Origin of the sequence: Roseovarius sp. MMSF_3281 (assembly GCF_030733685.1) — a bacterium.
GTDB lineage: Bacteria > Pseudomonadota > Alphaproteobacteria > Rhodobacterales > Rhodobacteraceae > Roseovarius.
On sequence record NZ_JASHIM010000022.1, the window covers coordinates 1 to 55,981 of the forward strand.

Genomic DNA, 55,981 nt, shown 5'->3' on the forward strand with positions numbered 1-55,981 from the left:
GGGCGGGGGCCTCTACCTCGGGCGTTGCGGCGACCTGGGTGTCGTCACGGCCGAAGAACCGCGCCAGACCGTCTTCCATGAAGATCGAGGCCCAGGCCGCGACAGAGACGAGAAACAGCAAGAGGATCGCGGTCAGCACCAGGCCAAGGTAGCGCGGCTTGCCGCCCACCGGGAGTTCCTCGCGCGCGCCGAAAACCGTCATGCGGCGGGCTTCGGCGGCATGGGCGTCGGCGGGTGTCGCGGCGGCGGTGGGTTTGGCCGGTGAGGCGGTCTGCGTTTTGTCGCGACGGGTGCGGAAGGCTGTCAGCAGGCCCTTGCGCGCGGAGGTATCCTTGGCCTCGGGGGGCATATCGGCGGGGCCGTCTTGCAACCGCGCCTCGGGATCGGGGGTGAGCGAGGCCGCGAGATCGGTTGCGGTTTTTTCGGACAGGGCCGTGTCGGGCGCCCCTGTCACGGGAATGACGGGGGGCTTTGCCGCATCGGGGCCGCGTGCCGCGCCGGACAGCTTGGGGGCCGCTGGGGCGCTTGTGACCTCACGGCTGGCACGGATCGAGGTGAAGGCGACGGGGGCCGGCGCCTCGGGGGTGGCCTTGGTCTGCTCCTGCGGTTCGGGCTGGTGGGCGTCCTCTGTCGCCGCTGGTGGAGTGTCTTCCGTGGCGGGGTCTGCCTCGGGCGTGGCCTCGGCCTCTGGGTCGGGTGCCTCTTCTGTCTCGGGGGGGACATCGGAGTCGGGGTGCGCGTCATCCTGTGGGGTGGGTTCGGATGTCAGCGTTTCGTCGTCCGTGTCTGCCGCCGTGCCTGCGGTCTCGGCATCGGCCTCGGGCGTTGCGGCGGGGTCTGCCTCGGGCGTTGCGAGCTGTTCCTCTTGCGGGGCGGGGGCTTCGGGGGTTGGCAGGCTGGCCGCGCCCAGAATGCGCACCGGTGCCGCATCGCGGGTCAGGCTGCCCCCCTCAAGCAGCGAGGCCGCCGCCCGGGTCTCGCCAAAGAAAGGCTCGCCCACGAAGGTGCCGTTCTCGGGAATGGCAACGAAGGAAAGCGGGTTGAACTGATGCTCGGTGGCGAAGGCCTCGGCCTCTGCAAGGGTTTCGCGGGCCACGGCGGCAACATGCACCTGCCCGGCGCCCACCGACCAGTCATAGACCAGTTCATCAAGGGCATAGGGCGTGGTGCCGTCGATCTGTCGGCGCACCTCGTCCTCAAGCGCCGACCCGGTGCCGCTGCCCTCTTCGAAGGACAGGTATTTGATCTGGTCGTTCGGGACCACCAGCTTGGTGGTCAGCCCGGAGGGATCGAGCGCGCGGGCCTTGTCGCGCAGGTCTCCGAGTGCCGCTGTCAGGTCGTCGCTATCGAGCGCCACATCGCCAACAAGATGCCAGCCGGGATGCGCCCGGTGCAGCAAGCCGATACCGTCGAACGAGAGGGTGAGGGCGAAATTTGGTTTCATGGTCACCGCTTTAACACCGGTCAGGATCAAGCGGGAGTCTGATCCCGCATGTGACAGATTTTACAGCAGCATGCCGCCGAGGCAAAGGGGGAACCGGGTAGGAATAATCGCACACAGCCGATGCCAGGGCGCCGCCCCCGTCGGCTGCGCAGTCCTGCGCACCAACCAACCCCATGAGCACGGCGCGGGATCGAGGCGCGTAGCGCTGCCACCCCAAAGCCGACGCGCGCCACGGCCCGTTGAGCCGCGCCAACGACGGGCTGCGGCGCGGCGGCCTTCGGCCTTGATTCCGCGCCGGGGCACCCCTTCCCAAATGGCCAAAGGCGGGTATGGTGGGGCATGGGCAATCGAGTGGATTGGTGATGGAGTGGTTGTACGAATTTGGTGTGGTGATCTGGGACTGGTTCGGTGATGAAGACCACCAGAACCGCGTCACATCAATTGCCGCTGCTCTGACCGTTATCCTTACCATCGCTGGTGCTGTGTTCGGTGCGGCTTGGTACATGATCACACGTCTTGTTTTGCGCCGAAACGCGCCCAAACAGGTGCCGGATCAATCGCAACCCGCCGCTTTGCCGCAAGGCGACGTTTTGTCGATGGATCAACACCTGACTATCCTGCAAAAACGGGAAGAGCAGTTGGAGGCCAAATTATCGACGGCGCATGCAGAAGAAAAAGACCTGCTGCAGCGGCAAATTGCCGAACTCCAAACCCAAATCGCCAATCCCGAAGAGTCGCTGGCAAAGGCGCAAAAACGCATCAACGACCTTGAGGCGCTTTTGGACCGGGAGGCCAACCAGATCGGCGCGGACCGGATCGCCGAGGCCAAGGCGGCGTTGGATATGGGCGACTATTCCCTCGCCGACGATATTTTCGCCGAGATCGAGGCGCAAAACGAACTCGCCGTCCAAGAAACCGCCCGCGCCGCCTTTGGCCGGGGCGAAGTGGCCGAGGCGGAAGTGCGGTGGGGCGATGCCTACACGCACTACAAACGCGCGAATGATCTACATGAGACCTTTGTTCACCTGTCGGCCTACGCCCGCATGACATGGCGGTTGGCCAAGGGGGCGGAGGCGATCCTGCTTCACGAAAAGCTGGTGGAGTGGGCCAAACTCGATCATGGCGATAAAAGCGCCGAGTATGCCACCCAGCTCAACAATTTTGCACAGGTCGTGCAGGCGCAAGGACAGTTCGAACGGTCTGAGACGCTTCTTCGCGAAGCGCTTGAGATTGACCGCACGACGATTGGAGCGAAGCATCGGGACTATGCCATGCGCCATAATAACCTTGCCGGTGTGGTGCAAGCGCAGGGGCGGTATGAGGAGGCTGAGAAGCTATTCCGCGAGGCGCTTGAGATTGACCGGGCGACGATCGGGGAGGTGCATCCGGACTATGCGTGGCACCTTAACAACCTTGCCATGGTGGTGAAAGCACAGGAGCGGTACGCTGAGGCAGAGGGGCTGTACCGCGAGGCGCTTGAGATAGACCGCGCGACGATTGGTAAGGTGCACCCGGATTATGCCAGGCACCTTAACAACCTTGCCTTGATGCTGAATGCGCAGGGGCGCTGTGAGGAAGCTGCGGAGCTGTTCCGCGAGGTACTTGAGATTGACCGAATGGCGATTGGGGAGAGACATCCGGACTACGCGATCGACCTTCACAACTGTGCCGGGGTCTTGGTCACGCAAGGTAAGCCCGAAGAGGCACGGCCCTTGTTTGAGAAGGCCTTGGGGATTTTACGCGCCACGCTGCCGCCCGATCATCCGCATATCGGGGTAGTGGAAAAGCAAATCGCCAAGCTCCCCTGATACACCCGTCCCGGGCTTGACCCGGGGCCTCTCGGGCGACCATGAGGCCCCGGATCAGGTCCGGGGCGCGGCGGGGCAAAGTGTACAAAACCCACGTACATTTTGTACGCTTTCCCACCGTGCGCCCTGTTCATCCGCGCCCCGCGCAGCCTCGGCACCGAGGTGATCCCGACGTTACACCGACGCGCTACAGCCCGCCCAAAATCGTGCTGCGTCCTTGTGAACAAAGAAAAACGGGCCCCGAAATGCGCGGGGCCCGTTCGTCATTCAAAACTGTTGACCTGTTCAGGCCGTGGCTTTGGCCAAGGCCTGTTCCAGATCGGCGATGATGTCGTCGGCGTCCTCGATCCCGATGGAGATGCGCACCACGTTGGGCGCGGCCCCGGCGGCGACCTGTTGTTCTTCGCTGAGCTGTCTGTGGGTGGTGGAGGCCGAGTGGATAATGAGCGACCGGGTGTCGCCCAGGTTGGCCACATGGCTGAACAACTCAAGGCTATCCACCAGTTTCACGCAGGCGTCATAGCCGCCCTTGAGCGCCACGGTGAAGAGGCCCCCCGCACCCTTGGGGCAGATGCGGTCGACCCGGTCGTGGTAGGGCGAGGATTCGAGGCCTGCATAGGTCACGCCTTCGACGGCCTCGTGTTTTTCCAGCCAGCCGGCGACTTTCTCGGCGTTCTCGACGTGTTTCTGCATCCGCAAGGACAGGGTTTCGATGCCCATCAGCGTGTAATGCGCCGCTTGCGGGTTGAGGGTCATGCCCAGGTCGCGCAGGCCCACGGCGATGCCGTGGAAGGTAAAGGCCAGCGGGCCGAAGGTCTCGTGGAACTTGAGGCCGTGGTAGGCGGGTTCGGGTTCGCTGAGCGAGGGGAACTTGCCCGAGGCCGACCAGTCGAAAGTGCCTGAATCCACCACGCAGCCGCCGGTGACGGTGCCATTGCCGGTGAGGAACTTGGTCATCGAATGGACCACCAGCGTCGCGCCGTGTTCGATGGGGCGGCACAGGTAGGGCGTGGCCGAGGTGTTATCGACGATCAGCGGCAGGCCCGCCTTTTCGGCAATGGCGGAGATCGCATCGAGATCGGTGATATAGCCACCGGGGTTGGCGATGGATTCGCAGAAAACCGCGCGGGTATCGTCGTCAATCGCGGCCTCGACGGCGTCGAGATCGTCGAAATCCACGAACTTGGCCGACCAGCCGAAGCGCTTGATCGTCTGGCTGAACTGCGTGATGGAACCGCCGTAAAGCCGGGTGGACACCACCACGTTGAGGCCCGGGCCCATCAGCGGGAACAGCGCCATGATCTGCGCCGCGTGCCCCGAGGAACAGCAGACCGCCCCGGCGCCGCCCTCAAGCGTCGCCACACGCTCTTGCAGCGAGGCGACGGTGGGGTTGGTGAGGCGCGAATAGATATAGCCCACCTCTTGCAGGTTAAAGAGCGCCGCCGCGTGCTCGGCGTCGCGGAAAACATAGGCGGTGGTCTGGTAGATCGGCACCTGCCGCGCGCCGGTGGCCGGATCGGGGCGGGCGCCCGCGTGGATCTGCAATGTGTCGAAACCGTGTGCCATTGGATCGTCTCTCCCTGCGAAATATGTCGAGTAAATGTGTAGGACATTGCCGAAGGCGCGACAACTGTGATCGTGTGGCAAGGGAGGATGTTCTTGGGCCGCAGCGGCCACATGGCAGGGGGTTCGCGGGCGCGCCGGCCCGTGGGACGGGCGTTTTCAGGCCCCGATATGGCGCAGCACGAAGGCGGCGCGGGTTTCGATATCGGCACGGGGCAGAGGGATGGGGGTATAGCCCAGCCGGGTATATGTTTCGGCCATGATCCGGGAGGTGGCGCGCGCCTCGGCGCTGTCTTGCTTGCGCTCGGCATCCCGCCGGTAGATTTCCGGCCAGTGGGGGGCAAGGAACACGTGGCTGTTGTAGCGATGGGTTCGGGCGGCGCGTGTCATGTCGGCGGGCAGGGGCAGGCCGCAGAGGGCAAGGTAGCCCAGCACATCGGGCAGGCCGCGATCCATCAGCACCGGGCCTGTCATCGCCGAGGCATCGCGGTAGCTGTGCAGGTCGTGGCGGAACATGTGGCGGGCAAAGGCGGCGCGGTCATCCCATGGCAGGGCGGTGCCGTCGGTTTGCATCTGTTGGCGTATGATCGCGCGGCCGGCCTCGGGCATATGTGGCAGGCCGTGGCGGGCAAGCGCCCGGAGCAGGCTGGTTTTTCCCGCTCCGGGGCCGCCCGTGACAACGAAAAGGTGGTCGGGCATCGGGCCATCCTGTGTGGGGTGGGGTTACGACTCGTCCTCGGGCGGGTCGGTGAAACGCGCGTTGAGAGGCGGGGCCGTTCCGGTGAGGAAATAGACGACGAGCATGACCAGTTTGTAAAGCCATGAGCGCGACGCGGGGCGTGTGGTATCGTCATCGGCCGCATCCTCGTCCTGTTCCTCGGCCTCGGCCTTGGCGGCGGGTTTGTCGAGGGCGGCAAGGAACTCGCGGGCCTCGCTGGCGCGGTGGTTTTCGATCAGGACGGGCATGCCACCGAGGGCGACCGAGATGTGTGGCACGGTATTGTGGGTATGGTAGCCGGGGACGAAAACGTCGAACCCGGCCCCTTCGAGCGCGGCGATGGTCAGCGCGGCCTCGCTGGTCGAGTAGACATGCGCGATGCGCGTGAGGGGGGAGCCTGTCATTTCATCTCATCCAGTACCCGTTGCGCCGGATGCGGTTGCGAATGGCCTGTTCCTTGCGGGGCAGGTCATCGCGATCGAAGAGGTCACGCACTTTTCGGCCGCGCCCGTGGTAGATCATGAATTTCATCGCGTCGTGGTTCTTGAGCACTTTCTTGACCGGGTTGGGGGCGGTGACGCGCTCCAGAACCTCGACCGCGTGGTCGGATTCACGCGCGTAGAGCAGCGGCAGGAAGCGGTAGTGGCAGGTGACATCGCCGTCGAGATAGCCATCGGGCAGGCAACCGTAGCCACCGCCGAAACTGTGGATCACCAAGGGCAGGGCCACTTGATCGAGCCATGGGTCAAGCGATTGGCAGACCAGTTCGGCCGGGGCATCATCGCGGATGGCGAGGGCGTAGTCCAGGAAGCGTTGCCCAAAGGCGCGGGGGCATTGGTAATAGAAGAACCCGGCGTTGAAATAGAGGTAGCGCCGCCAGAATTCATCCGGGTAAGAGGTGTCGAGCGAGCTTTCGAAATCCAGCCCGAACTTGTCATAAAGCGATTTCCACGTGGCGGTGTAGCCGGGGCCGTAAAGCTGGATTTCGGGCCAGGTATTCTCGCGTTTCATCGAGGCTTGGGGGCGTGCGAAATCGAACGGCACGCTGGTGATATCGCCGGTGACAAGCGTGTCGGTGTCGAAGAACACGAAAGGTTCGCCTTCGGGCATGGCAAGGAGGGCTTCGATCTTGTTGCCGTTGGGGTAGCTGGAGCCGAAGTGCCGGGTTTCGAAGGGGATGATCTCGGCGCCGAGGTCTTCGAGAAGGGCGCGGGTTTGGCCGCCGCGCATGCTTGGATCCTTGTTCCAGAGCGGGCCGTTTTGCGGCTCGGCCACGATCAGGCGACCTTGGAAACCGGGGCTTGTCTCGCGCAGGGAGGCGGCAAAGATCACCGCCTCGTATTGCAACCGTCCGCCTTGACCGACGATGATGATGTTGAATGGCTGCTGCGGCTTTGCCTGTGTCGCCTTCTTGGCCATGCTCACCCTCTGACCCTCGTTATATTTGCGGGCAGTATAGGGGGGATGCCGCATCGGCAGAAGGGGAGAGTTTGAGCAATTGCAGGCAGGAATGGCACCGCAAGTATTTAAGCTTGCTTTTTGAGTAAGAAAGCGATTATGCTTGCGGGCATGTTTGTGGTTTTGACTGGCGATATCGTTGGATCCTCGGATTTGGAGGTCGAGGCGCTTGAGGCAACGCTTGAGGCGGTGGCCTTGGCGGCGCGGGGCGTCGGGGACTGGCCGGGGGTGACCCAATGGGGGGTTGCCCGGCGGGGCGGTGACGCCTGGCAATTGGCCTTTGACGCGCCCGCGCTGGGCCTGAGGGCGGCACTTTATACCGCGGCCTGCCTGCGGCGGTTGGAGAAAACCCGCGCCACGCGGATTGCCATGGCCGTGGGGCCGGGGCAGATGCCGGGGAATGACCCGAACGCGGCCCATGGGACGGGGTTTACCGCATCGGGGCGGTTGTTGGAAAAACTGCCTTCGGGGCGGTATCTGGACGATGCGGGCGGTGGTGCTTTGGCGGCGGCGGCGCGTTTGGCCGATCATATCGCGCAGGGCTGGACGCCCGCGCAGGCCCGCGCCATGGCCGAGCAATTGCCCCCCGGGGCCGGGACGCGCGCCGAGGCCGCCGAGCGGTTGGGCATCAGCCGCCAAGCGGTGGATCAGGCGCTTTGGGCGGCGGGGTATCCGGCGATCGAGGCAGCGCTGACCGCGATTGAGGAAGGCAAGTGAATATGCTTTCTTTTCAGGAAGGCAAGTGGAAATGATTGCAGTGACCTTTGACATGATGGCCGGGTTTGCCGCGCTTTTGCTGGCGCATGTGCTGGCGGATTTTACCTGTCAGACCAAGGGCATGGTCGCCAACAAGCGCCATGCCGGTGTTTTCACCCTGCATATCGGGATCGTCTTTGGCCTGAGCCTTGCCGCGCTGGGCGGGGCGCTGCATGTGGCGGCGGCAGTGGCCGGGGCGCATATGCTGATCGACGGGATCAAGACCTATGTGTTGCCCGAGGGCTGGCGTGGGACATTCACCGCCTTCGCGCTGGATCAACTGGCGCATTTGGCCAGCCTTGCGGCGGCGGTTGTGATCTGGCCCGGGGCGGTCGCAAACGGCCTGTGGGCGCCGTGGCTTGACCTGCTGGTGGGGCCTGCGGTGATCCTATCCGGTTTGATCCTGACGGTGATTGCCGGGGGCTATGCCGTGGGGTTGATCACAGCACCCTATGCCAAGGCGTTCAAGGCGCAGGGCCTTGAAAATGCGGGGCAAATGATCGGGCGACTGGAACGGGCGGTGATTTTCCTGCTGATCGCGATGGGGGAACCTGCGGGAATCGGGTTTCTGATCGCGGCCAAGTCGTTGTTGCGGTTCGAGGCCACCAAGGAACAGAAGGCCAGCGAATACGTGATCATCGGCACGCTGACATCTTTTGGCTGGGCCCTGGGGATAAGCACGGCGAGCATGGCGCTGTTTCGGCTGGTGGCCGCGTCTTGACTTGATTTTCCGGGGGGAAAGTGGTGGGCGACCTAGGAATCGAACCTAGCGTGCGTCTCCGCGAGGGAGTTACAGTCCCCTGCCACACCTTGCGGCCTGTCGCCCACTTTCCCAAGGAGATTGCCCTTGGCGTGGGGGCGTATTTAGGGATCGTGCCGGGGGGCGTCAAGACGAAAATGCCTTGCAGCGGGATGCGCCTGCGCGCATTGTCCCGGCGCGGTGCAAGAGGTGTCAGATGAAGGCGAAAAAACCCAAGTGGGTGATCGAAAAAGAACAGGCGAAGAAAGCCGCAGGTGAGCAAACCGTGTGGCTTTTCGGGCTGCATGCGGTGCGCGATGCGCTGATGAACCCGGCGCGTGAGAAACTGCGCCTGATCGTGACGAAGAACGCCGCCGACAAGCTTTCAGAGGCGATTGCGCAGGGCGGGATTGACCCCGAAATGGCCGATCCGCGCAAGTTTCCCGCCCCGCTTGACCCGCAGTCGGTCCACCAAGGCGCAGCCTTGGAGGTGAAACCGCTGGATTGGGGGCCTTTGGCCGAACTGGCGCTTGGCGGGGCGGCGGGGGTGCCGCGCGTTGTCATGCTGGACCGGGTGACCGACCCGCATAACGTGGGCGCGATCCTGCGCTCGGCCGAGGTGTTCGGCGCCTGCGCCGTGGTGGCCCCGCGTCACCATTCCGCGCCCGAAACCGGGGCCTTGGCCAAGACCGCCAGTGGCGCGCTTGAGCGGCAGCCCTATGTGCAGGTGCGCAACCTTGCCGATGCGATCAAGGAATTGCAGGGCATGGGCTATCTTGTGCTTGGGCTGGCAGGCGAGGCCGAGCAGACTCTCGAAGAGGCGTTAGACGGACGGCGTGACCGGCCCGTGGCGCTGGTTCTGGGGGCCGAGGGGCCGGGGTTGCGGCAGAAGACGCGCGAGACCTGCGATGCCTTGGTGCGGATTGAATTTGCCGGTGCCTTCGGGTCGCTTAACGTGTCCAATGCCGCCGCCGTGGCGCTTTATGCTGCAAGGCCCTAATGTTCGGCCCCATCCTCGAAGGTCTTGATAAAGCGGCCTTTTATCATCCAGCTTAAGCCAAAGCTCATCAGGGCCACGGATTCGAGGAGGAAGGTCAGGCGCCAGTGGTTCCAGGCCTGCAAAAAGGCCTGTGCCGCCTCGGGCGACAGGATCAGCTTGGTCAGGATGGCCGCCCCGCCCATGATCGCCACGCAGCCAAAGATCAAAACCCCAAGCGCGCGATACCAGAGGTTGCGAAAGCCCTTGCGGCTGCCCTCGACCACCGAGGCGAAGGAATTGATCCGGGTGAAGACGAAATAGGAAAAATAGCCAAGGATCGTGAACATCACCGCAGCACCCCCGAAATGCAGCGATTGCAGCAGCATCGGCACGTTGTCGGGCGTGCCGAAGGCCGGGAAGGTGGCCCACATGTCATAGGACAGCGCCCCGGTCACCCCCGAGGCGGGCGGGGCCAGGCCGCTGGCCGAGGTGATAAAGGTCCGGGCGGCTTCGGCCCCGGTGTATTCGCAGCCCGACCCGGTGGTGGGGGAATAGGCAATCAGGAAGGCCGAGACCCCGGCCAGCTTGATCAGCCAGATATCGTACCAATAGTGCCGCAGGTAGCCATCGACCGCCTTGGTGCGGAAGCTGTAGAAAAACGCCAGAAGCAGCCCGATGAAGGTGAGCGCGCCGACGAAAATATCGCCGCCGATGCGGCTGTAGTAATAGTGGCTGATGGATTGGTTGAAGCAGGTATTGGTGAAGATCGTCAGCGCGATCAGGATCACCGGCAGGAACAGCGCCACGTACCCGACCCCGCGATTGACGCGCCTGAGGCTGAGGGCGAACGGCAGATCATCGGGCAGGGGGCTTCGGGGCGGTTGGGGCATACCAGTCTTCCTTGGACTTCACGAACAGAATAACACGTATTACGGGAATTGCGAAAACTTGGCCGCTGTGGGGCTTGGAAAACCCGGGCTTGCCAATATGTAGAGACGCAAAGCAAAACGCGGGATCGAATGGGACCAAAGATTGCCACATGCTGTTATTGCGGGACGCGCGCGACCCTGGTTCTGGATCAGGGGCGGCACGAATTGGCCTGTTCGGCCTGTGGCGCGCCCCTGCACGAGATGAAGGCCCTGCCCAAGTCCACGCAAAGCCCGCGCAAGCGCGCCCCGGCCGCGACAGCGCCCAAACGGCCCGGTGCACGGCGGCGGGTCAAGGTGGATTGGGCCGCCGAACGCGCCCATGCGCTTGGTGACGAGCGAAAGCGAAAAAAGCGCCGTAAGCCACGGAAATCATTAGCATACCGTGTTATGGACGAGTTGTGGGACGGGATCGAAGATATCTTCGATTAGCGGAAAATTGCCGATCTTGCCCCGATGTTCACAAGCCTTTTACCGGGCCTTTTTATTTTGAATCGCGTCCCTATCTATTAATCAGAAACGTCGGAATGGAACACCGGCGTTTCACTTCACTGTCCCTCGTTCCGCGACTGGCGCCCAAGGGTCCCCCTTGGGCGCTTTTTTCTTTCTCGAACCCTGTTTAGAGTGCGCCCATGAGCCAAGAGTATTCCGACGCGCATCTGCGCAAAATTCTGACCCGCACCAAGCGTATCGCCGTGGTGGGGGTGTCGATGAACGAGGTGCGCCCGAGTTTCTACGTGGCGCGGTATCTCAAGCTGAAGGGGTTCGACGTGGTGCCGGTCAATCCGGGCCATGCGGGCAAGACCGCCTTCGGGGCCGAGGTTGTTGCCTCGCTGAGCGATATCGAGGGGCACGTGGACATGGTGGATATTTTCCGCCGCCCCGAACATGTGCCGCCCATCGTCGAAGAGGCGCTTGAGTGTTTTGCGGATTTGCAGACCGTCTGGATGCAGATCGGCGTGGTCAATGAAGCGGCGGCCGAAATGGCCCGCGCCCGGGGTGTCGACGTGGTGATGGACCGTTGCCCCAAGATCGAATACCAGCGCCTGTTTGGTGAGCTGCGCATGGGGGGCTTCAACACCGGGGTGATTTCCTCGAAACTGTAAGGGTTTAGGGGCGCTGCCCTTAGGTTGAAATGGATTTTCAACCTACCCCGGAGTATTTTGGGAAAGATGAAGAGCTTAGCCGCTTTCGATGTCGGCGGCGATGCGCATGTCGCGCAGGGGTTTGACCATTTCGATGGCGCGGGAATAGATCGGGTCAGCCTTGTAGGCGGCAAGATCGTCTTCGTTGTCGAATTCGGCATAGACGACGAAATCCACCTCGGCGCCGGTCAGGCGGTCGGCATGCAGGTTGCGGCCCACTTCGAAGTGGCGGGCGTGGGGGATTTGCCCAAGGGTTTCCAGACCTTCGCGGATGCGGTCGAGGTCGGCTTGGTCGCGGGCGGTGAAAAACACGATATGGCGGATCATTTCGGGCGAGATGCTTTTTCCTGAAGGCCAGATTGGGATTGGCGGTGGGCGAGTTCGGCGAGGACGTCATCAAGGCTGACGCCGTGGCTGTGAAGCATGACGAGAAGGTGAAAGAGCACATCGGCGGCCTCGGAGGTGAGGCCCCGGGCGTCGCCCTTGACCGCTTCGATCACCGCCTCGATCGCCTCTTCGCCGAACTTCTCGGCCACTTTTTCGGGGCCTTTCGCCAGCAATTTGGCGGTCCAGCTTTCGTCAGGCGCGGATTTGGCGCGGCTGGCGATGATCTGTTCCAGGTCATGCAGGGTCATGCGCCTGTCCTCATGGCAATGCCGTTGGCGGCCATGTGATCCTTGGCCTGTTGAATCGTGAATTCGCCAAAGTGAAAGATCGAGGCGGCCAGCACGGCAGAGGCGCCGCCCCTGGTCACCCCGTCGACAAGGTGATCGAGCGTGCCGACGCCGCCCGAGGCGATCACGGGAATATCGACCGCGTCGGAAATGGCGCGGGTCAGCGGCAGGTTGAAGCCTTCGCGCGTGCCGTCGCGGTCCATCGAGGTCAGCAGGATTTCCCCCGCGCCCTTGGATTCGACCAGCTTGGCAAACTCCACGGCTTCGATGCCCGTGGGTTTGCGACCGCCGTGGGTGAAAATCTCCCATTTGCCGGGGGAGACTGTTTTGGCGTCGATGGCCACGACGATGCACTGGCTGCCGAATTGATCGGCGGCCTCGCGCACGACATCGGGGTTGGCCACGGCGGCGGAATTGAACGACACCTTGTCGGCCCCCGCCAGCAGCAGTTTGCGCACATCCTCGGCCGTGCGCACGCCGCCGCCCACGGTGAGCGGGATATAGCATTGCTCGGCCGTGCGGGTGACCACATCCAGCATCACGCCACGGTTTTCATGGGTGGCGTGGATGTCGAGAAAACAAAGTTCATCGGCGCCCGCGGCGTCATAGGCCTTGGCGGCATCCACCGGATCGCCCGCATCGCGCAGGTTGACGAAATTCACGCCTTTGACAACGCGGCCATCGGCGACGTCGAGACAGGGGATGATGCGGGTTTTCAACATGACGCTCAGGTAGCGCGTAAGCGCGCCATTGTGAAGGTCTTTTGCGGGTGAAATGCACCTAGCGGCGCGCAAGGCGCAGCGAGAGCAGCCCCGAGGTCAGGATCACGGCAAGCCCGGTGAGCGACAGGGCATCGGGCCAGTCCCCGAACGCCAGGTAGCCAAGCAGCGTTGCCGCGATGAGCTGGGTATAGACCAAGGGGGCGATCACCGAGGCGGGCGCGGAGCGGGTCGCCATGGCCAGCAGGAAATTCCCCATGGCCGAGCCCGCGGCGCTGCCGATCAGAAGGAGCCAGATCTGCGGTGTCATGGCAGGCGCGCCCACGGCAAGGGCCAAAGGCGCCAACAGGACCGATCCGACCAGAAGTTGCGAGATCAACAGGAACCTTGGGCGGAAGTGGCCGGCAAGCCAGCGGGTGGCGGTGAGAAAGCTGCCGTAAAAGACCCCGGCAAGTACGGCAAACCCCATGCCAAGCCCGGCGCCGAACCCCGGCTTCACCACCAGCAGGACCCCGGCAAAGCCAAGCACCAAAAGCAGGCTGCGCGCCGGGGTGACATGTTCCTTGAGCAAAAGCGCGGCCAGAATATACGAGATGATCGGCCCGACGAAGAAGGCCCCGAAGACATCGGCAATCGGTTCGGTGCTAAGCGCCGTGAGGATCGAGGCAATGCCGCCCACCACAAGCGCGCCGCGCAGAAGAATGCGCCAGCCGAGCAATTTGGGCAGCTCGTCCCGGCTGAGCCCGCTTAGCGGCAAAAGCACAAGGGCGGCCATGGCGAACCGTGCCCATGCCACGAAAAAGGGGTGCGCGCCTGCCTGTGTCAGGGCCTTGCCCGCCGTGTCACCGGCCACGATGCAGAACATGGCCGGGACGACCATGAAAAGGGTCATCCAGACGTGGGTGATGGCAAGAGGGGGCGCTTTGGGCATGGAGAGGCTGACTTTCGCGGTTCACGGATTTGTTTATGGCCAAAGCGCCGGAGTATCCAGAGGATGCAGGCAATGGATCTGGCACAAAGGATGAATCGCAATGAAACAGCTATTGGCAGGGCTGGCACTGGCCGTCATGGCGCAGGGCGCGCAGGCCTCTGAAGACGATATCATGCGGGTGGCGGCCAAAAGCGATGTGGCCAGCACCATGGACGCGCTGCAAGCGGCGGTCGAAGGGGCAGGGGCCACGGTGTTCGCCCGGGTCGATCACGCGGAAGGGGCCCAGAGTGCCGGTATGGAACTGGCCCCAGCGCAGCTTTTGATCTTTGGCAATCCAAAGCTGGGAACACCGGCGATGCAGGGCAACCCGCTTGCCGGGCTCTATCTGCCGTTGAAGGTGCTGGTCTACGAGGCGGCGGATGGCCGGGTGTGGCTGGCCTATGAAGACCCCGAGGAAACGCTGGACGATCTGCGGGGTGTCGACGACGACGCGGCATATGTCGCCAAGATGCGCATGGCCTTGATCAAGCTGACCGAGAAAGCGGCGGGAAAATAACGCGCCGTCAGGCCTTCATCACCGAAAGCGCCTCTTTCAGATCAATCGCCCCGTCATAGAGCGCGCGGCCTGATATCGCGCCATTCAAAGGCGCGCCGCAGGATTTCAGCGCCTTGAGATCGGCGATGGAACTGACCCCGCCCGAGGCAATGACCGGGATCGAGACCGCGTTGGCAAGGGCCGCGGTTTCCGCGATATTGGGGCCCTGCATGGCCCCGTCGCGGTTGATGTCGGTGTAGATGATGGCCGCCACGCCGGCATCCTCGAAAGAGCGGGCCAGATCAGTGGCCAGAACATCGGTTTCCTCGGCCCAGCCCTTGGTGGCAACGCGGCCCTGGCGGGCGTCTATACCCACGGCCACCTGGCCGGGGAAGGCGCGGGCGGCCTCGCGCACCAGCGCGGGGTTTTCCACCGCCACGGTGCCAAGGATCACACGCGCCAGACCCTTGGACAGCCAACGCTCGATGGTGGCCATGTCACGGATGCCACCGCCCAGTTGCGCAGGGACTTTCGTGCGCTCGAGGATCGCCTCGACCGGCGCGGCGTTGACCGGTTCCCCGGCAAAAGCCCCGTTGAGATCGACAAGGTGCAGCCATTCGCAGCCCGCATCGACGAACTCCATCGCCTGGGCGGCGGGGTCGTCGTTGAACACGGTGGCCTTTTCCATTTCGCCTTTGAACAGGCGCACGGCCTGACCGTCTTTGAGGTCGATGGCGGGATAGAGGATCATGGGCGTTTTCCTTGGCTGCCTAGGCTGACGGCCCTTTGGCACGAGCGCGGGCCGAATGCAACGCGACCCGACGTTACACTTGATTTCAAACCACCTCGCGGGGCAGCGTTTGTGCAGGCACTCAAGGGAGGAGTTCAAAATGAAACGCTTTGCATTGGCCGCTGTGGCGGTGGTGATGGGGTCGGGTGTGGCGCTGGCCGAACCGGCGCTGGGGACCTGGAAAACCGAAGTGGACGACGGCGCCTATGCGCATGTCGAAATCGCCCAATGCGGCAGCAATGTCTGCGGTACCATCGCGCGAACCTTCAGGGACGGGGCCGAGTATAAATCGGAAAACATCGGCAAGATGCTGGTGCGCAACATGGAACCACAGGGCAATGGTCACTACGAAGGCCGGGTCTGGCGCCCCTCCAACAACAAGATCTATATCGGCAAGATGGACGTGCAGGGCAATCGCCTGAAGCTGCGCGGCTGCGTGGCGGGCGGTCTGATCTGCGCCAAGCAAAACTGGAGCCGGGTGAAGTAATCAACAGGTCTTTGGGGGCTTTGCCCCCGCCGCCCTGCGGGCGACTCCCCCAGGATATTTCCCAAAAGAAGAAACGCGGCTTATCCTTTCTTCTTTTCCCAAGTATCCCCGCCGGAGGCATCCCGAGGGGACCGCCGAAGGCGAGACCCGAGATATAAAGCGCGCCGCAGGCGCACGATTCAAGCGTTGCGCGAAATTACCGTGCACCGTTCAAGCGTTGCGCGCACTCTGCCTGTCGCTGCTGCCTGGGGTAAAAGGCGGAACGCTTTGGGTCAGGGGGTCCAGTTCAGGAAATTCGCAATCAGGCGCAGGCCGGTGGATTGGCTTTTTTCCGGGTGGAACTGGGTGCCGACGATATTGTCGCGGCCCACCACGGCGGTGATCGGACCGGCGTAATCGACATGCGCCAGGAGATGCGCCGGATCATCGACGCGGAAGTGGTAGGAATGCACGAAATAGGCGTGATCGCCCGAGGATAGCCCTTCGAACACCGGGTGGGCATGGTCGATCAGAAGGTCGTTCCAGCCCATATGCGGCACCTTGAGGTTGGCATCCGAGGGGGCGATCCGTTCCACCGTGCCACCGATCCAGTCAAAGCCGGGGGTCTCGGAGTATTCCATGCCCCGGGTGGCGAGCATCTGCATGCCGATGCAGATGCCAAGGAAGGGCTGGCCCTGTTTGATCACCACCTCTTCGATGGCCTCGAAAAGCCCGCGGTGGTCGTACAGTTCTTTCTGACAGGCGGGGAAGGCGCCGTCGCCAGGCAGGACGACGCGGCTGGCGCGGCGCACGACCTCGGGATCGGAGGTGACGGTAACCGGGCCTGCCGCCACCTCGGCGGCCATGCGTTGAAAGGCCTTTTCGGCCGAATGCAGGTTACCGGATTCGTAATCGACGATGACGGTGCTCATACCCCCTTACAGCGCCCCCTTGGTCGAGGGCACCGCATCGGATTTGCGCGGGTCGGTTTCCACCGCCTCGCGCAGGGCGCGGGCGACGGATTTGAACCCGGCTTCGGCCATGTGGTGGCTGTTGAAGCCGTGCAGGGCATCGACGTGCAGGGTGATTCCGCCGTGGGTGGCCAAAGCTTGGAAAAACTCGCGCACCAGTTCGGTATCGAATGTGCCGATCTTGGGGGTAGGCAGCTCCATGTTCCAGATCAGGAAGGGCCGCCCCGACAAATCAAGCGCCGCGCGCACAAGCGCATCGTCCATCGGCAGCAGGCACGATCCATAGCGGCGGATGCCGGTCTTGTTGCCAAGCGCCTGCGTCAGGGCCTGCCCAAGCGCGATGCCCACGTCCTCGACCGTGTGGTGGTCGTCGATGTGCAGGTCGCCCTTGCAGCGTACCTTCATGTCGATCAGCGAGTGCCGCGCCAGTTGATCCAGCATGTGATCGAAGAACCCGACGCCGGTTTCATTGTCGTATGCGCCGGTGCCGTCGAGGTTGATCTCGACGGTGATCTCGGTCTCGGCGGTTTTGCGGGTGATCGTGGCGTTGCGCATGGCGGCCCCTTCGGTGATGTCTTGGCGCCCTTATAGGCGCGGCGGACGGGTAGGCCAAGGGGTTGGCGAAACAGGAAAATCCGGCGTGCCCGAGGCGCATCATCCAAGGCCCTGGGGCCTTACGATATCAATCGGTTGGGGAAGAGAAATTGGAGCGGGTGATGAGATTCGAACTCACGACATTTACCTTGGCAAGGTAACGCTCTACCCCTGAGCTACACCCGCATCCTTGGGTAGGGCGGGAGATATAAATTCTGGCGCGGGGCTGCAAGCCCAAAATTGCCACTTTGGGCAAAAAAATTCAAAACCGGCAAAGTCCGGCGAAATCGGCCTGTCCAATGCCTTTATGTGGACGCGAGGGGGGCGGCTGCGTTAAGACGTTACGAAAAGCTGTGAGGTTGAGGCCTTTGAAAGCGAGATTTTACTTTTGCGTGCCGTTGATGATGGTCTTGGCGGGCTGTGGCGATCCGATGCAGAATGTCGCCCGCCTGGCGGATCAGGATGTGGCCGAGGATGCCCCGACGCTGGGGGCCGTGCCCGCCGTCGAGACGCCCGAGAGCGACCGTGTCGGCCTTTTTGCGCGTCTTTTGGGCGGTGGTCAGGCTGGAGAGTCGGCGCAGGACAAGGCGGCCACCGCGGACGCCCCGGCAACTGGTGACGCGCCGGTCGAGGCGTCCTTACCGGCGGATACTGCGCCCCCCGAGGGTGAAGACCCGGACAACCGGGCACCGGCAAAGCGCCGGGGTTTCTTGGCCAGTCTGTTGAGCGGCGGTGGCGGTGCCTCTGGTCGCGGGCAGGTGGCCAGCGAAATCGAATACGGGACGGTCTTGCCATATGGCGAGGTCAAGCGCATCTGTGGATTGCGCAGCGGGCAGATGGGCAAGGTGGTTGCGCAATATCCCGAGACGCGCCCCCTTCACAAGGTGTATGACAGTGATCCGGGCAACACCGGGCCGCATACGTTTTACGTGACCGGTTTCGATGACCGATGCGCGCGGCAATTCACTGCCTCTTTGGCGATGTTCGGATCGGTCGAGATGCATGAGCGCCTGCGCTATGGCCTTCCCGCCAAGGTGCAACCCTATAGTGCCACCGACAAGGCCTATGAGGACGTCAAGGCGCGGGTATGCCGCGTGCCGCGCAAGAAACCCTGTGGCCAGAGGGTCGGGCGCTTGGCCGATGATACGGTGTTCCTGAGTATTTACGAGCGCTTCGGCGGCAATTCCCAGTGGAAGAACCTGCTTTTGCATTCGGGCGAAATGGTGGCCAAGGACAAGAAGGGCGGCTGAGGCGTTACCAGTGTGGCGGGCGTTCGTTGCCAAGTAAAACCTGCCCGCCCGTATCGTTTTCGCGTTCGGCTTCGCGCTCCAACAGCAGTTGCACCCGGCGCGTCAGCATGGCGATTTCGCCTTCCTGACGAGCGATGACCTCGGACAGTTCATCGACCGTGCGGCTAAGGTGGGCAAGGGTTTCTTCAAGCGCGCTCATGTAGTGACGAGTACGAAGTTGTCTCGAAGGGGTCAACTGGCACCATGTCTGATGTAGGGATAACCGGCGAAGACATGCCATAGCTTGCCCCCGGTGGTCCCATCCGCTAGACCCCGCGGCGAACGCCAATGCATGGGACAAGCAACATGGCCAAACCCAAGAAACAGCCCCGCCCCAAGGCCGAAACGCCAAAAGGGTTCCGCGATTATTTCGGTGCCGAGGTGACCGAGCGCGCCGAGATGCTGCGCCGGATTGCCGAGGTCTATCATCGCTATGGGTTTGACGCGCTTGAAAGCAGCGCGGTTGAGACCGTCGAGGCGCTTGGCAAGTTCCTGCCTGATGTGGATCGGCCCAACGAAGGGGTTTTTGCATGGCAGGAGGATGCCGAGGGCGACAAGCCCGGTGATTGGCTGGCGTTGCGCTATGACCTGACCGCACCCTTGGCGCGGGTCTATGCCCAGCACCGCAACGATTTGCCCACGCCTTACCGGCGCTATGCCATGGGGCCGGTCTGGCGAAATGAAAAGCCGGGGCCGGGGCGGTACCGCCAGTTTTATCAATGCGATGCCGATACCGTGGGCGCGCCTTCGGTGGCAGCCGATGCCGAGATCTGCGCGATGCTGGCCGATACCCTGGAAGAGGTGGGCATTCCGCGCGGGGATTACATCGTGCGGGTGAATAACCGGAAGGTTTTGAACGGTGTGCTGGAGGTCATGGGCCTTGAGGAAGGCGAGGCGCGCGATGCTGTGCTGCGCACCATCGACAAGTTCGACAAGGTGGGCGAGGAGGGGGTTCGCCAGCTTCTGACCACGGGGCGCAAGGATGCCTCGGGCGCCTTTATCGACGGTGTCGGGTTGAGCGAGGAACAGGCTGGGCCGGTTCTGGCATTCCTGACCTCCAAAAGCGAGGTGACGGCGGAGACCCTTGCCAACCTGCGTGCCGCCGTGGGCGAGTCTCAGACCGGCCAAGAAGGCGTTCAAGAACTTGAAACCATTGCCGAATTGATGACGGCCCAGGGCTATGACGCTGACCGGGTGGTGGTTGACCCCAGTGTTGTGCGCGGGCTTGGCTATTACACCGGGCCGGTCTTCGAGGCCGAACTGACCTTCGAGATTTTCGATGAAAAGGGCCGCAAGCGGCAGTTCGGCAGCGTCGCGGGTGGTGGGCGTTACGATGACCTTGTGAAGCGCTTCACCGGGCAGGCCGTGCCGGCGACCGGCGTGTCGATCGGGGTGGATCGCCTGTTGGTCGCACTACGCGAGAAGGGGCGGATTACCAGCACGATGCAAGGCCCCGTGGTGGTGACCGTGATGGATCGCGACCGCATGGCCGACTATCAGGACATGGTGGGCGAGCTGCGCCGCGCGGGTATCCGCGCCGAGGTTTACCTTGGCAACCCCAAGAACTTTGGCAACCAGATGAAATATGCCGACAAGCGCGGCAGCCCGGTGGCGGTGATCGCGGGCAGCGATGAGTTTGACAACGGGATGGTGCAGATCAAGGACCTGATCCTTGGGGCGCAAATTGCCGAAAACGCGACGCTGGAAGAATGGCAGGAGCGGCCCAATCAATTCGAGGTGCCGCGCGCAGATCTGGTGACCAAGGTCCGCGAGATCATCGACGGGCAGGACCAATGACAGATCGTGCCGCGATCCGCGCCGAGGCGGCGCGCTTGAGGGCCGCGTTCGAGGGGGAGGGCGCAGAGCCCGTGGAAACCGCCATCCTGCAACCCGCCGAGGCGCTTTTGGACCTTTACGGCGAGGATATCCGCGCGAGGGCCTATGTGACCTCGGACGCGCTGCGCGGGGAACAGATGCTGCGCCCGGATTTCACCGTGCCGGTGGTGCAGATGCATATGGAGCACGGGGCAGAGCCCGCCTGCTATACCTATTCCGGCGAGGTGTTTCGGCGGCAGGAAGACGACCCCGACCGCGCCAATGAATATATGCAGGTGGGCTTCGAGGTGTTCGAGCGCGACGCGCCAGAGGCGGCGGATGCCCGGGTTTTCGCATTGATGTTCAAGACCTTGGCGCCCTTGGGTCTGCGGGCCGCGACGGGGGATATCGGTATCCTGATGGCCGCCGTTGAAGGCTTGCAAACCACCGAGCGCCGCAAGGCCGCCCTGCGCCGTCATATCTGGCGGCCCCGCCGGTTCCGCACCTTGATCGACAGGTTCTCGGGCCGCGCGCCGGTGCCCGAAAGCCGAAGCGCGCTTTTGGCCTGTGATGATCCGATGGCCGAGGCGGGCCCGATGATCGGGTTGCGCAGCAGCGCCGAGATCGCGGCGCGTATCGAGGCGCTGCGTGAAGATGCCGAGGCTGCGCCGATCTCGGCAAACGAGGTGGCGCTGCTGGATGCGATCCTTGCGGTGCGCGAAACCTGCCCCAATGCGCTGGAACACCTGCGCGATATCGCTGTGGACATGCCCGCGATCCGCAGGGCGGTTGAACGGCTGGAACGGCGGCTGGAGGCCATGCAAGCCAGCGGGCTGAACGTGGACGCGTTGGATTTCGAGGCAAGTTACGGTCGCACGCATATGGAATATTACGATGGTTTCGTCTTTGGCTTTTATGCCGAGGCGCGGCCCGACCTGCCCCCCGTGGCCACCGGCGGGCGCTATGACGCCCTGACCCGGCAATTGGGGCAGGGGCGCGAAATTCCGGCCGTGGGCGGGGTAATCCGGCCCGGGCTGGTGGTGGAATTGGGGGGGCTGACATGAGCCTCAAGCTGGGTGTGCCCTCGAAAGGGCGGCTGATGGAGAAAACCTTTGACTGGTTCGGCGCGCGGGGGGTGACCCTTGGCCGCGCGGGGTCGGACCGCGAATACGCGGGCTTTGTCGAAGGGGCTGAGAACGTGGAATTGATCCTGCTGTCGGCGGGGGAAATCCCCCGGGAACTGGCGGCCGGGCGTATTCATCTGGGCGTGACGGGCACCGACCTGGTGCGCGAAAAGCTGGGCCAGTGGGATACCCGCGTGCGCGAACTGGCCGAACTTGGCTTTGGTCATGCCGATCTGGTTCTGGCGGTGCCGGGGGCATGGGTGGATGTGAACACGCTTGATGATCTGGATGCCGTGGCCGCCGCGTTCAGGCAAACCCACGGGTTCCGCCTGCGGGTGGCGACGAAATACCACCGTCTGGTGCGTGATTTCCTGCGTGATAATGGCGTGGCGGATTACCAGCTTGTCGATAGCCAAGGGGCCACCGAAGGGACCGTAAAGAACGAGACTGCCGAGGCGATTGCCGATATCACCTCAACCGGCGATACCCTAAGGGCCAACCATTTGAAAATATTGGAAGATGGGATGATCTTGCGCAGCCAGGCCACGCTGTTCAAATCGCGCGAGGCCGCTTTGGACGATGCGGACCGGGTGAGCCTCAAGGCCCTGCTGGAAAAACTGGCCGTTGATTGACCAAGGCCCCCGCGCGACGGCGCGAGGGCCCGTGGGCACCGCTTAGAAGCGGAAAGTACCGCGTACTTGTACGGTGGTTGCCTCGACATCGGTCGTGGTGGCGCCGAAGTTCTCGAATTCGTGGTAGAGAACTTCGCCACCGACATTGAAGCTTTCCGTTACGGCGTGTTCGTAACCTGCGCCGACGAAGTAGCCATCTTCGCTGCCGAGTGTGTCGGTATCGGCCCCGGCATAGCCACCGGTCCCGTAAAGCAGGCCATTGCCGATCTTGTAGCCGCCGCGCAGCTTGGCGCGCCAGACGTTTTCGAGCGTGGCCGCGCCGCCAAGGTTGATATCGGTCCAGTCATAATCCAGCCCGGCACCAAGAACCCAGTTGCCAAGGTCATAGTCATATCCTGCCGTCAGGCCGCCAATGGCACCGTCGCCATCAACACCGGCAGCGTTGCTGTCAATGTTCGCATAGCCCAATTGGCCACCTGCGTAAAAGCCGGTCCAGTTGGGGGACGCGGGGGCCACAGGTGCGGGGGCTGCGGGCTGGATGACGGGCTCACTCGGCGCGGTATCCATGGAACCGGCGAATGCGGGGGCCGACGCCAAGCTTGCTGCGGCGAGGAGGGGGAGTGCGAGTGTTTTTTTCATCTGGATCTCCTGTTCATTGTCCAGTCGTTCTATTCATTAGTACGCGACGCGCGCGCAGGTCATTGACCCCTGTCATGCGGGGTACGCTAGGCAATTGAGGATGATGGGGAGGTAAAACAAGCTTGGGGCTGAAGACCGGCGATGTCTTGCCAGCGCGGCTATTTTGATCAGCCAAAATTCGCCATGCACGCAAATGTGAAGCTCAAAGGGGTGGTGCGCGCGATTTCGTGAACGGCGAAGGCGCTACGTAAATCTTTGGGAGGATTGTGATTTTCGGTGTCGGCCTTGCCTTGGGGTCGGGGTGGTTAAAACCGCGACGCACCTGCCGCTATGGCCATGACACGCCTTGCCATGGCGGCGGCGGTTACGGCCCATCCGCCTGTTCAATTGTAAAGGGCAGTATCGAGGTCGGGGAGGGTGAAATCCTCGGTATGGACGACGACGCCGTCGTCGCCGAGCAAAACGATACCATAGGCCCCGGGCTCGGCCACGGAAAGGCGTGGGTCCTGAAAGCCAAGGGCCATGGGCATCTGGTGGCAGGGGCTTTTGAAAACCGCCGCAGGGATGCCATTGATGGCCCCTTGAATAGTGCGGTGAATATGGCCCGAGATCACCTGCACCACGTTGTCATGACGCGCCAAAAGGGCGGAAAGCTCGGGAATGGATTTCAGGCCGATCCAGTCCATCCCCTTGAACCCGGTGGCAAAAACCGGGTGGTGGGTAAACAGGATGCAGGGGGTTTGCGCCGCCTCGGAAAGCTGTGCGTCAAGCCATGCCAGACGGTCTTGGCAGAGTAGTCCGGAGTGGGTATCGGCGGCCTTCTCGTTGAGGGTATCAAGCAGGATCAGACGATGGCTTTCAAGGTCAATGACCTGTTGCACATGACCCTGCGGGGTTGTCGGGGTCTCGGGGAAGGCTTGCAACATGGGGGCGCGTCGATCGTGGTTGCCGACCATCAGCGCGGTTGGAATGGAACAGTTGTCGAGGATGCTGTGCAGGCGGGCGTATTCCTCGGGCGTGCCGTTGTGCGTAAGGTCACCGGCAAGGATGATATGGGCCGCATCGGGGTGGCGTTGCGTGGCATGGGCCAACCCCTGCGACAGGCGTGCGGCGGGGTCGAGGCCAATCATCTTTTCACCTTGGGGCAGCAGGGGAAGATCGGTGAACACGAGGATCTTTATCATGGGATTCGCCTGCGTCGTTGATAAGCGCAGCCTAGGAGATTTGCACCGGTTTGGAAGGGGAATGTCCAGACCGGCCCCTTGGCACTGGTAAGCACGAGGCATTCGTTGTGTGGTAAATTATATGACGACGGACAGTACGTGAGATTCGTATGTTTGCGCGCGGCGCTTCCAGGCAATGCCAAATGCCGGTTCAAACCCGTCTTTCGCCATGCTGCCGATAGGTGTTTGGGGCGGGGCCCGGTTGGTTGGACCAATGGCGTGACTTGATCACGAAAAAAGGCCCCGCCAGAAGCGGGGCCTTTCCTTGATCTTGCATGTCGCGGATCAGGCGCGGCGGCGGCGGCGGCCTCCGCTGCGGCCACCACGGCCACCGGCCTCTTCCTCACCGGGTTTCGGCGGGGCCTTGTTGAACCTGATCCATTCGCCGCCGTGCGGGTCGTTGTTGGTCAGGAAGTTGGCGGCGCGGATGGCCTCCATCTCCTTGCCCGGGCGCGGCTTGGTGGAGCCAAGGCCGAAAAGCTGGCAGAAGGTTTCGTCGTCCATGTCCTCGGGGAGGACGAGGCCCGCGGCGGCCACTTCGGCTTTTTTCGCGTCGATTTCGGACTGTTTCACCGGCAGGGCCACCGGGTTCATGATGGCCGAGGTCATGCCAGCGCCCATCGCCATGGGCAAAAACGCGTTGTTGATGCCGTGGCGGTTAGGCAGGCCGAACGAGATGTTCGAGGCACCGCAGGTGGTGTTCACGCCCAGTTCTTCGCGCAGGCGACGCACAAGGGTAAAGACCTGCTGCCCGGCGGTGCCCATGGCGCCGATGGGCATGACCAGCGGGTCGACCACGATGTCATGCGCGGGGATGCCGAAATCGGCGGCGCGCTCGACGATCTTCTTGGCGACGGCGAAACGCACTTCGGGGTCTTCGGAAATGCCGGTGTCGTCGTTCGAGATGGCCACGACCGGCACATTGTATTTCTTGACCAGCGGCAGAACCAGTTCTAGGCGCTCTTCCTCGCCGGTGACCGAGTTCAGAAGGGGGCGGCCTTCGGCGGCTTCAAGGCCGGCTTCCAATGCGCCGGGCACGGAGCTGTCGATGCAGAGCGGCACGTCGACCAGACCCTGAACCAGTTCGACGACCTTGCGCATCAGGGGCGGTTCGGTCTCGTTCGGGTTGGGGTTGGAGTTATAGACCACGCCCGCGTTGATATCGAGTACGGTGGCCCCGGCGGCGACTTGTGCGATGGCGTCTTTTTCCACGGTCGAGAAATCGCCCGCTTCCAGTTCGGCGGCCAGTTTCTTGCGGCCGGTGGGGTTGATCCGTTCGCCAATGACGCAGAACGGCTCATCGAAGCCCATCACGGCGGTCTTGGTTTTGCTTTCGATGATGGTACGGGTCATGGTTTATCCTTGTTGGTTTGCGGGAACGCCCGAGGCGCCGCCGTGTTCGATGGCCCAGTTGGCATTGGTCTTGATGCCGCCAAGCGGGAAGAAGTGAACCTTTTCGATGTTGAAATCGGGGTTCGCGGCCTTGTGAGCGGCCAGTTCGTGGAGGACATCCGTCGGCTCGTAGGGCAGCAGGAGCTTGGAGACATCCATGGCGCGTTTTTGCAAAACCTTGAGCGAGGGGCCGACACCGCAGGCGATGGCGAACTTGATCAGGGTCTGCAGTTTCGCGGGACCGGCGATGCCGATGTGGATGGGCATGGTGATGCCCGCCTCGCGCAGGGCGTCGGCCCATGCGATGATCGGCTTGGCGTCAAAGGCGAACTGGGTGGCCAGCGCCATTTCGGCGTCGGTGGTTTCGCTGAACTTCTGTTTCCATTGCAGTGCCTCGTCGACGTTCTTGCGCGAGCCGTCGGGGTCGATGTCCTTGTTGCCTTCGGGGTGGCCGGCAACGTGCAGGCGCTTGAAGCCCGCCTTGTCGAACAGGCCGGTTTCGAGAAGCTGGGTCGAGGCGTGGAAATCACCATGCGGTTTTTCAACGCCGCCGGCGAGGATGAGGCCCTGATCGACGCCAGCCTCGCCCTGATACATGGCGATCCAGTTTTCCAGCGTCGCCGCGTCCTTGATGATGCGCGCCGGGAAATGCGGCATCACCGGGTAGCCCTCGTCCGCGAGACGCTTGGCGGTGGCGACCATGTCCTCGATCGGGGTGCCTTCGATATGGGCGATGTAGACGCGGGTGCCTTCGGGCAGCAGGTCGCGGAAGTTTTCGACCTTTTCCGCCGTGCGCGGCATGACCTCGATCGAATACCCTTGCAAGAAGGCTTCGACCTGCGGGTTGACGGGGGCAGGGGCGGTGGCGCCTGCGTCACGTTTCTTGAAGTTCAACAGAGCCATTGCGGCCTCCCATAGCGATCTCGGGCTCATGCCCAGCCTTCGTTTGCGATCAGTTGCTTGATACGGTCCTGATCGTATTCCGTGTCCAGACGGGTGGCCTCGGTTTCGGCCACTTCGGCGGGATCACCCTCGACCTGATAGGGGGCAGCCTTGCGCCATTCAGCGAGGTAAGCATCGGTATCTGAGGCGCCGATTTTCATGGCGGCGCGGTCGATGGCTTGTTCGAAGCGTTCGGGAAGCGGTTTTTTCGCACCCCGGCGGCCCTTGCCCACGATCACCTGTGCGGGGATGTCCCGCCAGTATACGATTGTGACGTCAACCATGGCTGATTCCTCTATTTTGGTAGGCTCGTGTCTAAAGCAGGTTGAAGGGCCGTCGGGGTCGATTTTCGACAGAACGCAGACATCATGCGACGCGCAAAGACTAACGCGGGCCTTGGCGTGGCGCCATGGGGGCGTAATAGAAAACATCTCATGATCGACATGTGGCGATTTACAACAGCTTGCGCGAGGGGCCTTGAGGCACTACTTTCAAGATAACTCGAAATGGAGGGCGTGTTACGATGGCGCCCAAGCGTCCCGGAAGTGCGGGCGCGGTCCCCAAAGCGGTCGAAAGCCCCGCACTGATTCCCCCCGGGTCCACAGGGCCGCTTTATGCGGCGCTGGATCTGGGAACAAATAGTTGCCGCATGTTGATTGCCCGCCCGGACGGGGGGCAGTTCAAGGTGGTCGATAGCTTTTCCAAATCCGTGCAGCTTGGCGCGGGATTGGAGAAGTCTGGCCGTTTGTCACGGTCTTCTATCTATCGCACCATTCAGGCCTTGCGTGTCTGTCAGCAGAAACTGAAGCGCCACAAGGTCAAGCGTATGCGGCTTGTGGCGACCGAGGCGTGCCGCCGGGCGCGCAATGGCCGTGATTTCATGGCGCGGGTGAAGCGTGAGACCGGCCTGAACCTGGATATCATCGAACCGCAGGAGGAGGCGCAACTGGCCGTTGTCTCTTGCGCGCCCTTGGTGAGCAGGGACACCGATCAGTTGCTGGTGGTGGATATCGGCGGCGGCTCGACCGAACTTGTCTGGATCGACCTGCGGGACGTGCCCAAGCCAGAGCGGCGGCGCGCCATCATGCGGATGCACAGCGGTTTTCATTGTCCTGAAACCGGGAGGCCCGCCGCCAAGGTGGTGGATTGGATCAGCGTGCCGCTTGGGGTGGCAACCCTGCGCGACCAGTTCCGCGACGTGGAGGACGACAGCGCGCGCTTTGCTCTGATGAGTTGGTTTTTCGAGGAAAACCTGGCCGAGTTCGCGCCCTACAAGGATGAACAGGTGCGCGAGGGATTCCAGATTGTCGGCACCAGTGGCACGGTGACGACCGTGGCGGCCAGCCATCTGGGATTGAAGCGTTATGACCGGAACAAGGTGGACGGTTTGCGGATGACCAGCGACGAGATCGACAAGGTGATCCGTGGCTATCTGACGCTTGGGCCCGAGGGGCGGCGGCGTGACCCGCGGATCGGGCTGGACCGGCAGGCGTTGATCATGTCGGGGGCGGCGATTTTGCAGGCGCTTTTGCGGTGCTGGCCGACCGACCGGCTTTCGGTGGCGGATCGCGGCCTGCGCGAAGGCATGCTTTATGCGCAGATGGCGAAAGACGGCGTATTGAAGGACGAACGGGACTGATGGCGAAAAAACCGGACGGCAAGAACACCTCGGGGCGTGGACAGCGCGATTTGAAGGTGAAGGTGAAAACCGCCCGCGGGCGCAAGCCATCGTCAACCCGGTGGCTGCAACGGCAGTTGAACGACCCCTATGTCAAGCGTGCGCAGGCCGATGGGTATCGCGGGCGCGCGGCCTACAAGATCATGGAATTGGACGATAAATTCCGGTTTCTGGTGCCTGGTGCGCGGGTGGTCGACTTGGGCTGTGCGCCCGGCGGCTGGTGCCAGGTGGCGGTGCCGAGGGTGAATGCGCTTGGCGAAAAGCAAGGCAAGGCGCAGGGGTCGATCCTTGGCGTGGACCTGCAAGAGGTTGAGCCGATCGCGGGCTGCGAGTTACACCAGCTGGATTTCATGGAAGACGGGGCCGACGACAAGGTCAAGGACTGGCTGGGCGGCAAGGCCGACGTGGTGATGAGCGACATGGCGGCGGCGAGTTCAGGCCATAAGCAGACCGATCACTTGAGGATCATCGCGCTATGCGAGGCGGCGGCCTATCTGGCCTTTGACGTGCTGGAAGACGGGGGCACCTTCGTGTCCAAGGTTCTGGCCGGGGGGGCAGAGGGGGAATTGCAAAAGCTGCTCAAGCAACGCTTTGCCAAGGTCGCCAACGTGAAACCGCCCGCATCGCGCGCGGACAGTTCGGAAAAATTCGTGGTCGCCACGGGGTTCCGGGGCTGAGGCGGGGTTAGCTGGCCCGCCTTTCCGAGGCGGCGCTGATCGAGCGTTCGGCCTGCAGGCGGAAAAGCTTTGCCTCGGCGGCGTTGGCGGGTGCGGCGTGGGTTCTGACCTGACCGGCGATGTTGCGTTGCCGGATCAGTTCGAACAAGCGCGCAAGGCGCACGGCCTTCGTGGATTGAATGATGTGAGACATGATTCCCCTCGTGCCTTACGGATACTGAGGCAGAACCATTGCCAGATCATTAAGGCCGATTTGGCGCGGGTGTCGTGCGAAATTGTGATGATTTGCGGCGGTTTCGCCGGGAGCGCGCCATAATCCAAGCCACCCGCGAAACCCTGTTTCGGGCGGTACTTCCGCCATGTTCTGTGGGGAGAAGTGGCGGACCGAGGAGGATTCGAACCCCCGACCCCCTGATTCGTAGTCAGGTACTCTATCCAGCTGAGCTATCGGTCCGTGAGGGCGGGATGTAGACCTTGCGCGCGGGTAGCGCAAGGGGGGCTTTGCAAAAAATCACGCAAATTTAGAGGCCGCCGCGCGGAAGGTCGATGCGGAAACTGGTGCCGCTTTCGTCACTGTGATCCAGCTCAAGCGATCCGCCGTGGCCGCGCACCAGTTCGGCGGCGATGGTCAGGCCCAGACCGGCGCCGCCCTTGGTGGCCCCGCCCTGGAAGGGTTGGAACAGGTGTTCGCGCGCTTTGGGCGGCAGGCCGGGGCCTGTATCGCTGACCCGGATGGTCCATGTGTCATCGGATTCGCTGGCCGCGATGGCGATTTCACCGGGTTGGCCGGCGTTGACGATAGCCTGTCGCGCGTTGCGCACAAGGTTGGACAGGATGCGATACATCTGTTCGGCATCGGCGCGGATCATCATCTGATCGGGGATATCCTCGGCAAAGCTGATTTGCGCGTCACCCACGGCAAGGCGTTCGCTTTCCACCACGTCGCCCGCGATCTCGGCCAATCGAAAGCGCGAAAGCGTCGGCCCCGGTTCCTCGGCCTTGCCATAGGCCAGCGTGGTTTCGCACAGGTGTACGGCGCGGGTGATGGAGTTCACCAGCTTGGGCGCCATGCGTTTGACGGTGGGGTCCTCGCTCATTTCAATCCGGTCGATGAAAAGCTGTGCCGAGGTCAGGATGTTGCGCAAATCGTGGCTGACCTTGGCGACGGCCCCGCCCAGCTGCGCCAGCCGTTCCTTTTGCTTGAGCGAGCCGGTAAGCTGGGTCTGCATGAGTTTCAGGGTTTCCTCGGCCTCGCGCAGTTCCGAGATTCTCGCGGAAGGCTGAATCACGCGGCGGGCGTCCTCGGGGGCGGCGGCGTAGGATTGCATATGGCCCACGACCCGTTTGATGGGTTTCACAAGGATGCCTTGCACCGCGAGGAAAAGGAGCCCTGCGGTGACCAGGGAAATGACGAGCGACAGCCACAGGATGCGCAACCCGTAGTCAAGCATGGCAGCGCGGAGATCCTCGGTATCCAGTGTCACCTCGATCAGCAGTCCGGCCATCTTGACCGGATCGCCGATCACGCGAATAACCTCGTTCTCGGGTTCCAAAAGCCGGGCCATGGCATCGGAGATCAGGGTGGTGGCCGTCGGGTTGCGCAGATCGAAGGTGGCCGAGATGGGTTTGGGCATGTCCGAAGAAAGAACCAGCTGGCGGGCCTCGTCCCGGCGCAGCACGACGTTGAAAACCCCGGCGTTTTGCAAGAGTTCCTGTTCCAACTCGGCACTGATGTCTTCATTGGCCAGAAGCGCCAGCGAGGCGATTTGCGCGCGTTCCAGCCGGGAAATCAGAAAATCCTCGCGATAGCGGGCGACGGAGGGGACGAAGATCATCACCTCGGCCAGCATCACGAAGATCGCCGTCAGAAGCAGGAAGCGCCCGGAGAGAGTATTCAGAAACCGCATTGTACGCCCTAATCAGGGAAGCCAGCGTTGCACCAGCCCCACGACCCGTTTGAGCATAGGATTATCAAACAGGCGAGGCGAGAAATAGGCCCCTGCGACGCGCTTGTTGATTTCCGCGATGGTCGGGTAGGGGGCAACCATGTTGGCCACATGTTTCATCTTGAGGCCATTGGCGATGACCATGGACCACATGGCAATGAGTTCACCCGCCTGATGCCCCGCGATCGACACGCCCACGGGGCGGCCTTTGACCACCATGACTTTGATCAGGCCAGTGGTCTGGCGTTCGGCGATGGCGCGGTCGTTTTCGGCATAGGTGAAACGGGCCACTTCGAGGGCCTCGCCGTGGATTTCGCGGGCCTTGGCTTCGGTCAGGCCCACCTGGGCCAGTTCGGGGGCGGTGTAGGTCGCCCATGGGATATGCTCGGTTTTCGCCGTGGCGGGCAGGGACAGCAGGGCCGAGCGGATAACGATGCCCGCGTGATAGCCCGCGACATGGGTGAATTGCAGGCCGCCCGCAACATCGCCGATGGCGTAGACGCGGCGGTTCGTGGTGCGCAGGCCCTCATCCACCTTGATGCCCGCCTTGGTGGCCTGGATGCCTGCCGCCTTGAGGTTGAGCTTGTCGATATTGGGTTTGCGCCCCACGGCCATCAGCAGGTGCGAGCCGGTGAAACTGCGCCCATCCTTGCAGGTGACGGTGATATTGCCCGCCTTTCCCGAGATGGTATCGGCCAGCGCCTCTTCGGCCAGTTCCAGCCCTTCGGCTTTCAGCGCGTCAAGGACAACGGCGGCACATTCGGGATCATCGCGGCCAAAGGCTTTGGCCCCTTCGATGACTGTAACCTTGGAGCCCAGGCGCAGATGCGCCTGGGCCATTTCCATGCCGATGGGGCCACCGCCGATGATCAGAAGGTGATCGGGTTTTTCGCGAAGATCGAACAGCGTTTCGTTGGTTTCGTAGGGCACGGACTCGAGCCCCGGAATCGGTGGCACGAAGGGCGAGGAGCCGCTGGCGATAACGATCCGGCGGGCGGTGATTTCGTGGTTTCCGGCCTTGACGGTTTTGGCGTCGATGAATTCACCATATTCAGTGATCACGCGTACGTCGAGGCGCTCAAATCGTTCCACGCTGTCATGCGGGGCAATGGTGCCGATGACATCGTGAACATGATCCTTGGCGGCGGCGTAATCCACCTGTGGCGTGCTGTCTGCCACGCCGAAAGCCCCGGTGTGGCTGACCCGGTGCGCGGCCTTGCCGCTGGCCAACAGGGCCTTGGAGGGGACGCAGCCGTAGTTCAGGCAATCGCCGCCCATCTTGTGGCCCTCCAGAAGGGTCACATCAGCCCCCATCTGCACGGCCCCGGCGGCAACGGACAAGCCGCCCGAACCTGCCCCGATGATCAGCAGGTCAGTGTCGATCTTATGCATGGGTCAGATGTCCTTTTTGCCACGCAGGGCTTTGATAACGATGGGCAGGGCCGCGAGAAAACAAAGGCCGAGGATCGGGCCGATGACTTGCGGCTCCCACAGAAGGGAGAGGTCGGGGCTTTCGCCACGATCGAAAACCTCGCCCAGTCCCACGCCAATCCAGGTAAAGACGATGGCGCCGGGGATGATACCCAGAACGGTGGTGAAGGCGAAGTTGAAGAACCTGACACCCACCAGGGCGGGCAGCAGGTTAGCCACGAAAAAGGGCACGGCGGGCACAAGGCGCATCAGGAAAAGCACGCTGATTTCATGCTCTTGCAGGCCTGACTTAATGCGCTTCAGCGTGCCCTCCGAGGTTTCAATGCGGGCCGCGAGTGTGCGTCCAAGACCCCAGCGTGCCGCAAGGAAAATGGCGACGGCCCCAAGCGAGGCGGCGATGACATTGAACGTGGTGCCAAGACCAAGCCCAAAGAGAAACCCGCCGGTGACAGAGGCCACCGCCGCACCGGGCAGCGAGAAGGCCACGATCACGAAATAGACCGCGACGAAAACCGCCACCATGGAAAGGTAATGGGTGTCGCGAAAGACAAGCAGGGCCTCGCGGTTCTCGCGCAGGGTTTCGAACGACAGGTAGTCACGCAGCGTAAAGAACCCGATCATCGCTCCGAGAATAATGAGGATCAGGGGGGCGTGTCGCCAAGGATGGGCTTTTTCGGTTTGAGTCATGTCGTTCATCGGTTCTGTCCCGGCTTGTGCGGTTGCCGACAAGATGACCATGCCGGGCGCTGCTGGCTATAGGGCTCACGCGGGGGTGATGGGTGTTGATGGAATTCGCCCTTAAACTTCGGTATTTTGCAGCTTTGTAACAGGAATGACGCAAAACCTTGCGGAAATTGTTGCAAAAGGCATGGGCCGGGTTTGACTTGGGGGCGGAGGGCCTCTATAGACCGGCTTCGAAATGAATTCGGGCTGGCCGCGATTCCTGTGTGTTTGCCCGCCCAAAGACCGGAGACGGAGCGATGAAACGCACCTACCAACCCTCGAACCTGGTTCGCAAGCGCCGCCACGGTTTCCGTGCGCGTATGGCCACCAAAGCTGGCCGCAAGATCCTGAACGCGCGTCGCGCGCGTGGCCGCAAGTCGCTGAGCGCGTAAGCCTCAGTCATAGGATTTACGGATCATGACACCGCCGGAGGCCCCCGACAAAGACGCGGGGATAGCGCCCCCGGCGGTTTCCGTTTGTCTTGAAACCTTGAAAAAACGCGGTGATTTCCTGTTGGCCGCGCGGGCGCGCAAGCAGGGCACCAAGGCGATGATGGTGCAGGGGCGTGAGCGCGATGATGGCGACCCGGCCATTCGCGTTGGCTTTACCTGTTCCAAGAAGGTGGGCAACGCGGTGGCGCGCAACCGGGCCAAGCGGCGGCTGCGCGAGGTGGCGCGGCTGGTCTTGCCGGGGCAGGGCAAGCCGGGCTGGGATTACGTGCTGATCGGGCGGAAAGAAGCCACCGCCGAGCGAGATTTCGAAGACTTGAAGGGGGATCTGAAATTCGCCCTCAAGCGATTGCACTCAAACGGAAAATGACCCCTTTGGCGCATATCCTGTCGTGGCCGGTGAAGGCCTATCGGCTGATTTTTTCGCCCTGGGTTGGGTTCAATTGCCGCTATCAACCGACCTGCAGCCAATATGCATTAGAGGCCTTGGAAAAGCATGGTGGGATCAAAGGCGGTTGGCTGGCCTTCAAGCGGATTATCCGCTGTAACCCTTGGGGGCAATGTGGCTATGATCCGGTGCCGGAGAAACCCGAAAAAGATCGCTGAAACGCGTGGCTGTATCGTTTGGAACCTTGATAGCGCAGTTTTGGGTGGGCCGGCCCCCCCCGGCGGGTTCATTGCCAAGACTTAGAAGCTATATAGGTCATAGCATTACGCTTTGGGGGTACGCCCTTAATCATGGCTTTTCTCTGAGTGCTTCGTAAGGTGTCTTTGTTTGTGCGCACCGCGCAGTCCGTGGATGTTGTGGAAGCGTTCGCATTTGCCCGGGGGGCTTCGAGATCGACATCGCCTTTGTAGTTGAGAAGCTAGACCTTCTGCCCATCGACCTGTGTGACCGTTCTACCATGCCAGCCTCGTAAAACGTGCCGTATCGGCCTCCGATGATGCGGAGGTTTGCATCGAGCAGATGGTTGAGCATGCGTTCGTGACGGCATGGGCAACGGCAACCTGCCTCTCGCCATAAGGTTATGGAAATGTGAAGTGATGCGCATAAGGGGTGTAAATACGGGCAAAAGTTGAGTTAGGCTATGCAAAGCATGTATTTGTTGCGGCTATCCACTGCTAAAGGCTTGGTCGCCATGGGGCGATTGGTTTTTCGGCCAGTGTGGCAGGGAGTGAAGGGGTGAAGCGGGCACCAATTGCCCTTGGGGAAATCCGTGTAGGGATCAGGGGGGCTTTGGTAATCTATGCGCAAATCCGGTAGTAGGAAGAGGGGTCGGCGAGGCCGATTTTATCGTTAGGCCTTGAATTGGGCTCGTTTAAGATACATTTTGATCGCGCGCACCTTGATCTGTGTGTCGATACCGCTATACGGTGGGGATTTCTGGGGTGTTAGTGAAAAAGTAGTCTATTTTTGGCATTGGTATGGTTGACATATACGAAATAATGCTTCTTTATTTCGCGGGGTGGATAAGGCTGTCTTTTGCTCGGTTGTCAGCGTGATGCCCCTTTTTCGTTTGGTGTCACGGTCGGGTGTACTGTTTTCGGGCAAGTATTGTCTCGATCACGTGAGTTTTGAGTTTAATGCGCGCTTTTCGGCGTCAGGTATCGGAGAAGGTCGGTAGAGGTGGCAAAAAAGGGAAAAGACGTATCGGTGGAGCGGCAGGAGAGTGGTGATTTATCGCCCTTTTCGGTGACGTTGCCAGAGTCGGGTCGCCCGGTTGCGCGGTCCGGCTTAAACGGTGCGTCGGCAAGTGCCATCGGTATGGGGCTGGTGTTGCAGGGGGGGCTGACAGAGCCTTCCGTGGCGCTGGCCGGTGATGCCAAGCCAGACGATGCCACGAACGAGGATTCCACCGAAGCGCCCGTAAGTGCCGAAAAGGATGCGGGCACGACGAACCCCGAAGCGCCATTGCCGAATGCCCCTGTGGACAACACCCTTGAGGATGGGGACGCCCCTGTAGAGGCTGCTTTTGCGGCGTCCGCGCCCGTCGTGGCGGCGGGCCGGACGACCGAGGTTGGGAATGCCGGCTCGGCGGCGGCGGCCATGGCTGCCGCTTTGTCGGAGGAAGAAGACCAAGACGACACGATTCTTGCGACCGCCGATGTGACCGGGGAAGCCGCCCAAGCGGTGGATTTGATTGACCCGGATGCAGAGACGGACGGGCTGCTGGGGCCGGTGCTTGACCCCGTGTTGGGCGACGACGGTATCGTCGATGGCCTGCTTGATTCGCTTGCTGGAGAAGGCGGGGTGCTTGACCAACTGCTCGGCGAGGGCAGTGTCCTTGACGACGTGCTTGGCACCGTGGTCGGCGAAAACGGCCTTTTGGACCTTGACGTGCTGGAAGGGTTGCTTGGCGAAGACGGCTTCCTGGGCGGTGCGATTCAGGTTGTCATTGGCGACGAAGGGCTTGTGGCCGACCTTCTTGGTGAAGATGGCGTCGTTGATGATCTTCTGGATCCGCTGATTGCGGACGATGGCGTTCTGGATGGCCTGCTTAGCCCGGTGCTCGGCGGTGGTGTCGTGGATGACCTTATCGGTGAAGACAGTATCGTATCCGATCTGGTCGGGGATCTGTTCGGTGAAAGCGGCCTCGTGGATGAGGTTGTCGCGGATATTCCGGTTGTCGGTGACCTGCTGGGCTCTGATGGCCTTCTAGGCGGTGTTTTCGGTGAAGGCAGCGCCCTTGGCGGGCTGCTTGGCTCGGGCGGCGAAGAAGAAGAAACCGCAGACGGCAGTGACACGGCAGCGGGCGAGGAGGAGTCCGGGGATGGCGGTTTCCTTGACGGACTTCTGGGAGGAGATTCCCTGTTGGGCGGTGCCGACGAGAGCGTGACGGAACCCGTTGAAGAGATCCTTGGTGGTGAGGACGGTGTGCTGTCCGGCCTGCTTGGTGACGACGATCCGTTCAACATGAATGTTCCCGAGGGGGAGGCCGACGAGGTCGACGACCTTTATGCCGGGCTTGTCGGTGAGAACAGCCTGACAGGGTCGCTTGCGGGGCAGGGTATTCTGGGCGCCGCCGCGGATGCCGTGGCGGACAGCGAGGTCGATGATCTTCTCAACGAGATCCTCGGGCCGTCCAGTGCGGATGTTGCCGTGGGCGAGAATGTGTTCGGAGCGCTGTTTGAGGGCGTGGAAGGTCTGGGCACCCAGGTTGGTGGCGTCCTTGCGGATGTCGCTGGCGGTGCCGAGGAGAGCCTTCCGCTCGATACAGATGCTTCGCTGCTTGATGGGTTGTTACCGGATAACGACGATTCCGTGTAAATGGACACCCTTAGGGTTGAAATACATTCTGAAATAAAAGATTAATCTTTAAGGTACCTTTTGCCGTGAAATAGAAGGTACCCAAATGAGGTGCGCTTAGTGGTTGCGTAACCTCTTTGGTTTATTTTCGAGTGACTTTGTTTTTGGGGGTAATAAAAAGGGGGGCTGCCCTTGGCGCAGGGCGGTATTTTAGGATTTGTGATGTCAAAAGAATGTGCTAGACGTGTTTTGGGGGTAATCGAAACTTGGCTCGCTCAGGGCTTTGGCAAATCGAGCTCCATGGTATGACGTTTTCTTTCCCGATTCAGAGCCGTTATCGCATTGGCACGCCGCGTTCCTTTTCGGCGGCGGGGCAGCGGGAAGCAGCGGGTGGATTTTGCGGGCTTGCCGCGCAGCTGCTTATCTGTTCGGCGCTTTTGATCGTGACGCTTGCCGTTCCGGCCCGTGCGCAGATGTCGCTTCAGGAAGCCGTTCTAATTGCAACGAAAAATGACCCCGGCGTCGAAGCGCTGCGGCAGGAAGTCGCCGCGAAAACCGTTGATATCGACGCCGCGCGCGATGCCTATTTCCCCTCGATCAGCCTCTCGGGCGAAAGTAGTACAACGGATAGTGATGGCCCGGGTGTAACCCTTAGCGTTACGCAGGTTCTGTTCGACTGGGGCAAGACACGCGCCCAGATCGAGGAGGCCTCGCAGGTGCGGGTTCAGGCCGTTTCCGATCTCAAGATGGCGATCGAGGACCTAACGTTCGAGATCGCCGGGTTTTTCCTCGATGTCGAGGTGATGGACCGGAAAATTGCCAATACGAAAGACTATATGGCTTTTGCCCGGCGTCTTTCCGACCAGGCACTGGATCGGGCAAGGGCCGGTGTCAGCGACAACAGTGAAGTTGCGCGTGCCCGCCTGGAAATTGCCCGTGCGGATGAGAAAATGTCGGAACTTTTGGCAAATCGCGAGATCGCCTTGGCCCAGATCGAATTCCTGATCGGGCAACCCTTCAGCAGTGTTCTGCGGCCGCCCGCGATACAGTTTTCCCAACATTACGGTTCCGCGAGCAAGATCCGCTCGGCGCTCAAGCTTGCGCCGGAGTATATTGCCGCGCGTGCCTCTCTTGCGGAAGCCGAGGCCGGGGTTCAGACCGCGAAGGCGCAGAGATTTCCGACGATCAATTTGCAGGCGCAGGGCCGCACCGACCTGAATGGCGGGGATACGCAAACGGCGCTTGGGATTTCTGCCGGGGTCGACCTGAATTCCCGCGGTTTCGGCCAGCGGCAAATCCAGTCCGCGCGGCTTGAGGTGGAGGGCGCCAAGGCCTCGCTTCGTGGGGCAGAGCGCCAACTGATGAACGCGGCCAACAATGCGCTTGAACGCTTGGACCTGTTACGCCGGAGCGAACGCTCCAAGGCGGCACAGCTCGTTGAATCGGAAAAAGTCCTCAGCTCCTATGAAGATCAGTTCATTGCGGGGCAGCGTGAGATTCTGGACCTTCTGACGACTGGCCGTGATCTTTACGATGCGCAAATCGACGAGATCGACACCTACGATGACCGCAAGCGTACCGAGTACGAAGCGGCCAAGGAATTGGGCGTGCTGGGCACAATGCTGTCTGTGCGGGGGGCCAGAGAATGAAAACGGGATGGAACGAGGATCGCTGATATGAAGGATGTAGTATCTCACGACCCTCTTGTTTTGGGCCTTCTGGAGCTGTGCCGGTTGCAGGGCGTTTCAGCCTCGGTCACGCAATTGACCGAAGGGCTGCCCCGCGATGAGGGCAGCCTTTTGACCCCGGACCTTGCACCGTTGGCCCTGCGGCGGGCGAACATGAGTTGCCGGAGCACTCAAGAGTCACTGCGCGACCTGCCGGAACATAGTTTTCCGGTCCTTGCGTGCCTCAAGGACGGACGCACATTGATTGTCGAAGAGTTGACGGGCGCGCGCGTCAAGGTGGTTTTGCCGGAATCCGGTGGCGGGAAAGCGATCTGGACCTTTGAGGAACTTGAGCGTCTGCATAACGGGACCACCTTGATATCAAAACCGATTGATATCGTGTCCGACCGCTTGGAGTCTAACAAGGCCGGGCGCGGGCACTGGTTATTGGGGCCGATTTGGGAAAACTGGTGGATTTACCGCGATGTGATGATCGCCTCTTTCGCGGCAAATGTCCTTGCGGTGGCCACGGCGCTTTTCTCGATGCAGGTTTATGACCGTGTCGTGCCGAACAATGCCATGGATACGCTGTGGATTCTGGCCAGCGGGGTGGGTATCGCCATCGTGCTTGAACTGGTGCTGCGGTTGATGCGCTCTTCTTTGGTGGATGTCTCGGGACGTGATCTTGATTTGCGCCTGTCGGCACAACTTTTCGACAAGGTCGCGAATATGCGGCTTGCCAATCAGCCCGCGTCGACCGGGGTGTTTGCCAATCAGGTGCGTGATTTCAGCGTGGTGCGTGAATTTTTCACGTCAAGTACGGTTACGGCGATCTGTGACTTGCCCTTTGTCCTGATCTTCCTTGGGGTTATCTGGTTCATTGGCGGGCCCATCGCATTGGTTGTGCTGGCCGGTGTTGTACTGACGGTTCTTCCGGGGCTGTTGATGCAAAAGAAACTTGCCCATGCGTCCAAGGAAAACAACCGCGAAGCGGCAGCTTTGAACGGGTTGTTGCTGGAAACCATTACCAACTTGGAAACCGTGAAAGCCGCCCGCGCAGAGGGGCGTTTGCAACGTGCACATGCGCAGTTGAACGCAACCATGGCGACGACGGCAGTCAAAACCCGCAATTTGACGGCCCTGATGACACAGCTCGTCAGTTCGGTGCAGCGCTTGGCTTATGCCGGTGTCGTGATCGCCGGCGTCTACCTGATCGGGGCCGGCGAGTTGACGGTTGGTAGCCTTATCGCCTGTACGCTGTTGTCCACGCGGGCGATGTCGCCGATGGGGCAGGTGGCTGGCCTTCTGGCAAAATGGCAGCATGTTCGCGCCGCGATGGTCGGCCTTGACGAAATCATGAAGTTGCCGGTCGAACGGCCATCGGATCGTCATTTCGTACGGTCCACCTCGGTCACGGGGGATTATCATCTTCAGGATGTGGTGTTTCGCCATGATCCTGAGGCACCGCCGGTTCTGGCCATTCCCGAACTGAAGATTGCTGCAGGGGAGCGGATTTCCCTTCTTGGCGGCAACGGTGCGGGGAAATCCACAATGCTAAGGCTGCTTGCAGGTCTGACCGATCCGCAAGCCGGCAGTGTCCTGTTGGACGATCTCGCGCTGAGCCAGATCGACCCGATCGACCGGCGCCGCCAGATCGGATACCTGCCGCAAAGCGTTGCCTTGTTCCAGGGGACGTTGCGGGAAAACCTTCTGCTTGATCACGGGCTGCATTCCGATGAAGAATTGCTTCAGGCGCTGGATGCGGTGGGGCTTGGAAAATTCGTGCGCCAGCACGTTCGTGGGCTTGACCTTCAGATCCAAAGCAACGCGAATGTCTCGGGCGGGCAGCGTCAGTCTATAGGTCTGGCCCGTGTTCTTTTGCAGGACCCGAAAGTGGTGTTGCTTGATGAGCCGACCTCGGCCTTCGATCATGTGACCGAGAACAAGGTGATCGGGCATCTGAACGAATGGCTTAAGGGGCGGACGACAATCATTTCGACCCATAAGCGTGAATTGCTTGGGTTGACGGAGCGCGCCATCGTCCTGAAGGACGGGCGGATTGCGCGTGATGGCGACCTGTTGCAAATCCTGAACGCTGCGCGCTCGAATTCGGCGCAGAGCAAACCCGTGCAGGCCGTGAAATGAGCAGTTCGGAGCTTATGACCACCAGTCATATCGACGGGAGCTATCAGCGGCAAACGCTAAAGCGGTCCCGGCTTGTGATCCAGACGGTTGTGCTGTCGTTGATCATTGCGGTGGTCTGGGCGGCGATGGCCGAAATCAATGAAATTACCCGCGGTGATGGACGGGTTGTTCCATTGCGGCGCCTGCAATCCATTCAGAGCCTTGAGGGAGGTATCCTTGCGGAGCTGCATGTCAGCGAAGGCGACCTGGTCAAGGAAGGTCAGTTGATCGCCCGGCTCGATCCGACGAGGTCTGAAACTGCGTTCAATGCGACACAAGCGGAAATCACCGCATTGACCGCCGAGGTGAGGCGTCTTGAAGCTGAAGTGCTTGAACAGCAGACCCTCGACTTCGGGCCCAAGCCGAACGAGTCGGAAGTCACCGAACTGCGCCTGTTCGAAGCGCGGCGCAAAAAGCTGGAAGCATCGCTGGCCTCCCTCAAGGAAGAACGCGGCACCATCGAGAGCCAGATCGAAATTACAAGCCCTCTGGCCGCCGGCGGATCGGTGAGCAAGATAGACTTGCTGCAACTGCGCCAGCAGAAGGCGGAGTTGGACGGAAAGATCAACGAGGTACGCAATGCCTATGTGCAGGATGCCTACAAGGACCTTGCCACGCGCCGGGCAAAACTGACGACCTTGCAGCAGGACCTGATCCAGAAGCAGGACGAATTTCAACGGACCGAAATCAAATCGCCCGTGGCCGGCCGCGTCAACAACATCGAGATCACCACCCTTGGAGGGGTGGTGCAGCCCGGGGAGCCGATCATGGAAATAACCCCGACGGACGATCAGCTGTTGATCGAAACGAAGGTCAAACCGCAGGATGTCGCCTTTGTCGCCCCCGGGATGCCCGCAAGCGTAAAGATCACGGCCTATGACTTTGCGACTTACGGGGATTTGCAGGGCGAGGTGACCCAGATATCCGAAGATACCGTGGAAGAGGATACGGCACAGGGTCCACAGGATTTCTATCGCGTCATGGTCCGCACCGAAACCAGTTATCTCGAACGGTTTGGTGAAGAATTCGCCATTCGTCCGGGGATGGTCGCGCAGGTCGATATTGAAAGTGGCAAGCGTTCGATCCTGAGTTACCTGACGCGGCCACTTACCCGGGCCAGACTGCGCTAAAGATGGCGGGTGTGGGGGCACCCGGTATCACGATGCCAACGATGAAAGACTGAATCACATTAGAAGAAAGATGAATATGCAGCTGCCGCATTTTCTTGCACCTTTCCGGTATGTCGTGGGGACAGTGTCAGGCCTGACGCTGGTTATGGGCACCTTGTCGTTAGTGCCTGGAGCCTCCGCGCAATCCGGGCGGGTCTTTGAAACCGTCGAGGTCCGGGGCGCGGAGTTTATCCCGGAACAGGATATCAAGATGACCTGCGGCGCCGTTCCGGACGTGTCGTACCTGGACCTTGAATTGCGTGCAATTGAGGAATGCCTCATGTCCACGGGAGTGTTCGAGAGTGTTACCCTGACCCCCGAAGGCGATACGCTTGTCATCGCGGTGAAAGAATTGAACACCCGCCCCGGCCGGGCCGAAGCGTCGCTATCCTATGCATCACAGGATGGTGTGATCGGGGGGCTGTTTTTTGAGCGGTATAATCTTTTTCCCGATACCTATGGTTCTGTGCGCCTCGAATACAATGCAGAGGTGACTCGCGCCAAGGCGCGGCTGTATCATGTTGACGTGATTGGCGACTCGGTTGACCTTGGCGTCAAGGCTGGTTTCGAGGAAGTCTCGTTCGATGATACATCCTATACGCATGACACCAAGCAGCTTGAGACTTACCTGGCGTGGACGCCAAGCGGCAAGACGCGTTTGGAAGCGGGCCTTGGCTATCGTGACTATGGGCTTTCAGATGTTGAGCCGAACGCGAGCGCGCTTTTGAAGGCGGAAGCGACACCAAGTATTGCTGCACCCTTCCTGCGTCTGGGGCTGAAACACGATTCATTGGACGAGGGAGACTCGGGTTGGGGCGCTTGGGAATACAGTTTCGGGCTGGACCAATATTATTGGAACCTTGGGACCGACGATAGCCTGACGGATTTCCGGATTGAAACGCGGTCTTACTTGCCGCTTGGATCGAACTTGCGCATGTTAATCTCGATGGACGCGGGCACGGTTTCAGGACGAGACGGTAATCCGACACGGGTGATAGATCGGTTTACGCCGGGGGCGGATGAGTTTCGGGGGTTCGCGCCCCGCGGCATTGGCCCGCGCGACCAAGGCGATGCCTTGGGCGGCCAAAACTACCTTGTTTCTTCGATCGAGCTTCAGCATCGGTTCGAAGATGTTGCCAAGTCGCCATTCGTTGCCGGTGTGTTCTGGCAGACGGGCGCGGCTTGGGGCCTTGACGATACCCAAGGCGGCACGATTGATGACGATTTTTACCAACGCAGCTCCATCGGGTTGTCGCTGTCGTTCGAGGTGGCCAATGCGCCTGTCTCGGTCTATGTGGCCTCGCCCATCGAGAAAGAGGCAGGGGACAAGGAGCAGTTGTTCGGTTTGAGCCTGAGCGCGAAATTCTGAACGCAATATAACGCGCGTTTCGCGTGACGACCTTGGAAACCTGAGCGACCATTCTTTCTGAAACGGTCTTGGAACCTGCCTCGTTTCGCGGGGTAGTACAAGGTCACCTGTTCACAGCTTTCCCCACATTTACCAATGCCGTGACGCCCCTGCACCCAGCGGACAGGAGGGGGGTGTATACATAAGTCTTGAAAAAATTCCAAAAGAATGCTTTGGTATTGATGATCTACCAAAAAGTATGTCGGTAGATTCGTATGGTAAGGTTCTTGGTTAGTGTGTTGAGCAAAACAAACTTATTTCCCGGTTGATCCGGCGATGTCAGCTAAGGGTGGATGAAAATATGACTTGGTTTCGTATCAAACGAGTGTCTCGGAGTGATGTGAAAGGTGCCAGCCTTGCCGATAGGCTCTTCGTTCGCATGGATCGGGAGATGGAGCATGTGGATGGGGCCGCTGTCGGAGCGGTCAGGCTTATGCGGGTAAACCGCGATGTTGCAAGGTTCAGGGGCGTGGAGTGATCCGCGATTGACGAAGAGACCCTATGTGGGCGGGCCGTCCATCTCATGCTGATTTGCGGGCGTAGCCCTGATTTCAGGTTTTGTGCGTAAAGGCGGAAAAAAGGAGTGGTTTACATGCTGTTGGAAGCTATCGAGACGAAAACCGCGTTTCCTGCCGATGGGGGTGGTCTTGGGGCCGAGTGCAAAGTGCTTGCCTTGCTTGATTGGGACTATCTGCCTTACGAGTTGTGCCAGCCCGGATCGGGGTATCGTTTTTCGCTTTTGCGCGGAGAGGATGAAGCCCAGGCCTTTCGCCTTTTGGGACAGGGCCAAGCGGCGCCGGATGTTCTTTTGGTTGATGAGGATTTTTTCGGATCGCCCGAAGCAACGGCAGATGCCTGCATGAGAATCCGCCGGACGCACCCGAAGATTCGCATCATCGCAATCGAAAGCGAGATGCATGACGGCGACTCCGTTCTTGAAGCGTTGGGCATTTGCCAGGAAACCTTGCCGGCCATGCCCGATGTTCCGGCGATCCTGGAAAAACTGACCGCGTTCAACTGCCAGGTAGGCGTTGACGTGGCCGGATTCAGATAAAGTTCATATCACGCGCCCTGATAACCGCCTGTGTTCGGTTGTCTGCGCCCAGCTTCGTACAAATTGATTTGACGTGCATCTTGACCGTGGCTTCGGCAAGGGAAAGACCCTCCGCGATTTCCCGGTTCGGGCGACCTTCGATCAGAAGCGAAAGTACCTCCATCTCGCGATCCGAAAGCGGCGATTTTGTCTTGACGCGCGCCTTGAGCCTTTGTGGATCAATGAGTTCCACGGGGATATAGCGCCCGCCAGCCGCCATAAAGCGAATTTCATTGGCAAGGTCTTTGAGCGATGCGGTTTTCAGGATGACGCCGGCACTGCCCATTTGGAGAATGTCGGAAATCACTTGTCCGGAGGGGTCGCTGGTCAAAAGGCCGGTTGGCCGCCCCTCATTCTTTTGCAAGGCTTGGCTAAGCCCGGCAACACCATTCATACCGGGCATGTTGAGATCAAGTAGGACAAGTTCAAACGGGCCGTCCCGATCCATGATTGACAAAGCGGTATGAAGGTCCGGGGCAGTTATGACTTCGAACTCGGGCAGATTTGATAAAAAATGCTCAAACATTTCGAGGACCATGGCATGGTCGTCTGCAATCAAAACACGCGTAACCGAGGTTTGTGGCGAACCAGCGGATTGAGCTGTGGTCTTCACAGGCTGTCCCTTCATTTTCAATACGAGGTCCCTCGTATGGTACTTGTTTACGCAAGACGCTTTTTTATCACGCCTGCAAACATTCAACAACGTAGCTGTTAACTTATTGAAGACCTATGGAAAGACAAATGTTTTTCAACATCTTGTGTTGTCATGTCGTTCATGAACCCGATGTGAGGGACGCGATTGCGCTCTTTGTATTGAGAAGGGCGGTCTCCAGTTCCTGTTGACATGGTTCGAGGGGGTTGTTGGTATCAAAGGCCTGCTCCATGGTTCTTAGGCATGTTTCCAGCGCTGCGAGGCCTGTCAAGCTGCACGCCCCGGTTGCGGCATGTAGCATGCGGCCGGTGTCGGCATCGGTGCCATCGTTCTGCAGCTTTGTGAGAACGCCGGATGCCTCGTTTTGCGCGCGGCGCATGAAAGAGGTTGCGCCTTCGGTTCCGAATTGCGCCAGAAGTTCCTTGACCACCTCCTCGTTCAAGGTCTCATCTGCCATGGTTGGGGCGGCCTGGGGCGTAGCCAGGGCCGGCATTTCCTTGGCTCCTGAGCCATCGAGCGCCGCAAGGATGGCATTGCGCAGTTGCGCCGGTCGAATTGGTTTTTCAAGGACCTCGGCGATCCCGGCGGCATGGCAGGCGGCAATGATTTCATCGGCAACATGCGCGGTGAGGGCCAGAACCGGGCCGTCCCACGATATCTTACTCATCTGCTGGACGCGTTTTGCGAATTCGACCCCCGACATATAGGGAAGGGTCATATCCGTCAGGATAAGGTCCAGGCGTTCCCTGACCTCGGTTCGGGATATGAGTGAAAGCGCCTCGACCGCATTTCCGGCCGCCCAGACATGCGCACCGGCGTTCTTGAGGATATGATGTAGCCAGTCGCGGCTTGACGGGCTGTCTTCGACCAGAAGGATCGAAAGGCCGCTGAGGGAGTCATCGGAGACCGGCACCTCGCCCTCGGCGGCATTCAGGTTGTCCGGCCTTGCGCCTTTCCCAAGCGTCATGGTGGCTTGTATCGTGGTGCCGATCAGATCCCCGGGGACCTCTTTTCCTGTTTCGCTACCGGGGGCATAGCGATCGGTAAGTTCAAGTTGGCCGCCGAGTTGGTGCAAGGCATGCGCCAGGACATTAAGCCCCGCCGAGGGGCGTTGCGAGGATTGGGGCGCGATACGATCCTTTGCCTCGGACTGGCCAAGGGCCGCGAACAAACGCGCCTTTTGTTCAGGGGGCAGGCCGCCGCCCAAATCCTTGACGGTGAGAATGATTTTCAGTCGGTCGTCGTCTTTATCCGGCGATGGCAGGGGGCGGCATGTCAGGCCGATCTCAACCTCGGAGCCGCCGTATTTCGCGGAATTGTCGATGATGTTCTGGAACAGGGCGCGCACGAAGCGCACCGGCCCATGCACCCATGTATCCTCGTGCGGATCGAGCCATAGTTTCAGATCGACGTTTTGTTTCCGTGCGATCGGGCTGATCATCATTATGAGTGTACGCAGTTCCTCGGTGATGTTGAATGTCTCGTCCGGGCGGATGCCCGTCACGCTTTGTTCACCGCGAATGACGCCCAGCACGTTGCTGATGTGGTCGAGTGCGACCTCCGCAGACTGTTCAAGCTGTTGCTGGGCGAGAGCCTTGCCAGCAGGGCCGCTTTGCCCGCTGTCGTCGAGTACTTTCTGTGCCGTTGCCAGAAGGGACTGGATCGGGGTTCTCAGGTCATGTGCGACCCGCATGAGCGTGGCGGCGCGTGCGCGATTGCGAAGCCAGGTTGCCTCGTGATCGTTCTCCGAAAGCCGCAGGAGATAGCCATCGCCAGCCCCAAGGGAGAGGTGTACGACTTCCCCCTCTAGTTCGTCGGACCCCAACGCGAGTGACGCGGGCGCACTCCCGGCCCGATGCGCATGTTTGCACAGCGTGGGCCAGTCCAATGCGTCATGCAGCCCTTGCTTATCAAGTTGCAGCCGCTGGGCGGGCGCGTTGGCCAATAATACCGTTCCGCCGTCATTGGCGAGCACGGATGGGCGCCGGTCCGTAGCGATCATACGGCCGATGGCCTGAATGACCGGTCTCATGGACGCACCCGGCGGTGTGGGAGGATCAGTGTTCATGGTCAGCGTATGTCTTCAATTCGGCACCTCCTGCATACGGCCTGCAAGATACGGCGAAAGTATGCGTTGCAATTAATTACTATCTTGCCAATGCGCGTCATTCGAAAGGGGCGGGGTGATAACCTCAGCCAAGATTTCATAATTTTTGCGCAATGGATACACCCAAAGGGATGTGTTTTTTGCGAGGTGTTGATATTAATATATACCTTTGATAATCAAATGTGAGGGGGCATACTCCTATATGAACGATTCTGGCCTCGGGGGAGGGGCCGATTGAAAAGGAATTGAAAAATGGCGATGAGTGGACTTGTGGCTGGTGAAGCCGTTGATGTTCAGGTGAATGTGAATAAAGAGGATATCAGTCGTTACGTGAAATCAGGTGATGATCTGGTGGTCGAACTGACCAGTGGCGATGCGATCCGTGTCAGTAATTTTTATGCCAAGGCGGGAAATGGAGAGGCGCACCGCCTGATCCTCGCGGACGGTACATTTAGCGGCGTGGAAGGTGTTTTCGAAGAAACTGAAGCTGTTGGCCTCGGGCAGGGGTTCGGGTTTGATGGGCTTGGTGCCGGTCTGGCTGCGGCTGCCGGTCTGGGCGCGGCTGCCTTGGCGGCAGAATGGGACAGCGGCAGCAGCAGCCCTGCGCCTGATCCCGACCCGGACCCTGATCCCGACCCTGATCCCGACCCTGATCCCGACCCGGACCCTGATCCCGAACCCGAGCCTGAAACGTCTACGGGGTTGCTGGATTCCGTTGTTGCCGATGGTGGCCTTCTGGGCGCCGCGACCGGCAATGAAGGCGGTCTTGGCGGCGTGACCGGATCCGAAGGATTGCTGGGCGCGCTTGTGGGAAACGATGGCCTCCTGAGCGTGGCGACGGGCGAGGACGGTCTTGCCGGGTCTCTTCTGGGGACCGGTTTGCTGGGGGATGGTTCGCAATCCTCTGATCCGCTGGCCAGTGTGACAGAGGGCTTGCTTGGCGAGAATTCCCTGCTTGGCGGATTGCTTGGAAGCACGGGCCTGACGTCCGGCCTGCTTGGGCCTAACGGCCTTGTCGGCAGTTTGCTGACGGAGGATGGTCTTGTCGGAGGCTTGCTGACCGAGGATGGTCTTGTTGGTAGCTTCTTGGCCGAAGACGGTCTTGTCGGTGGTCTGCTTGGCGGCGATGGGGTTGTCGGTGGTCTTTTGGGAACCGATGGACTTGTCGGCGGGCTGCTGTCAGAGGATGGCATTTTGGGCGCTGTGACCGGTGACGACGGCCTCCTTGGCGGTTTGCTTGGTGGTGAAGGCGGCCTGCTCGACGGCGTAACTGGCGACGATGGTCTGCTTGGCGCTGTGACCGGTGACGATGGCCTTCTTGGCGGTCTGCTTGGTGGCGAAGGCGGCCTGCTCGACGGCGTAACTGGCGACGATGGTCTGCTTGGTGCTGTGACCGGTGACGATGGCCTTCTTGGCGGTGTGACGGGTGACCTGCTTGGTGGTGACGGCCTTCTGGATCCCGTGGTGGCCGATGGCGGCCTTCTGGGCGATGTGACGGGCAACAGTGGTCTTCTGGGCGATGTGACCGGCAACGACGGTGTGCTCGGCGAGGTCATCGGGGACAGCGGAGTGGTTGAAGATGTGACTGGCTTGACCCTGATCACCGATGGCGATCCGTCGGCGTCGAACGGGCTTCTCGGCGGTCTGACCGACGGCGTGCTTGGCGGGGAGGACGGTCTTTTGGGCGGCCTTCTCGGGGGCGAAGACTCCCCCATCTGATCACTCTCGACAGCACAAATTTCAAGCGCCCCGCTCTATGGTGGGGCGCTTTTTCGTGAGGTCCTGTCGTTGGCCGCTTTCGCTGAGGCAGACCGTTTAATTTATATGCATATTTTTACCTGCTTCCTGTAATGGGCCGCTTGACTTTCGATACTTACGGATATTTAGTACATACTTAAGGTGCTCATATAGACTTTAGTGTGTGTTTTGTGTCTGTGTGAGGGGGCTAAGCAAAGGAGTGGACTTATGGCTAATAGAACTATTCAAGCGTCACCGAACGACGTGCGTGTATTTTTGAATTTAGAACCGACCGGTATGGAGAGCTACAGCCGTTCGGGTGATGACCTGATTATTGACCTGGGGACAGGCGATACGGTCACGGTGGAGGATTATTACGTCCCGACCGAGAGCGGATCTTTGCACAGCATCGTTTACAGCGATGGCATGGTTGTCGATGGTGACCCCGCCGCCGAAGGAGGACTGGGCGCTGGATTTTCCGAGGAGGGGGCCGCCCTTGCGGCCCTTGGGGGAATCGGTCTTGCGGCGCTTGCTGCCGGTGGTGGTAGTAGTAGTGACGACGCGGACGCCGATGCTGACGCGGACGCCGATGCTGACGCGGATGCGGATGCGGACGCTGATGCCGATGCTGACGCGGACGCTGATGCTGACGCTGATGCCGATGCTGACGCGGACGCTGATGCCGATGCTGACGCGGACGCTGATGCCGATGCTGACGCGGACGCCGATGCTGACGCGGATGCGGATGCCGACGCTGATGCCGATGCCGACGCTGACGCTGATGCGGATGCCGACGCGGACGCTGATGCCGATGCGGATGCCGACGCCGACGCTGACGCTGACGCCGATGCGGATGCCGACGCGGACGCTGATGCCGACGCGGATGCGGATGCCGACGCGGACGCTGATGCCGACGCGGATGCGGATGCCGACGCCGATGCCGACGCGGATGCCGACGCTGACGCTGACGCGGATGCCGACGCCGATGCTGACGCCGACGCGGATGCTGATCAACAGGGGCTGCTTGATCCAGTGATCGGAAGCGGCGGTCTGCTCGCAGGCGTGACCGATGATGGCTCAGTGTTGGGTGATTTGACCGGGTCCGAAGGGTTGTTGGGGGATCTCCTTGGTTCTGAAGGCGAGCTTGGCGATCTGGGCAATGAACTGTTCGGTCAGCCGGTCGTCGGTGACGGAGTACAGGGAGACGAAACCGGTCTGCTCGACGGTGTCGTCTCCGATACGGGGCTCTTGGGCGATGTAACCGGCAATGGCGGGTTGCTTGGCGACGTCACAGGGTCCGAGGGCCTGCTTGGCGACATCGTTCAAAACGATGGAGTGCTGGGTGATGTCACCGGCTCCGACGGGCTGGTTGGAGACCTGATCGGCACCGGGCTTTTGGGTGAAGGCGAGACCCCCGACGATGGTACGGGTGACGGCGGCCTTCTGGATGGCCTGACTGGTGAGGACGGCCTGCTTGGCGGCCTGACCGGCGGTGGCGACCTTCTCGGAGGTGTGACCGACGGCTTGCTCGGCGGAGAGGGTGGCCTTCTGGACGGCGTGACTGGTGAGGACGGCCTGCTTGGCGGCCTGACCGGCGGTGGCGACCTTCTCGGAGGTGTGACCGACGGCTTGCTTGGCGGAGAGGGCGGCCTTCTGGACGGCGTGACTGGTGAGGACGGCCTGCTTGGCGGCCTGACCGGCGGTGGCGACCTTCTCGGCGGTGTGACCGACGGGTTGCTCGGCGGCGAAGGCGGCCTTCTGGACGGCGTGACCGGTGAGGGCGGCCTGCTTGGCGGCGACGCGAACATTGTCGATGAGGTGCTTGGCGGTGTGACCGAGACCGATGCCGGGCTGTTGGATGACATTGTGTCGGACGGCGGTCTGCTTGGTGACGTTACCGGCAACAGCGGCTTGTTGGGTGATGTCACTGGCAACGATGGTGTGCTGGGTGAGGTCGCCGGTGATCAGGGCGTGGTTGAGGATGCAACCGGTCTGGTGCTGATCACCGACGGTGACCCGTCTGCCTCTGGAGGTGGCTTCTTGGGCGATATCACCGATGGACTTCTGGACAGTGGCCCCTTGGGCGATCTGGCCGGACTTGGAGACGATACGCTTTAAACTGAGACCCATTCCATCCGGGCGGTTCTTCCGCCCGGATGGCACCCTAGAGAAGATGTGAAAGCGTAGAAGAGATTTGAATCGCCTCCTGTGTTTTGAGGAGGTGTAGGAGAAGACTCCCCCTAGAATCTTCTCCGCTGGTGGGACGCCCCGCACACGAGGCGCCCCGTCAACTGAGAGGCGGGTTATGCCCCCCCACCACTCAACTGCGCATGGTCCGCCTCTCTCCTAACATAGAACGAAGCGGAACACGATATGAGTGATAGCCAACAGTTTCGACAAAAACCAGACGATAAGTCCAGAGATTTGGTGACTGAAACGCTCGCTGCATGCGCTGTTGCCCGTTATTTTGGCTTCTCTGCGACGGCCGATGCCTTGGCCAGGATCGCCTATGACGCCTATGACCATGAAAAGCAATTTGGAAACAAAGAGTTGTAATTTATGGGCAGGTCCCCCGCCTGGTGCCGGTGATCGTCCGGGGAAAGCGTGTAATGCCAGAAAATCATCGGATTACGATTTGGGGCGACTTTACCTGCAAGCGACAATTCAAGCGATGATGAAGATGAATCCTCGGGGAATCGAGTGTGTATTCGCCCGGATTCGCTCCGTGATGGGGGCGTCTCGCTTTGCCTGAATGGATGCTGCGAGATGTAGCATCGATCCTTTCCGAAGGATCGTGGCTCCGCTTGCCCGACGACAGCCGCAAGGTGGCCGGAGCTTCGACACATTTTCCGACATACCGCCCTGATGATATCGTCTTTATCCGGTCGAAGGATAACAACTTCGGGGTGCCAGCAGACGTTCTTGCACGCAAGAATGTTTCGCCACGATTGGCGATTGTCTCAGACATGCCGCCGGGTGACTTGAAGGCCGAGGCGGTTTTCCAGGTCCCGGATCAAAAAGCTGCCCTGTTTACGTTAGCGCGTGCCGCGCGCAAACGGATCAACGTGCCCGTGATTGCAGTCACCGGCAGTTCGGGCAAATCGTCGACTACGGACTTGATCGGGCATACTCTTGAGGCTTTGGGACCTGTTTATCGGACACGCGAGGGGGCAAATCTTCCGCGTGGTGTGGCCTGGAATTTGGCATGTGTCTCGGAGGACGATAAATTCGTGGCACTGGAACTGGCGATTGGTGGAATGCAGGATAACACCGCTTTGGCTAGGCCAGATATCGCGGTGTTTACGAACATCCATTTGGCGCATGTCATCTATCATCGTGATCTGCGTACGATCGCGGAGCGTAAAGCGCGCATATTCGAAGGGGTCAATCCGGGTGGCTGTGTCATCCTCAATAGCGGAATGAACGAAGGGGCGTATCTGGATAAATGTGCGCGTAGCAAGGGGCTAAGAGTTATCTACTATGGGCGCCGTGCCAAGGATCACGTGCGCCTTTTGCGGTTTGAAGCGTCCAAGGGGATTGCAGATATTGCTATCGGCAAGAAACTCCTGCGTCTTGAACAGTGTATGCGCCACGGCGTTCATATGCTGGAAAATTTCATGGCGGCCTGCGCGGTGCATCTCGCTTTGGGGGTGCCGTTGAATAACCTGGCCAAGCGCTACGCCACGTTCAATGTCACCAGCGGGCGTGGTACGGCGCATCAGCTTGCCGTCGAAGACGGCAATTGTACGTTGCTTGATCACTCCTATAACGCCAACCCTGCGTCGATGCGCGCCGCCTTGGTTCACCTGCGCAATACTCCGACCAACGGCCGCCGTATTGCCGTGCTGGGCGCGATGGCGGAACTGGGCGATTTATGCGCGGAGGAGCATGAAAAACTAGTCGCGTATATCGAGACCCTGGGGCTGGACCGAGTTTACACGCTTGGCGCAGAATTCACCCGTGCCGCGAGGTTGCCGGGGCATGTTACCATGAAGTCGCCCGAAGCACTTTGGGATATTCTGGGGTCCGAACTGCAGTCCGACGATGTGATCTTGGTCAAAGGGTCGAACAGCACGGGTTTGAACCATGTCGTCAAAGGTGTCTTGCGCGAAAGACTTGGGCAGTAACGCGTTAAGCCACGCTTCGCGCCGTGCCTTTTCCCCCAAGGCGGCCAACCCGATGAACTATGCTGTCTCGCGGTTTTGCAGCCAAAAAAAAGCCCTGCTGAATGAACGGCAGGGCTTGAGAGTAAGGCGTGTCTCACATTTTAGGTGAGAGCAGTGTGTGATCCCTTTATGGGGCAGTTCATGGCGGGTTTCAATTAAAATTACAAACTAAAGGGTGGTTAATATCTCAAAAAGTATGTTATTGGACCGAATTTTCCCGGAGTCGGCGACCTTGGCTTACTGTGAAGCACTGTGCCGCGTTTAACGATGATTGCCCCGCCCGAACCGACCCGGATGATTGGGAATCCCACGAATGGGCCGCTACTTGGCAAGCTGCACGGGAATTAACCTTGGGTGCAGGTAGCATTCGTTATTTGGCGTTCGCCCCGTGACGCGAATTTCCAATTGAAGCGGGGCAGGGGCCATTCGTTCACGCGGTGGCGGGCGTAAACCGTATTGGTCGTAATATATGCGCCCCGATGTCCAATTGCTGGTGGGTTGCATCCAGTCGCATGGATCATGGTCTGTGTTCTGCCCCCATTGCGCGGCTTCGGCCGCCCCGCGAGGCACGGCTTTGTAACTCAGTCTCAGGTTTTCCGGGATGGGCTTTGAACTCGACCACCATGTCTCGACCCAAAGCATCTGCCGGTCTGTAATGCGCCGGGGGGTCAACCGCACCCCGAGAAGCGTCAGGCCATGTAACGTCACCGGGTCAATGCGGGCATCCTCGGGAACAAAGGAGGCCTGCCCATGACTGGCATCCGGTGCGAAGGACGGCAACCGTTCCAGCCGGTAACGATCCGGCGATTTAAGCGCGGGGGAAGGCGTTTCCGGGGCGCTGTCAGCGGGGGCCAATTCGATAAATGCCCCGCGCCCATGCCGTTGGAGAGATGTCCCCATCGTTTGGCACATGTCCCGATACCGTTCGGTAAGCTCCTGCGCGGCGTCGCCTTTCAGGGCTTGGCTGAAGCCATAGCCGATCCCAAGCGGAACGAACTCGATCCAGTTTATGCCGGTCTTGCCAAGTCCTAGACGGAACAGGCCGCCATCCCGGAGCCAGTTGGTCGATATATCCGACAGCAGCGCGCCGGCCCCGTGCAGGATCGGCCTGGACTTGTAAATTTCAATCCCCCGCAGCCGATGGCCGGACGATCCAAGCACGGCATCGGCCCCCGCTTCGATCAGGGCATGGCAAATTGCACTCACATTGCCATCCGGTTCCGGAGCGTCGCCGCCGCCCCAGTGAACGGCAACCAGGACAATATCCGCATCGGCCTTCGCCCGTGCGATCCGGGGTTCCATCGTCTTGCGCCAATCCGGGCCATTCCGCAAAGGGATATGGGCCGTGCCCGGTGTGTCTTTGCCAGCGGCAAACCTGTGCTGGGCGGCGTCAATACTGAACAGGGCCACGCGGATGTCGCCCGCGGTACAAATGGCCGGGCTGAAGGCCTCTTTCCTGGTTTGCCCACTTCCCGCGCTGGCGATGCCGAGCGCGTCCAGTATATCTTTTTGTTGCAGCAGGGCCGCGGCACCGTAATCACCGCTATGGGCATTGGCCACCGCCACCGCATCTATGCCCGAGGCCGTCAGCACATTTAACATCTCGGGGCGGGCACGGTAGTAGAACGGACCACGCTCTCCCTTGTCCACACTCTGTTTACCAAGCGTGCTGACAACGCAATCAAGGTTTACCACAGATAGGTCCGCAGCCTTGAATTCGGGGATATCCAGTACCTGATCATACCCTAGTTGCGCTGTCCTGTAATGCTGTCGGCGCCCCAAGTTGACGCTTCCGCCCCAAGCCAGAACAGCCTCCGCCGGACGGGGCAGGTCGCTTGCGCGGTCATCGGTGCCCGGCAGGGCCTTCGTATCGCTGGCCGGTGATTGTGATAGACGGGGGGCCTCGTGCAGGTAGTGTTTTAGGTACGCGACATACCCAGACAGGTAATGTTCGACATCGTCGATCCTGACGCGGAAGGAGTGGTGGCGGATGAAGAAGCTGCCAAGAATGCGTTGGGGGTTTCTGAAGTACATTGCGATTTCGGGCCAGAAAAAACCATTCAGCAAATACTGGGCCCGGGTTTCCAACGCGCGATAGAATTTGTCCCGGTCGAGATGTTTCAACAAATGCCGGTGCATGTCACTTTGCTCAAGACGGCGGATCATCTTGTGGGCCGCCATCATCAGTTCCAACAATGTCGGAAAGGTCGTGATCCGCTCAATCACGAAATCCAGATGCCCGGTGACATTTTGCAGACCGAATTTAAAATACCGCTCCTCGGGCCGATAAAGCGTTAATTCATTGACGCAATAACTCAGCCAATGATCGTGGATTTTCCAGTGATCTTGGGCAATGAAATAATCAAAGGCTTTTTCCACCGCGGCCAACCACCGAGAGTCATTGGTCAGGCCATAAAGGCGCATCAGGCCAAAGGCCGCCTCGCCATCGTAATAGATGATCCGGAAAACCTCTTTGACGCTAAGATCATCAGCGTTGAGTACATGCGTCAACTGCCCTGTTTCGGCATTCTGCATGTGCACGATGCCCTGCGCCAGTTGTTCCAGTAGGGGAAGGTGCCTTTCGTCGCGCGTGAGTTCTGTATATTTGACAAGGGCGAGAAGGCAAACGGCGCTTCCACCCAGCTTGATCTCGTTGTTGACATCCTGAAGATAGGCGACCTGCTCACCGTTCGGCAGGGAATATTGCCGTATCAATGTGCTGGTCAAAAGGTGCAGAGCACGATCAATTGCGGCCTTGAGGTCGGCGTCCCGTGTCACCTCCCATGCCTCCAGCATCGCATAAATCGTACTTGTGTGACGCAGCGTGTTATAGGATTTGATCTCGCGGTCGAAACAAGGGTGCAGGCCGTAAGTGAATTGCCCTTTCTCGTCGACCTGCGCTGCCAGGAACCGGCTGGATTGATCGACCATGCTTTCGACGGTGTCGGCGTCCAGACGGGCAATTTTGCGTCTTCCGGTATCGCGCCCTTCAGAGTCACCGGCAAAACCGTGCAACGGAACGGGTGGCTGATCGGGCTGTATAAGGAAGGCTTCGGTCGTGAACAGTTTTACGGGGTGCGATGGAGATTCGGGCAGCTGGAAACCGTCGCCGAAACGTTTCTGGCCGTAGATGCAGAAGTTCTTGGCGTTCAGGCCCCCGTAGGGCGTGTCATTTCCAAGGTAAAGCATTGCATTGGCGTTCAATTCCTGCTCCAGAAATGCCTGTGTGAACTCGGGGGCGAGCGCCAGGCCATACCGGAAATAATTCCGCTTACTGCTGCGGATCGCCAGTTTGCATTGATCCCAGTTAAGATCCCACGTCCGGGCCACCCAATCCACCCGAAGCCAGCGAAGCAATGGGTCCGGTTCGGATTG

Annotated in this window: 52 protein-coding genes, 3 tRNA genes and 2 pseudogenes (1 of these 57 cut by a window edge); 28 read left to right on the forward strand and 29 right to left on the reverse strand. The window is 60.7% G+C overall.

Features of this window, described 5'->3' with window-relative positions; translation table 11 throughout:
• Positions 1-1,444 (reverse strand): annotated as a pseudogene (locus RBB32_RS17380) (hypothetical protein); the annotation flags it as partial.
• 362 nt (positions 1,445-1,806) lie between these two features.
• On the opposite strand from RBB32_RS17380, the gene RBB32_RS17385 reads away from it, so the two are divergent.
• Positions 1,807-3,252: a tetratricopeptide repeat protein gene (locus RBB32_RS17385; protein ID WP_306154544.1), complete on the forward strand. Its 1,446-nt coding sequence runs from the start codon at positions 1,807-1,809 to the stop codon at positions 3,250-3,252.
• A 285-nt stretch (positions 3,253-3,537) separates the two neighbouring features.
• Here RBB32_RS17385 and RBB32_RS17390 read toward each other — a convergent pair whose 3' ends face one another.
• The 4 genes from RBB32_RS17390 to RBB32_RS17405 all read right to left on the reverse strand — a co-directional run bounded on the left by RBB32_RS17390 (position 3,538) and on the right by RBB32_RS17405 (position 6,952).
• A complete protein-coding gene (locus tag RBB32_RS17390) occupies positions 3,538-4,818 on the reverse strand; it encodes an O-acetylhomoserine aminocarboxypropyltransferase/cysteine synthase family protein (protein ID WP_306154546.1) in 1,281 nt (426 codons plus the stop codon).
• Between the two features lie 156 nt (positions 4,819-4,974).
• Positions 4,975-5,514 carry an AAA family ATPase gene (locus RBB32_RS17395; protein ID WP_306154548.1) on the reverse strand — a complete coding sequence of 180 codons (540 nt, stop codon included), beginning with the start codon at positions 5,512-5,514 and terminating at the stop codon, positions 4,975-4,977.
• 24 nt (positions 5,515-5,538) lie between these two features.
• Positions 5,539-5,937, reverse strand: a complete 399-nt coding sequence (locus RBB32_RS17400; RefSeq protein WP_306154550.1) for a hypothetical protein — start codon at positions 5,935-5,937, stop codon at positions 5,539-5,541.
• A 1-nt stretch (position 5,938) separates the two neighbouring features.
• Entirely contained in the window at positions 5,939-6,952 is a 1,014-nt protein-coding gene (locus tag RBB32_RS17405) for a hypothetical protein (protein ID WP_306154619.1), read from the reverse strand.
• 150 nt (positions 6,953-7,102) lie between these two features.
• On the opposite strand from RBB32_RS17405, the gene RBB32_RS17410 reads away from it, so the two are divergent.
• Positions 7,103-7,708: a MarR family transcriptional regulator gene (locus RBB32_RS17410; protein WP_306154552.1), complete on the forward strand. Its 606-nt coding sequence runs from the start codon at positions 7,103-7,105 to the stop codon at positions 7,706-7,708.
• 31 nt (positions 7,709-7,739) lie between these two features.
• A complete protein-coding gene (locus RBB32_RS17415) occupies positions 7,740-8,468 on the forward strand; it encodes a DUF3307 domain-containing protein (RefSeq protein WP_306154620.1) in 729 nt (242 codons plus the stop codon).
• 21 nt (positions 8,469-8,489) lie between these two features.
• Here the strand turns inward: RBB32_RS17415 and RBB32_RS17420 are convergent.
• Positions 8,490-8,573, reverse strand: a tRNA-Tyr gene (locus tag RBB32_RS17420).
• A 130-nt stretch (positions 8,574-8,703) separates the two neighbouring features.
• Between RBB32_RS17420 and rlmB the strand changes: the two genes are divergently transcribed.
• Entirely contained in the window at positions 8,704-9,486 is a 783-nt protein-coding gene (gene rlmB / locus RBB32_RS17425; RefSeq protein WP_306154554.1) for a 23S rRNA (guanosine(2251)-2'-O)-methyltransferase RlmB, read from the forward strand.
• Here rlmB and RBB32_RS17430 read toward each other — a convergent pair.
• Positions 9,483-10,355: a hypothetical protein gene (locus RBB32_RS17430; RefSeq protein ID WP_306154556.1), complete on the reverse strand. Its 873-nt coding sequence runs from the start codon at positions 10,353-10,355 to the stop codon at positions 9,483-9,485. The genes rlmB and RBB32_RS17430 overlap by 4 nt on opposite strands.
• Before the next feature lie 129 nt (positions 10,356-10,484).
• Here RBB32_RS17430 and RBB32_RS17435 point away from each other — a divergent pair, with 129 nt between their 5' ends.
• Both RBB32_RS17435 and RBB32_RS17440 read left to right on the forward strand, forming a co-directional pair.
• Positions 10,485-10,823 (forward strand): hypothetical protein, encoded by a 339-nt coding sequence (locus tag RBB32_RS17435; RefSeq protein WP_306154558.1) that lies wholly within the window; start codon positions 10,485-10,487, stop codon positions 10,821-10,823.
• Between the two features lie 200 nt (positions 10,824-11,023).
• Positions 11,024-11,497 carry a CoA-binding protein gene (locus RBB32_RS17440; RefSeq protein ID WP_306154560.1) on the forward strand — a complete coding sequence of 158 codons (474 nt, stop codon included), beginning with the start codon at positions 11,024-11,026 and terminating at the stop codon, positions 11,495-11,497.
• A gap of 75 nt (positions 11,498-11,572) precedes the next feature.
• On the opposite strand, the gene RBB32_RS17445 is transcribed toward RBB32_RS17440, so the two are convergent.
• Genes RBB32_RS17445 through RBB32_RS17460 form a run of 4 tightly spaced genes read right to left on the reverse strand, consistent with a single transcriptional unit; the run spans position 11,573 to position 13,860 of the window.
• A complete protein-coding gene (locus RBB32_RS17445; protein WP_306154561.1) occupies positions 11,573-11,863 on the reverse strand; it encodes a Dabb family protein in 291 nt (96 codons plus the stop codon).
• Complete coding sequence (locus RBB32_RS17450) at positions 11,860-12,171, reverse strand: phosphoribosyl-ATP diphosphatase (protein WP_306154562.1); 312 nt, start codon at positions 12,169-12,171, stop codon at positions 11,860-11,862. The genes RBB32_RS17445 and RBB32_RS17450 overlap by 4 nt, the downstream gene beginning before the upstream one ends.
• Complete coding sequence (gene hisF, locus RBB32_RS17455; protein WP_306154564.1) at positions 12,168-12,932, reverse strand: imidazole glycerol phosphate synthase subunit HisF; 765 nt, start codon at positions 12,930-12,932, stop codon at positions 12,168-12,170. The genes RBB32_RS17450 and hisF overlap by 4 nt, the downstream gene beginning before the upstream one ends.
• A gap of 58 nt (positions 12,933-12,990) precedes the next feature.
• On the reverse strand, positions 12,991-13,860 hold the full coding sequence (locus RBB32_RS17460) for a DMT family transporter (protein ID WP_306154566.1): 870 nt from the start codon (positions 13,858-13,860) through the stop codon (positions 12,991-12,993).
• A gap of 100 nt (positions 13,861-13,960) precedes the next feature.
• On the opposite strand from RBB32_RS17460, the gene RBB32_RS17465 reads away from it, so the two are divergent.
• Positions 13,961-14,416 (forward strand): DUF302 domain-containing protein, encoded by a 456-nt coding sequence (locus RBB32_RS17465; RefSeq protein ID WP_306154568.1) that lies wholly within the window; start codon positions 13,961-13,963, stop codon positions 14,414-14,416.
• A gap of 7 nt (positions 14,417-14,423) precedes the next feature.
• On the opposite strand, the gene hisA is transcribed toward RBB32_RS17465, so the two are convergent.
• Complete coding sequence (gene hisA, locus RBB32_RS17470) at positions 14,424-15,146, reverse strand: 1-(5-phosphoribosyl)-5-[(5-phosphoribosylamino)methylideneamino]imidazole-4-carboxamide isomerase (RefSeq protein WP_306154570.1); 723 nt, start codon at positions 15,144-15,146, stop codon at positions 14,424-14,426.
• 139 nt (positions 15,147-15,285) lie between these two features.
• On the opposite strand from hisA, the gene RBB32_RS17475 reads away from it, so the two are divergent.
• Positions 15,286-15,672, forward strand: a complete 387-nt coding sequence (locus tag RBB32_RS17475; protein ID WP_306154572.1) for a DUF2147 domain-containing protein — start codon at positions 15,286-15,288, stop codon at positions 15,670-15,672.
• Positions 15,673-15,944: 272 nt separating this feature from the next.
• On the opposite strand, the gene hisH is transcribed toward RBB32_RS17475, so the two are convergent.
• The 3 genes from hisH to RBB32_RS17490 all read right to left on the reverse strand — a co-directional run bounded on the left by hisH (position 15,945) and on the right by RBB32_RS17490 (position 17,402).
• Positions 15,945-16,583, reverse strand: coding sequence for an imidazole glycerol phosphate synthase subunit HisH (gene hisH / locus RBB32_RS17480; RefSeq protein ID WP_306154574.1), 639 nt, complete (start codon positions 16,581-16,583; stop codon positions 15,945-15,947).
• A gap of 6 nt (positions 16,584-16,589) precedes the next feature.
• On the reverse strand, positions 16,590-17,177 hold the full coding sequence (hisB, locus tag RBB32_RS17485; RefSeq protein WP_306154576.1) for an imidazoleglycerol-phosphate dehydratase HisB: 588 nt from the start codon (positions 17,175-17,177) through the stop codon (positions 16,590-16,592).
• Positions 17,178-17,327: 150 nt separating this feature from the next.
• A tRNA-Gly gene (locus tag RBB32_RS17490) sits at positions 17,328-17,402 on the reverse strand.
• A 206-nt stretch (positions 17,403-17,608) separates the two neighbouring features.
• On the opposite strand from RBB32_RS17490, the gene RBB32_RS17495 reads away from it, so the two are divergent.
• Positions 17,609-18,466, forward strand: a complete 858-nt coding sequence (locus RBB32_RS17495) for a hypothetical protein (protein WP_306154577.1) — start codon at positions 17,609-17,611, stop codon at positions 18,464-18,466.
• A gap of 4 nt (positions 18,467-18,470) precedes the next feature.
• Here RBB32_RS17495 and RBB32_RS17500 read toward each other — a convergent pair whose 3' ends face one another.
• Positions 18,471-18,665 carry a SlyX family protein gene (locus tag RBB32_RS17500; RefSeq protein ID WP_306154578.1) on the reverse strand — a complete coding sequence of 65 codons (195 nt, stop codon included), beginning with the start codon at positions 18,663-18,665 and terminating at the stop codon, positions 18,471-18,473.
• A 146-nt stretch (positions 18,666-18,811) separates the two neighbouring features.
• Between RBB32_RS17500 and hisS the strand changes: the two genes are divergently transcribed.
• Genes hisS through hisG form a run of 3 tightly spaced genes read left to right on the forward strand, consistent with a single transcriptional unit; the run spans position 18,812 to position 22,076 of the window.
• The gene (hisS, locus tag RBB32_RS17505; RefSeq protein ID WP_306154579.1) at positions 18,812-20,302 is read left to right on the forward strand and encodes a histidine--tRNA ligase; all 1,491 of its coding nucleotides are present in this window, start codon (positions 18,812-18,814) and stop codon (positions 20,300-20,302) included.
• The gene (locus RBB32_RS17510) at positions 20,299-21,384 is read left to right on the forward strand and encodes an ATP phosphoribosyltransferase regulatory subunit (protein ID WP_306154580.1); all 1,086 of its coding nucleotides are present in this window, start codon (positions 20,299-20,301) and stop codon (positions 21,382-21,384) included. The genes hisS and RBB32_RS17510 overlap by 4 nt, the downstream gene beginning before the upstream one ends.
• The gene (hisG, locus tag RBB32_RS17515) at positions 21,381-22,076 is read left to right on the forward strand and encodes an ATP phosphoribosyltransferase (protein ID WP_306154581.1); all 696 of its coding nucleotides are present in this window, start codon (positions 21,381-21,383) and stop codon (positions 22,074-22,076) included. Before RBB32_RS17510 ends, hisG begins: the two co-directional genes overlap by 4 nt.
• Positions 22,077-22,118: 42 nt before the next feature.
• Here the strand turns inward: hisG and RBB32_RS17520 are convergent, their stop codons facing one another.
• The 5 genes from RBB32_RS17520 to RBB32_RS17540 form a co-directional block, all read right to left on the reverse strand.
• Positions 22,119-22,715: an outer membrane protein gene (locus RBB32_RS17520; protein ID WP_306154582.1), complete on the reverse strand. Its 597-nt coding sequence runs from the start codon at positions 22,713-22,715 to the stop codon at positions 22,119-22,121.
• 383 nt (positions 22,716-23,098) lie between these two features.
• Positions 23,099-23,899, reverse strand: coding sequence for a phosphodiesterase (locus tag RBB32_RS17525; protein ID WP_306154583.1), 801 nt, complete (start codon positions 23,897-23,899; stop codon positions 23,099-23,101).
• 324 nt (positions 23,900-24,223) lie between these two features.
• Positions 24,224-25,291: a methyltetrahydrofolate cobalamin methyltransferase gene (locus RBB32_RS17530; RefSeq protein WP_306154585.1), complete on the reverse strand. Its 1,068-nt coding sequence runs from the start codon at positions 25,289-25,291 to the stop codon at positions 24,224-24,226.
• A gap of 3 nt (positions 25,292-25,294) precedes the next feature.
• Positions 25,295-26,233 carry a methylenetetrahydrofolate reductase gene (locus RBB32_RS17535; protein ID WP_306154586.1) on the reverse strand — a complete coding sequence of 313 codons (939 nt, stop codon included), beginning with the start codon at positions 26,231-26,233 and terminating at the stop codon, positions 25,295-25,297.
• Between the two features lie 26 nt (positions 26,234-26,259).
• Positions 26,260-26,556 carry a virulence factor gene (locus RBB32_RS17540; protein WP_306154587.1) on the reverse strand — a complete coding sequence of 99 codons (297 nt, stop codon included), beginning with the start codon at positions 26,554-26,556 and terminating at the stop codon, positions 26,260-26,262.
• Between the two features lie 239 nt (positions 26,557-26,795).
• On the opposite strand from RBB32_RS17540, the gene RBB32_RS17545 reads away from it, so the two are divergent.
• Positions 26,796-27,911: a Ppx/GppA phosphatase family protein gene (locus RBB32_RS17545; RefSeq protein ID WP_306154588.1), complete on the forward strand. Its 1,116-nt coding sequence runs from the start codon at positions 26,796-26,798 to the stop codon at positions 27,909-27,911.
• Positions 27,911-28,627, forward strand: coding sequence for an RlmE family RNA methyltransferase (locus RBB32_RS17550; RefSeq protein WP_306154589.1), 717 nt, complete (start codon positions 27,911-27,913; stop codon positions 28,625-28,627). Before RBB32_RS17545 ends, RBB32_RS17550 begins: the two co-directional genes overlap by 1 nt.
• Before the next feature lie 7 nt (positions 28,628-28,634).
• Here RBB32_RS17550 and RBB32_RS17555 read toward each other — a convergent pair whose 3' ends face one another.
• The 5 genes from RBB32_RS17555 to RBB32_RS17575 form a co-directional block, all read right to left on the reverse strand.
• Positions 28,635-28,820, reverse strand: coding sequence for a hypothetical protein (locus tag RBB32_RS17555; RefSeq protein ID WP_306154590.1), 186 nt, complete (start codon positions 28,818-28,820; stop codon positions 28,635-28,637).
• A gap of 184 nt (positions 28,821-29,004) precedes the next feature.
• Positions 29,005-29,081 (reverse strand) — tRNA-Arg (locus RBB32_RS17560).
• 67 nt (positions 29,082-29,148) lie between these two features.
• Positions 29,149-30,534, reverse strand: a complete 1,386-nt coding sequence (locus RBB32_RS17565; RefSeq protein WP_306154591.1) for a HAMP domain-containing sensor histidine kinase — start codon at positions 30,532-30,534, stop codon at positions 29,149-29,151.
• A 12-nt stretch (positions 30,535-30,546) separates the two neighbouring features.
• Positions 30,547-31,965: an NAD(P)/FAD-dependent oxidoreductase gene (locus RBB32_RS17570; protein WP_306154592.1), complete on the reverse strand. Its 1,419-nt coding sequence runs from the start codon at positions 31,963-31,965 to the stop codon at positions 30,547-30,549.
• 3 nt (positions 31,966-31,968) lie between these two features.
• Positions 31,969-32,700 (reverse strand): TVP38/TMEM64 family protein, encoded by a 732-nt coding sequence (locus tag RBB32_RS17575; RefSeq protein WP_306154593.1) that lies wholly within the window; start codon positions 32,698-32,700, stop codon positions 31,969-31,971.
• Between the two features lie 284 nt (positions 32,701-32,984).
• Between RBB32_RS17575 and rpmH the strand changes: the two genes are divergently transcribed.
• The 9 genes from rpmH (at position 32,985) to RBB32_RS17620 (ending at position 43,905) form a co-directional block, all read left to right on the forward strand.
• The gene (rpmH, locus tag RBB32_RS17580) at positions 32,985-33,119 is read left to right on the forward strand and encodes a 50S ribosomal protein L34 (RefSeq protein WP_005980833.1); all 135 of its coding nucleotides are present in this window, start codon (positions 32,985-32,987) and stop codon (positions 33,117-33,119) included.
• 25 nt (positions 33,120-33,144) lie between these two features.
• Complete coding sequence (gene rnpA / locus RBB32_RS17585; protein WP_306154594.1) at positions 33,145-33,546, forward strand: ribonuclease P protein component; 402 nt, start codon at positions 33,145-33,147, stop codon at positions 33,544-33,546.
• Entirely contained in the window at positions 33,543-33,782 is a 240-nt protein-coding gene (gene yidD / locus RBB32_RS17590) for a membrane protein insertion efficiency factor YidD (protein WP_306154595.1), read from the forward strand. Before rnpA ends, yidD begins: the two co-directional genes overlap by 4 nt.
• Positions 33,783-34,803: 1,021 nt before the next feature.
• The gene (locus RBB32_RS17595) at positions 34,804-36,444 is read left to right on the forward strand and encodes a hypothetical protein (RefSeq protein WP_306154596.1); all 1,641 of its coding nucleotides are present in this window, start codon (positions 34,804-34,806) and stop codon (positions 36,442-36,444) included.
• Positions 36,445-36,728: 284 nt separating this feature from the next.
• On the forward strand, positions 36,729-38,072 hold the full coding sequence (locus tag RBB32_RS17600; protein ID WP_306154597.1) for a TolC family protein: 1,344 nt from the start codon (positions 36,729-36,731) through the stop codon (positions 38,070-38,072).
• Between the two features lie 27 nt (positions 38,073-38,099).
• A complete protein-coding gene (locus tag RBB32_RS17605; protein WP_306154598.1) occupies positions 38,100-40,235 on the forward strand; it encodes a type I secretion system permease/ATPase in 2,136 nt (711 codons plus the stop codon).
• Entirely contained in the window at positions 40,232-41,404 is a 1,173-nt protein-coding gene (locus RBB32_RS17610) for an HlyD family type I secretion periplasmic adaptor subunit (protein WP_306154599.1), read from the forward strand. Before RBB32_RS17605 ends, RBB32_RS17610 begins: the two co-directional genes overlap by 4 nt.
• Positions 41,405-41,474: 70 nt before the next feature.
• Positions 41,475-42,812: a BamA/TamA family outer membrane protein gene (locus tag RBB32_RS17615; protein WP_306154600.1), complete on the forward strand. Its 1,338-nt coding sequence runs from the start codon at positions 41,475-41,477 to the stop codon at positions 42,810-42,812.
• Between the two features lie 631 nt (positions 42,813-43,443).
• Positions 43,444-43,905 carry a hypothetical protein gene (locus RBB32_RS17620; protein ID WP_306154601.1) on the forward strand — a complete coding sequence of 154 codons (462 nt, stop codon included), beginning with the start codon at positions 43,444-43,446 and terminating at the stop codon, positions 43,903-43,905.
• On the opposite strand, the gene RBB32_RS17625 is transcribed toward RBB32_RS17620, so the two are convergent.
• Together RBB32_RS17625 and RBB32_RS17630 are read right to left on the reverse strand one after the other, a co-directional pair.
• Positions 43,898-44,557 (reverse strand): response regulator transcription factor, encoded by a 660-nt coding sequence (locus RBB32_RS17625; RefSeq protein ID WP_306154602.1) that lies wholly within the window; start codon positions 44,555-44,557, stop codon positions 43,898-43,900. The genes RBB32_RS17620 and RBB32_RS17625 overlap by 8 nt on opposite strands.
• 160 nt (positions 44,558-44,717) lie before the next feature.
• Positions 44,718-46,628 (reverse strand): response regulator, encoded by a 1,911-nt coding sequence (locus RBB32_RS17630; RefSeq protein ID WP_306154603.1) that lies wholly within the window; start codon positions 46,626-46,628, stop codon positions 44,718-44,720.
• A gap of 333 nt (positions 46,629-46,961) precedes the next feature.
• Between RBB32_RS17630 and RBB32_RS17635 the strand changes: the two genes are divergently transcribed.
• The 5 genes and pseudogenes from RBB32_RS17635 (at position 46,962) to murF (ending at position 52,567) form a co-directional block, all read left to right on the forward strand.
• Entirely contained in the window at positions 46,962-48,422 is a 1,461-nt protein-coding gene (locus RBB32_RS17635; protein ID WP_306154604.1) for a BapA prefix-like domain-containing protein, read from the forward strand.
• A gap of 315 nt (positions 48,423-48,737) precedes the next feature.
• Positions 48,738-48,806, forward strand: a pseudogene (locus RBB32_RS21385) (hypothetical protein); the annotation flags it as partial.
• Positions 48,807-49,523: 717 nt separating this feature from the next.
• Positions 49,524-50,558, forward strand: a complete 1,035-nt coding sequence (locus RBB32_RS17645) for a hypothetical protein (protein WP_306154606.1) — start codon at positions 49,524-49,526, stop codon at positions 50,556-50,558.
• A gap of 255 nt (positions 50,559-50,813) precedes the next feature.
• The gene (locus tag RBB32_RS17650; RefSeq protein ID WP_306154607.1) at positions 50,814-50,996 is read left to right on the forward strand and encodes a hypothetical protein; all 183 of its coding nucleotides are present in this window, start codon (positions 50,814-50,816) and stop codon (positions 50,994-50,996) included.
• Between the two features lie 248 nt (positions 50,997-51,244).
• Positions 51,245-52,567, forward strand: coding sequence for a UDP-N-acetylmuramoyl-tripeptide--D-alanyl-D-alanine ligase (murF, locus tag RBB32_RS17655; protein WP_306154608.1), 1,323 nt, complete (start codon positions 51,245-51,247; stop codon positions 52,565-52,567).
• Positions 52,568-52,927: 360 nt separating this feature from the next.
• Here the strand turns inward: murF and RBB32_RS17660 are convergent, their stop codons facing one another.
• Positions 52,928-55,981, reverse strand: the 3' portion of a protein-coding gene (locus tag RBB32_RS17660) for a CapA family protein (RefSeq protein ID WP_306154609.1). The gene runs 213 nt beyond the window's last position; the window shows 3,054 of its 3,267 coding nt (coding positions 214-3,267); its start codon lies off the right edge, out of view — the gene reads right to left on this strand; its stop codon occupies positions 52,928-52,930.

Excerpts from the sequence above, each read along its gene's own strand:
- RBB32_RS17385 (WP_306154544.1), top strand. The coding sequence starts at position 1,807 with ATGGAGTGGTTGTACGAATTTGGTGTGGTGATCTGGGACTGGTTCGGT.
- RBB32_RS17390 (WP_306154546.1), bottom strand. The coding sequence starts at position 4,818 with ATGGCACACGGTTTCGACACATTGCAGATCCACGCGGGCGCCCGCCCC.
- RBB32_RS17395 (WP_306154548.1), bottom strand. The coding sequence starts at position 5,514 with ATGCCCGACCACCTTTTCGTTGTCACGGGCGGCCCCGGAGCGGGAAAA.
- RBB32_RS17400 (WP_306154550.1), bottom strand. The coding sequence starts at position 5,937 with ATGACAGGCTCCCCCCTCACGCGCATCGCGCATGTCTACTCGACCAGC.
- RBB32_RS17405 (WP_306154619.1), bottom strand. The coding sequence starts at position 6,952 with ATGGCCAAGAAGGCGACACAGGCAAAGCCGCAGCAGCCATTCAACATC.
- RBB32_RS17410 (WP_306154552.1), top strand. The coding sequence starts at position 7,103 with ATGTTTGTGGTTTTGACTGGCGATATCGTTGGATCCTCGGATTTGGAG.
- RBB32_RS17415 (WP_306154620.1), top strand. The coding sequence starts at position 7,740 with ATGATTGCAGTGACCTTTGACATGATGGCCGGGTTTGCCGCGCTTTTG.
- rlmB (WP_306154554.1), top strand. The coding sequence starts at position 8,704 with ATGAAGGCGAAAAAACCCAAGTGGGTGATCGAAAAAGAACAGGCGAAG.
- RBB32_RS17430 (WP_306154556.1), bottom strand. The coding sequence starts at position 10,355 with ATGCCCCAACCGCCCCGAAGCCCCCTGCCCGATGATCTGCCGTTCGCC.
- RBB32_RS17435 (WP_306154558.1), top strand. The coding sequence starts at position 10,485 with ATGGGACCAAAGATTGCCACATGCTGTTATTGCGGGACGCGCGCGACC.
- RBB32_RS17440 (WP_306154560.1), top strand. The coding sequence starts at position 11,024 with ATGAGCCAAGAGTATTCCGACGCGCATCTGCGCAAAATTCTGACCCGC.
- RBB32_RS17445 (WP_306154561.1), bottom strand. The coding sequence starts at position 11,863 with ATGATCCGCCATATCGTGTTTTTCACCGCCCGCGACCAAGCCGACCTC.
- RBB32_RS17450 (WP_306154562.1), bottom strand. The coding sequence starts at position 12,171 with ATGACCCTGCATGACCTGGAACAGATCATCGCCAGCCGCGCCAAATCC.
- hisF (WP_306154564.1), bottom strand. The coding sequence starts at position 12,932 with ATGTTGAAAACCCGCATCATCCCCTGTCTCGACGTCGCCGATGGCCGC.
- RBB32_RS17460 (WP_306154566.1), bottom strand. The coding sequence starts at position 13,860 with ATGCCCAAAGCGCCCCCTCTTGCCATCACCCACGTCTGGATGACCCTT.
- RBB32_RS17465 (WP_306154568.1), top strand. The coding sequence starts at position 13,961 with ATGAAACAGCTATTGGCAGGGCTGGCACTGGCCGTCATGGCGCAGGGC.
- hisA (WP_306154570.1), bottom strand. The coding sequence starts at position 15,146 with ATGATCCTCTATCCCGCCATCGACCTCAAAGACGGTCAGGCCGTGCGC.
- RBB32_RS17475 (WP_306154572.1), top strand. The coding sequence starts at position 15,286 with ATGAAACGCTTTGCATTGGCCGCTGTGGCGGTGGTGATGGGGTCGGGT.
- hisH (WP_306154574.1), bottom strand. The coding sequence starts at position 16,583 with ATGAGCACCGTCATCGTCGATTACGAATCCGGTAACCTGCATTCGGCC.
- hisB (WP_306154576.1), bottom strand. The coding sequence starts at position 17,177 with ATGCGCAACGCCACGATCACCCGCAAAACCGCCGAGACCGAGATCACC.
- RBB32_RS17500 (WP_306154578.1), bottom strand. The coding sequence starts at position 18,665 with ATGAGCGCGCTTGAAGAAACCCTTGCCCACCTTAGCCGCACGGTCGAT.
- hisS (WP_306154579.1), top strand. The coding sequence starts at position 18,812 with ATGGCCAAACCCAAGAAACAGCCCCGCCCCAAGGCCGAAACGCCAAAA.
- RBB32_RS17510 (WP_306154580.1), top strand. The coding sequence starts at position 20,299 with ATGACAGATCGTGCCGCGATCCGCGCCGAGGCGGCGCGCTTGAGGGCC.
- hisG (WP_306154581.1), top strand. The coding sequence starts at position 21,381 with ATGAGCCTCAAGCTGGGTGTGCCCTCGAAAGGGCGGCTGATGGAGAAA.
- RBB32_RS17520 (WP_306154582.1), bottom strand. The coding sequence starts at position 22,715 with ATGAAAAAAACACTCGCACTCCCCCTCCTCGCCGCAGCAAGCTTGGCG.
- RBB32_RS17525 (WP_306154583.1), bottom strand. The coding sequence starts at position 23,899 with ATGATAAAGATCCTCGTGTTCACCGATCTTCCCCTGCTGCCCCAAGGT.
- RBB32_RS17530 (WP_306154585.1), bottom strand. The coding sequence starts at position 25,291 with ATGACCCGTACCATCATCGAAAGCAAAACCAAGACCGCCGTGATGGGC.
- RBB32_RS17535 (WP_306154586.1), bottom strand. The coding sequence starts at position 26,233 with ATGGCTCTGTTGAACTTCAAGAAACGTGACGCAGGCGCCACCGCCCCT.
- RBB32_RS17540 (WP_306154587.1), bottom strand. The coding sequence starts at position 26,556 with ATGGTTGACGTCACAATCGTATACTGGCGGGACATCCCCGCACAGGTG.
- RBB32_RS17545 (WP_306154588.1), top strand. The coding sequence starts at position 26,796 with ATGGCGCCCAAGCGTCCCGGAAGTGCGGGCGCGGTCCCCAAAGCGGTC.
- RBB32_RS17550 (WP_306154589.1), top strand. The coding sequence starts at position 27,911 with ATGGCGAAAAAACCGGACGGCAAGAACACCTCGGGGCGTGGACAGCGC.
- RBB32_RS17555 (WP_306154590.1), bottom strand. The coding sequence starts at position 28,820 with ATGTCTCACATCATTCAATCCACGAAGGCCGTGCGCCTTGCGCGCTTG.
- RBB32_RS17565 (WP_306154591.1), bottom strand. The coding sequence starts at position 30,534 with ATGCGGTTTCTGAATACTCTCTCCGGGCGCTTCCTGCTTCTGACGGCG.
- RBB32_RS17570 (WP_306154592.1), bottom strand. The coding sequence starts at position 31,965 with ATGCATAAGATCGACACTGACCTGCTGATCATCGGGGCAGGTTCGGGC.
- RBB32_RS17575 (WP_306154593.1), bottom strand. The coding sequence starts at position 32,700 with ATGAACGACATGACTCAAACCGAAAAAGCCCATCCTTGGCGACACGCC.
- rpmH (WP_005980833.1), top strand. The coding sequence starts at position 32,985 with ATGAAACGCACCTACCAACCCTCGAACCTGGTTCGCAAGCGCCGCCAC.
- rnpA (WP_306154594.1), top strand. The coding sequence starts at position 33,145 with ATGACACCGCCGGAGGCCCCCGACAAAGACGCGGGGATAGCGCCCCCG.
- yidD (WP_306154595.1), top strand. The coding sequence starts at position 33,543 with ATGACCCCTTTGGCGCATATCCTGTCGTGGCCGGTGAAGGCCTATCGG.
- RBB32_RS17600 (WP_306154597.1), top strand. The coding sequence starts at position 36,729 with ATGACGTTTTCTTTCCCGATTCAGAGCCGTTATCGCATTGGCACGCCG.
- RBB32_RS17605 (WP_306154598.1), top strand. The coding sequence starts at position 38,100 with ATGAAGGATGTAGTATCTCACGACCCTCTTGTTTTGGGCCTTCTGGAG.
- RBB32_RS17610 (WP_306154599.1), top strand. The coding sequence starts at position 40,232 with ATGAGCAGTTCGGAGCTTATGACCACCAGTCATATCGACGGGAGCTAT.
- RBB32_RS17615 (WP_306154600.1), top strand. The coding sequence starts at position 41,475 with ATGAATATGCAGCTGCCGCATTTTCTTGCACCTTTCCGGTATGTCGTG.
- RBB32_RS17620 (WP_306154601.1), top strand. The coding sequence starts at position 43,444 with ATGCTGTTGGAAGCTATCGAGACGAAAACCGCGTTTCCTGCCGATGGG.
- RBB32_RS17630 (WP_306154603.1), bottom strand. The coding sequence starts at position 46,628 with ATGAGACCGGTCATTCAGGCCATCGGCCGTATGATCGCTACGGACCGG.
- RBB32_RS17635 (WP_306154604.1), top strand. The coding sequence starts at position 46,962 with ATGAGTGGACTTGTGGCTGGTGAAGCCGTTGATGTTCAGGTGAATGTG.
- RBB32_RS17650 (WP_306154607.1), top strand. The coding sequence starts at position 50,814 with ATGAGTGATAGCCAACAGTTTCGACAAAAACCAGACGATAAGTCCAGA.